Source organism: Thalassospira sp. TSL5-1, from assembly GCF_001907695.1.
GTDB lineage: Bacteria > Pseudomonadota > Alphaproteobacteria > Rhodospirillales > Thalassospiraceae > Thalassospira.
Genome location: NZ_KV880643.1, coordinates 1 through 57,671, shown reverse-complemented (window position 1 = coordinate 57,671; position 57,671 = coordinate 1). Strand labels below are relative to the sequence as shown.

The following is a 57,671-nucleotide window of genomic DNA, read 5'->3' as shown; positions in this document are numbered from 1 at the left end:
CGCAAACCATCCTGATAGTGAACCGGGTCGCTCGGCGAGCCAAATCCCCTGATATAAGGAATGTCATAGCGCGATGCCGAACCGCGCACTTCCGCAACAACACCGGATGTATAGCGCAACGACTGCGTAACACTTTGCGCCTGCTGGATTTCCACCTGATCACGGGTAATCACCGAAACCGATTGCGGTGTTTCGATCAACGGCGTATCGGTTTTGCTTCCGGCCGCACTACGCGTCGCGACATATCCGTCGACCGGGCCGGTCGCAGTTTGCATCCGTCCCTCGACGATCACCGGGTCAAGCAATGTCGCATCATTTGTACCTTCTGTAATCCGTTCGATGACAACGGTCGAACGCGAAACGTTATAAAAAAGGCCACTTCCTGACAAAAGTCCGCGCAGGGCGTTTTCCGCAGACATACTGCCCTGCACAGCCGATGCCGAAACACCCTGTGCAATAGCACCATCGACCGTCACCTGAATGCCCGATTGCTGACCAAACGCGACCAGCGCATCCGTCAATGCCTGTGCAGGAATATCGAAGTCATGCTCCGCACGAAATTTTTCTGAAAATCCTTCCGAAGTCGATGCTTCCTGCGCCCGCACCTGGGCGACTGGATAAACCGTGGACAACGCCGTGGTTAATGCCAGTGCGCCTGCAAATGCGGTATGTCGGTTGAAGACCCCAAAACAAATTCCTACCCCCTTGATCACGTCGAATTCCATCCTTTTAATAAATGAACATCCGGCGTCACTGCGAATGAGATTGCATCGCAATGTCGCCCCCTATAGAGGGAACGTCGCGTGGAAGAAATTTTCTCTAAAAACTTTATTTTTTTTGAAAAATATTTTGCAAACAAAGGGTTACCCCTTTGAAACGAACACCAGCCACGGCGATATCTGCCAAAGCACGGCGTTCTGTGCTCGGGCAATGCCATAAAGGGCCTCCAACGGATCGGCAAGATTATAAACACCCGTCACCGGCTTTGAGGATAGTTCATCGTCAAGCACGACAATCTTCCCCGAATAGTACCGCCGAAGCTGATCAACCACCGAACCAAACGGCTCGTAACGCGCGACAATCTGGTTTTTGCGCCAAGCCGCAACATGGTTTGCCGGACTTTCCACAACCTGATAAGCACCCGACCAGTCAACGCGAAGCGATTGGCCCGCCCGCAGCGTTTCCGTCACCGGCAGAACACCTTCACCAGTATAATCCACGCGAACCCGCCCGTGCGCAACCGAGACCCTAACCCCGACACCATTTCGCTGCACGTCAAACCCGGTACCAAGAACGGTCGTATCGACGCCTTCTGCCTCCACCCGAAACGGCCGCTCCGGGTTTGGGGAAACCTCAAAAAATGCCTCGCCATCCAAAAGCCTGACTGTACGTTGCCCCGCACTGTATGCTACCGCAATCGCGCTTTCCGGCGCCAGGGTAACCGTGCTGCCATCATCAAGCGTGATCTGACGGGTCTGTCCCGTCCCGGTTACGTAGTCGGACTGCAACCCGCGCACCCAATCCGGCGCGGCAAGAACCGCAACAAGACATGCTGCAACGGCCAATCCTGCCGTCGCGAACGTTGCCAACCGTCTAAAACCACCAGGCCGTAAAAGGCCGGTTTTCCTGAACGGTCGGGATGGTCTGCCGGTCATCACCGCAGCCTGTTTATGTTTGAAAGGGTTTTTCAGCGTGCGGGTGCTATCGACCCGGGCCGTGCCACGCACAGCTTCAAGCAACGGCGTCCATTTATCGGCAAGAACCGGCTTCGCCGTACTGATAGATTGCGACGCCTGCACCATCGCCTGCCACGCTTGCGCATTTACCGCGCTTTGGTCATACCACGCCTGAAATGCGCCCTGTAATTGCGCATCGTCGGGATCATCCGACAGCAGGACAAACCAGTCCGTTGCCTCGCGCGACGCCGCCTTCTCGATTTGTTGCGTGGTAGCCGTCATACGCTTCCTTCAGCCTCTACCGGAACAAACCCCGTCTTGGACCATCGTGCACGGCAATTCAAAAACCGTTTCCCGGCTCGCTCCTTAATGACGAAACGAATATCGGACGGCTTTTTATAAAAATTTCCCAAAACAGGCAAGCTCACGGCCATCCAAGCTGCTCCTTGCAATGCTGTAGGGCATCGGCAACCAGGCGACAGGCCAATGGCAACGAAATGCCAAGTGCCGCCGCAATCTCTCGCAGCTTCGCCCCACCAAACCGGTGCATTTCAAAGGCGATCCGTGTGCGCTCGGGCAATTGCGCCAACGCATCCATGACAAGGGCATATTCATCCTTGTAAAGGGCGACGGTTTCGGGCGATGCCACACTATCCGTCCAGGCATTTGCGGCCGCTTCAAAGTCGTCGTCGGTAATGATCTGGCTTTCGCGCTTCATGCGTCGCTGGCCATCAAGTGCCAGATTGCGCGCTATACGGAAAAGATAGCTTGTTGAATCCTCCAGCAGACGCCCCTTTGACGCCTCGTGGAAACGAAGCCATGCCTCCTGAACGACATCTTCTGCACGCGAACGGCTGCCCACAATGCTACTCGCATAATTCAGCAGCGCCCGTCGATGGGTGACAAAAATGTCCAGATTGCTTGGCTGCTCGTTCAAAACGGCTCAATCCCGCTTTCCTGAAATGAATGGGTCCCGCTCGGGAAAATGAACTTTACTCATCTTGTATATCAGAATGAGGATCATTCTCATTTACTTCTTAGAAAGTGTTTCGAAATATTGCAACCTTTATCCGCGCTTCAGCGATTTCAGGTTGGCAAAAGAAGCGAAAGATATGAAAGCATCGAATTTTTCAGACGTACAGGAAGCATTCTTTTTGAATCAGCGTGAGAGCAGGATGCCGGTTGCGAGAGAGGGAATCAGTTCGATATCCAACCCCGCATAACCGAAATGAAGATGTATGAGGCCTTAAGCCCAAACAGGGCAATCACACGACTGTTTTATATGGATTGGCCGCCGAGGCTGGTTCCCCCGCAAACAAACAGCACCTGTCCCGTGATGAAACTGGCCTTGTCATCGAGGAAAAAACCTGCAGCATTGGCAATATCATCTGCCGTACCAATACGCTTGACAGGCACAGTACTGGCAATTTTGTCCTGTAATTCGCCATCCTTGGGGACAATGCCCCAGAAATTTTCGGTCAGCACCGGACCTGGGGCAATGACATTGACCGTAATACCCCTGGGGGCAAGTTCCAGCGCCCAGGTTCGTGCCATGCCATGCACACCCGCCTTGGTTGCCGAATAGGCCGATCGGGTCGGCATGCCCATTGACGCACGGGAGGAAATAAACAGAATTCGCCCCGAACCACGTTCTTCCATACCGGATAAGACGGCCTGGGTCAGGGCCATTGGCGCAGCCAAATGCAATTGGGCCAATGTCAAAATATCTTGCGGTACGGCATCGGACAGCAAATTGGGAAGAATCATGCCGGCATTATGCACCAGTGCATCAATCTGGTGGGTTGCAGCAATCTGTGCTGCAACCTCTGCCGTGCTGGCACTATCTGTCAAATCAGCGGTATAACCAAACAGATTATCATGCTTGGCGTCCGGCAATTCCAGGCCAAGAGACACAACCTTTTCACCACGAGACAGCAACAGCCCCGCAATTGCTGCCCCGATGCCCGAATTGCCACCAGTGATCAGCGTTGTCTTCATGCGCCTTCTCCGTCAACCAGGGCGATAACACGCAAGGGGCTGCCCGAACCGCCCTCTATTTTAAGCGGGCAGGCAACAATCATCGCGCCGAAAGTTGGCAATTTATCCAGGTTGGTCAGACATTGCAGGCCGAACCGGTTATTGCCATGCAAAATCGAATGTGCAGGCAGTGGCGGATTGAAATGAAAGGCCTGACCGGCATCTGTGCCCACGGTTTCAACGGCAAGACCAACACAGTCGCGCTCATGAACCATGAATTCCACCGCCCCCGCATCCGGCCCCGGAGAATGCGCCCCGTCTTCCTGAAGGTTCAGATATTCTGGTGTTCCAACACGCTTGTACCAATCTGTGCGAAGGGCGATCCAGTGCTGTGGGGGAATGGAACCATTCTTCTTTTCCCAGTTTTCCAGAAAGTCCCGTGTTACCACAAAATCGGCATCTGCTGCAGATTCCATTGAAATATCAATAACCACGACTGGGGCCACAAACTTTTGGACGGGAATGGCATCCACCGTATTGGACGGTAAATCCCGGCCTGTAACCCAATGGGCAGGGGCATCGAAATGCGTGCCCGTATGCTCATTCATCGAGATATTGTTCCAATACCACGCCGCACCATTTTCGTTGTAACGGGACACTTCCTCCATCTTGAACGTCATACATTGTCCAAATTCGGGCGGCAGAACGATCACCGGAAATTCCGGACTGAGCGTATTGGTCAGATCAATGACACGAATTTGGCCCGAGCTCAGTGCGCCAGCCAGGCTTGAAAGCAATTGTTGGTTCATTGGTTTTCCTCCCGAATTGTCAATAACGGATCTGCCTGCCAGCGAGATAAAACATCCCTGGCAACATCTCCCGCACAGATGGTCTCCTGTCCCTTAACCAGTGTTTCGATCACGGCTTTGGCAATTTGTTCTGGTGCCGTTTTTGGGGGTGGGACATTTTGATGCCAGTCATCATCAACCGGCCCGGTCAGAACGGTCATAACCCGGATGCCTGCTTTGGCGATTTCACCGCGCAGACCGGAAATCAATGACAAACGTGCAGCCGCACTCGCTGCAGAACCAGCAAAGCCGGTTTTGCCCGTCAGCCCATGAACTGAAACAATATCGACGAAGGCAACCGCAGAATTAACCCCGTCATCCGACCGCCCGGACATTGCGGGTGTAAACGCCTGCGCCAGACGCATCAGCCCCATAACCTCGATATCCAGCCCTGTTTGAAGGTCGGTCAATTTACTGTCAAAACCAACCCCACCAGGCCGGGCGAAAGCTGCTGTATTAACGATAATGTCGATCCTGCCCCCCATTTGTGCTGCCAGTTCCTGACAACTGCGTGTATGGGCAAGGTTCAGGGCAACCGGTTCAATACCGTCTATAGCCTCGATATCATCCTGTCCGGGATAGCGCATCAACGGTTCGGCATTGCCCAAAAACACCGTTTGCGCCCCACTTTTCAAAAGTGCCTTTGCCACGATCTGACCAATCGGGCTGCGCCCATCGGTTACAAGAACCCGGCGAAATTTGGGGTCAGCAGAAAATTCGCGTAATTGCGGATCATCAGCCATGTTCGGGGTTTCCTTTTCTGGCAGGGCGAACAGCGCGGGGGCACCGCCCCGATCAAGTCGCAATTCCATCCTTACGCGGTCGCCCTGTTTGACATCGCCATGCAAATGCACAATTGCCATTGGTCCGGCATCAAGCCGAACAGAGCCAATCCGCCAGGGCAGATGTTCGCGAAAAAACAGGTCAATTGTTGCCCGCACCGTTGTTTCAGCTTCAACAACCGCGCCCCGGGGTTGATCCTTCCAGTTCAATTCACCCCAGCAACGGGGGCAACGATCCCGTGGGGGATAAGTGACGACAGCGCACCTGTCGCAAACCTGAAGTACAAAGCTTCCCTGGCCTGCCCGTACCGCCATCGCCCTTGCGGCACGGCTGCGCAATCCTGGCGGTACGTGCCCGGCGCGGGTCCTGACCAAAGGATCCTTGCGTTTGGGAGGGGTCAATGGCGCGGTCATAACAACACCTCCTGTTCCAGTATGGCAGCACCAGTGCACACACCCCGGTCATAGTTCACCAGGCCAAATCCCGACACCAGCGCCCGTCTTGCATGGGGCACCTGACCGCCCAACGGACAATGCAGGACCTGTCGCAGACCTTCGGTTACGTTTTGAAATCCACCGGCAGCACCCGCCTGCCCTGCAGAAAGCTGCCCACCATTGGTATTCAAGGGCAAGGATCCTGTCAGGGTAAAATCATTTTGCGCGATAAAGTCCGGCAAGGCTGGTTTGTCACAAAATCCCAAATCGGCCAGCTGCATGGCAACGATCACCGGATAATCATCATAGGCCTGCAGCATATCGATATCCTGCGGCCCACAACCGGCCGCCTGCCACAGATCGTCAATATCGCGTGCCCAGCCCCCACGGGTCTGAACCGCATCTTCAGCAAAGGCATTATGACGTTCTATTGTCGCGGCCAGACGCGCAGTGGACAGACCCAGTTGCCCGGCTTTTTCCGGTGTCGTGACAATAAAGGCCTCGGCACCAGCGCAGGGCATGACACAGTCAAAAAGATGCACGGGATCGGCAATCGCCCGGGCCTTCATATACTGATCATGGGTCAGCGGCTTTTTCATCAGGGCATAGGGATTGGACAGGGCATTTGTTCGTTGCGCGATACAGAGTTTGGCAAAGTCTGCGCGGGTCAGGCCATATTGCCGCATGAAGTTATCGGTTATCAGGGCAAAGGTGGCATTGGGTCCGCCAAAACCATAGGGATAGGTCGCATCCTGCGAAAACCGGGAAAACCCGACAAGCGTTTGCCGGAAACTGTCTATCTGGTTGGTGTCGGCGGCAACACAGGCAACAATCTCCGCATCTCCGGCCTGGACCGCGCGTGCCGCCCGGCGCAAGGCCATGACGCCACTTGCCCCGCCTGTCGGAATATGATCCATCCATCTTGGACTAAGACCCAAATGCTGGACCATACCCACAACCGTGTCGGGCACAGCAGAAAAACTTGCAAAACAGAACCCGTCAATATCATCCGGCCCCAACCCGGTTTGCCCGGCCAGTTCTGCCAGGGCCGCCCCCGCCCACCAATGCGCCGTTTTGTCAGAATAGCGCATATAGGGCACCGTCACCGGCGCGCAGATAACCACACCATCATATGGTTTTTGTTTTGCCATCAGACCCTGCGTCCCTTCAGATGACGGGTATCAATAAAGCCACTTACCTTAAAGGTTGCCGTCATAAGATCTTTTAACTGGCCCCGCAGGATCTTCTGCGTCGATGTCAAAGGCAGTTCGTCGGTAAACGCAATCCAGCCAGGAACTTTGTAATAGGCCATCTGGTCCAGGGCCCAGGAGACGATCTCCTCTGCCTTGGCAGCATCCCCTTTGACACCATCAAGAATCAGGAACACGGCAACCTCGTCCCCCCGGACCTCGTCCGGTGCGGCAACGGCGGCAGAAATTTTAATCTCGGGATGCCGGTTGAGAATGGATTCCACCTCTACCGCAGCAATATTTTCCCCTGAACGGCGGATCACGTTTTTCTTGCGATCCACAAAATGCAAAGATCCGTCCTGATCCTGCAGAACAATATCGCCGGTATGCAACCAGCCGCCCTGCCAAATCTCATCCGTGGCTTGCTGATTTTTCAGATAACCCGAAAAGAACCCATATCGCGGGTTATCCCCCGCCCGGCGCACCAGTAATTCGCCTGGCATACCAAAATCAACATCATTGCCTGCATCATCGATGATCCGCACGGCGACATTGTCACATGGCCGCCCAAAACACGAGGTACCAACCTTGCGCGGTTCCTCATACGCGCAGATAACCCCACCAGAACCGCTTTCCGTGCATGCCCAGGCTTCGATCAGGGGAAAACCGTAACGTTCTTCAAAAACGGCATGAAGTTTTTTGTCGACCCCTGCGCCAAAGCCAAACCGCACGTTATGGTTAATATCGTCTGGTGAAGGTTCCATCCCCATCAGCATCGACGGCATAACCCCCAGATAATGAACGATAGTCGCACCGCTTTTGCGCACAGACTCCCACCAGCTACGCGGATGAAAACGATCCAGCATGATCATACATCCGCCCAAAGTGATCATGGCGGGTACGGAAACGGCCATCGCATTCATGTGAAATACCGGAAGCGGTGTCAGCATCCGTTCACAATCGCGACGTAAACTGATGTGGCCCCCTGTTTGGGCATACCAGTCGCCGGAATGAAGGTAATATTCATTGCTGAGAATGCAGCCTTTTGGGCGGCCGGTTGTCCCTGATGTATAAAGCAGGGCACATTCGGTCGCCGTGTCGGGAACATAATCTTGAAGGACGGGGGTCAATGCAGGAGAAAGGGGACTATCGGGTGTCAATACGGGAACCGGCAGCCCGGCATTGGCCACGGCAGCCTTCATTTCCGCCTGCCGCTCCGGCAGCACGATGGCCAAAATCATTTCCGAATGTTCGGCCAGATATTCCAATTCTGCCAGGCGCAAATCGGGATTAATGGGCACGACCGAAGCCCCCAGCGCATTCAAAGCCAGCCAGATTTCAATAAAAACCGGGCGGTTTTGCAGCAACAGGCCAATCCGGTGCCCGGCGCCATAACCCGCATCGGCAAAACGTTTTCGCCAGTCTTCAACCCGCCTTCTCATTTCGGCGTAGGAAATATCGCCAGCGGAAATACCGTAAATGCCGGCCGTTTCCTCAAGAACATGCAAAAACGGTGCTTCACCCCGTCTTTCAGCCGTCTCCACAAAGCGGGAATAAACAGATTTCGTTGTCATACCTGCCTCAAATAAAGAGCTGAATGTTGCTGAAGGGGGCATCAAAATTAATCAGATCAATGCGTTTGAGCCTGATTTTCAGTGCGCCGTCTATTTCAACCAGTTCATGACCGATCCAGCCCGAATACCGGTCCAGAAGATCACCCCGTGTTTCGGTATACAGAAACGAGGTGCGCACCTTGTACACACCGTCATCTTCCCCCATCGAGATAACCCTGGGACGTTCGAGAAGATGATGACAACGGCTTTTGGGCTTCTGACTGAATGTCCGCTCGCCGGCCAGACGTTCCACGCGAACAGTTAACAACAAACGGTCTTCATACATGAGTGAGGGTTGAAGGATTGGATCTTCCTGCTGCCATTCCAGCGGCATCCAGTAGCGGCCATCCTCCGCAAACAGGGCCAGCCAGGTTTCCCATTCCATCTGGTCAAGTGTGTGGGCCTCGTCATAGACAAAATCCACAAGATCTTCGCGCTTCATCCTGCCGTCCCCGCTTTTGTATCCATGTTTTGAATCATGAATTTCTTCCAGGCATAAAACTGGTTACGCATCTGGCGTTCCGACGTCCCGTTGACGATATCGGTGGCTTCTTCAGGTTCATTCTCATCCCATAAGCGATGCAGATTGACCCATTTGTTGCCATCCGATTGCAGGCCTTCCTGCGCGCGCTCATACATCTCAAGATCGTCATGTCCGACGATTGACGTCGGGGCGTTAATGAACCGGTTGTACATCAACCCGCGCTCATAGAGCTTGTCCGGCGCGCCCTTGAGCTTGAATACCCAGCTTTCAACCAGGGTTTTATTCACGCCCAGCGGAATAAAATGGCGCAAAATTGCCACCGGCCCCTTGACCATGATGTTTGGAAAATAAATCGTATTGTGGCGGACATCGCCCAGGATCTCGTGGGCGCGTTTTTCCCCGTAGGCTTCGACCATCATTTGCAGATAGCCATCTACATCCTCGTAATCCTGATGGATGGAACCCGAAACACCGGAATGACCATGCCCATTGGGCCAGACACGGATGCCCGCCCCTTCGTAGAATTCATACGGGCTCATGAACGGTGCATACAGCTGAACCGCCATCGGCGGGTCCATATCGGGATTTGCCGCCTTTGCGCGCTCCCACACATTCACCGCAGTCCCTGCCGAGCTTTCATGCGCAACCATCGGGTGGCAGGTATCGGTCTGATTATCGACCAGCATCTTCCAGTTGCAACTGTGCATATACCGGATAGGCTGGCTGATAATCTCCAACTCCCCTTGCGGGGACCGATCCGCCATGTTGTCGATTGTGGAAAGAGAGTCGCCAAAATAATCTTCAAAGCTGAGGCCTTCATCCGCAAGGCGCACAAAAATCAGCCCCCGATATATTCTGACATTCCTGATCCTTGGCAGTCCCTTTGAGGCCTGGTCCGCATCAAAGCCGGTCCCTTCATAGCCTTTTTTCAAGGGGATGGCCAAAAGCGACCCATCGGTTTTGAAAGACCACGCATGATAGGGACAGCGAAAAAATTTGCCGGTATTTCCGCACGGTTCGGATGATATTTTAACGCCTTTATGCGGGCAGCGATTATGCAATACGTAAATCTGACCATCGCGATGACGCGAAGCGAGGATCGGCTGATTTCCGATTTTCGAGGTTATGAAATCGCCGGTATTTTTCAACTGGCTTTCATGACCGATATAAACCCATGAATTTGGAAATAGCTGCTCCATTTCCAATTCAAAGATTTCCGGGTCCACATAAACATCCCGATGTACGGCATAGCCCTTGATCAAATCGGCAATGGCCTGGGGATTCCCGCGATAACGATCCATGACGTCCTCCTCTATAATCAGATTTCAATGACCAGTTTTGCGGTTTTGGAACGCGAAACGCAGATCTGCATGACGTTGTTTTCGGCCTTTTCGGCATCGGTCAGGATCACATCCCGATGATCGGGAATTCCTTCGATCACGGTGCATTGGCAAATGCCGCAATCCCCACGCTGACAATCGTAAAGGGGGTCCAGGCCGGCCTCTTCGAGGGCTTCAATAATTGTCATGTCCGCAGGAACGTGAACAATCTGGCCGGTACTGTGGATTTCCACATCAAATGCGGTGTTCTCCGACGCGGCCACATCGGCAGAGAACAGTTCGTAATGAACCCGTTCGCCCGGCCAGCCCAATTCCGATGCGGTCGCCCGGACGGCCTCAATCATGCCCGCAGGCCCACAGAAATAAACATGTGCCTCGTCCGGGGCATCCCTGAGGATTTTGCCCACATTCATCGCACTGGGCTGATCGTCATAATGCAGGCTTAACCGAGAGCCACAGATTTCCTGCATTTCAGGGACAAAAGCGAGCATCCCTTCGGCACGCCCTGCATAATGAACCTCGAATTCGCGGCCGGAGCGGACAAGTTCGGCTGCCATTGACAGGATGGGCGTAATGCCAATCCCCCCCGCGATCAAAACAGATGGCCCGGCATGATTGCCCAGTTCAAAATGATTGGCCGGGTGGGAAAGTTGCACTTTGTCACCGGGTTTAAGAGCGTGCATGAATTTTGATCCGCCCTTGCTTTCCTTTTCACGCAACACCCCAAGGGCGATATGCCCGGCTGGAAGGCCCGGAAGCCGCAAAAGCGAATAAGCACGACTGCTGCCATCTGTCAGAGTCACCCGTATATGTGCACCCGCCGACCACGCTATCGGAACCGGTGCCGTGGGCTTCATCACGATCCGCTTGATATCCCGGGTTTCACTGGAGGTGGTCACAACCTCGTATCCGATGGACGGCATTCTGATCTCTCGAGTTTATTATATGCGAATACATAAGTTCATATATAAAATATCTGCTGTCAAGTGTTTCCAATTCAGCAAAGCCGGTTGACTCTCAATTTATTTTACATATGAATATATTCATTCACATGTTTTGTGAATCTGTTCCCCCGAAGAAAACAATCAAAATCGCCTGCTCCCGTCAGAGAGGAAAATCATGAATAAGTTCTCACTTCTTGTATCTGCTGCCCTGTTCACGCTGGCAGCCCAACCGGCCTTTGCGGAATACCCTGAACAACCCGTGGAATTTGTGGTGCCGTTCCCCCCCGGCGATCTTGAGGATATTCTGACCCGCATGATCGCGGATAAGTTCCAGGCAACCTATGGCGTGCCCGCTGCTGTCGTGAATAAACCTGGCGGTGGGGGTGGTCCCTTTCCGGGCGCAGTCGCCGTCGCCAATGCACCAGCTGACGGCTATACAATCGGTTCGTTTGTCCTCGATATCCCGCTTGTCGGGCCGACGATTGGCATTCCTGCCCTGGCTGACGATCCGTTTGAACCGCTGGGTATTTTTGTAACCTATCCCTTCATTCTGGCAACATCGGCTGATGCGCCCTACAAGAACATGGACGAGTTGGCAGCCTACGCACAGAACCACAAATTGGTCGTCGGCCATTTCGGTGCTGGTGCAACCCCCACCGAAATCACGCTGGCAACCCAATCGGCATTTGGTTTCAAATGGGGCGGCCAGGCGGCGTTTGACGCACTGGACTGCAACACCCTTGCGTCGGGTGACGCCGATGTCATCAATACGACCTTACAGCTTGTAAAACCCTGCCTTGATAAAATTACGCCTTTGGCCGCCGTCACCGAAAAACGTATCCCGTCATTGCCAGATGTGCCCACGCTTGGCGAGCTTAAACCCGCGCTGAAACTTGGCACCTGGACCGGTTTGTTTGTCCGGCGCGAAACGCCGCAGGAAGCGCGTGACAAGATCATTGCTGTTGCCGAAGAAGTCATGAAAAGTGATGCGGCAAAGAAATTATCCGAGCAAACCGGAGCCCTGATTTATTGGAAAAACCCTGAAGAATCCGCCGCTCAAATCACCAATGATCGCGCAATTCTCAAAAACATTGCCGACATGAACAACAACTGACTTTCCGAAGATAAATTGCGCAACACACACGCTCCCCTTTTGCTGTTTCTTGCGGCAGAAGGGGAAAATCTGTGGGCCATCTCATTTTATCTTGCTGGTAAAATCTTTAAGACAACACGCCCCGAGACCTGAAGTCAGCTCGCTAGAAAATAGCGTGATCACGGTGACGGTGACGCTGATACAAACAACCAAAACAACAAAATTTCTGGCGCACCAACCAGACATTCCGTTCGTCTATCCCAAATTAGCCATTCCCCTGATATATCCAGGCTCATTGCGCATATCCATGTCCCTGCAATGCAGCGACATTAAAGACAAATCGCTTTAAGGCGGACATCACTTGTCAGCCCCGTATCGACAGCAAAACATTTGGGCTTCAGGCCTGTCAGATAAAAGAAGCCAAAAAAGTGCCGCTGCCAAAGTAGAAACCCTGGCAACGGCATTGTATTTTTCTATCACATCATCCCGAAACAGCAACTCAGAACCCTTCGGGGGCAACGCCGGACTCCCCTGATGGATCTTCGCCATTTTGCTTTCTTAGCTGGCGCTGTTTATGCTCGAAGCGAAGTGCGCGGATATGCTGAAAAATCACAAAGAGAATGATCAGCATGAGAATGGCCGATATTGGACGATCAACAAAGTCAATGGGACTGCTGACACGGGCCATTGCACTGCGCAGTTTGACCTCCATAATCCCACCAAGAACAACACCCAGAATGATGGGCACAATCGGCAGGTTCAATCGCTTCAGAATCAGACCAAAAACGCCGAACCCTGCGGCAATTGCACAATCGACAGGGGAATTGCGCAAGGAATAAACTCCGACAAAACTGAGCGTCATAATCACGAAACCAAGATATCGGGTCGGAATCTGGGTGATGCGCAAAAGCATGTTTGTCGAAAACAGCAAGAAGACAATGACAATCAGATTCAGCAACAACATCGCAATATACAGGGCAATCACAAAATCCATTTTGCCCTGAAACAATTGCGGTCCCGGAATCACATTATGCACATAGAAAACCGAAAGCATCATGGCTGTCAGCGCCTCGCCGGGAATACCAAGTGCAAGCAGGGGAATCATTGCCGCAGGCGGAACCGCATTATTTGCAGCCTCGGATGCAACAAGCCCTTCAGGCGAACCTTTCCCAAAAGCCTCCGGTTTTTTCGAGGTTTTTTGCGCATATGTATAAGACAAGAACTGGGCGGTAAATTCCCCTACCCCGGGAATGCTGCCCATCATGACGCCAAAGCTGCTCGCAACAAATGCAACGCGCTTTAACCCAAGCAATTCGGCAAACCCGCCCAGCATATTGCTTTGAACACGCTCGGCATGTGGTGTGTGGTCTTTTTCAAGCATCAGGAAAAGCGCCTGGCTGATGGCGAAAAGCCCCAACACAAGAACAATCAAATCCACGCCACCTGTCAGCCAGGTTTGTCCAAAGGTAAAACGCTGGGTGTATTTTGCCGGCTCCAACCCAATCGTGTTGAGAAAAATACCGAAGAACGCCATCATCCCGGCAGCCATGATCTGCCCGCGATGCGCCAGAATCACGAGAATGATGCCTAATAGTGCGGCCAGAAATATCTCGCGACTGCCAAAATGAGGCGCAATCATTGCCAGAACAGGTGCCAGAATGATCAGGCACACAATGGCAAAGACACCCCCAAAGAAACTGGCGGAATACGCCAAAGACAAGGCCCTTTGCGCCTCGCCGCGTTTGGTCATCGGATAACCGTCATAGGTTGTCAGTGCATTGACAGGCGTACCAGGCGTATTTAACAAAATGGCCGGGATGGCACCGCCATACATCGAACTGCCGTAAATCCCCAACAACATGGTCAAGCCGACAATAGGCTCAAAACCAAATGTTGCGGGCAGAAGAATGGCGATGGCAACAGCCGCACCCACCCCCGGGATGGCCCCAATGATCACCCCGCCAATGGATCCAACCAGCAGGGCCGCAAGCACCTGCCAGTTCATCAATATGTGAAATCCTCCTAAAAAAGCATCAATCATCGGGTTCTCACAGGTTAATCATTGCAAAGGATCGGATCCAGTCGGGCAGATATTCATAAATCTGCCCGGCCGGGATTTTGACTTCCAGACCGGCCCGAAAGATCAAAACAACTGCAACCGCAAATAACGCAGATATTCCAAAGACCTGAAACCGGCGATACCCAAGGCGAAAGGTCAGGAACAACACAAACAGCAGCGTCGATAGAAGATAGCCAATGATCGGCACGACATTGACGTAAACCAGAAAATACGCAACGTATTCCAAAGATCGCACCCATAACGTGAATTCTTTCAAACGTCCGTAGATCCTGGGAGACGACAGGGAACCGATCAGGTGCAATACGGCAAACACGCTCATTCCAATCAGGGATAGCGTTGGCCAGAAGGCAGGCTCCGCGACCAGGGCGGTGTTTTTCACCCATTTCACCTGATCATCCAGATTTGCCAGAAGAAAAACGCAAAACAGCAGAAACATACAGGCAAATACAAGGTCTCCCGGTCGCCGGTCTCTTCTGAACAATTCCTGGAATGTTTTTAACCGTGCATTAAGTTTGTCCATTTTGCCTCACATCATGTTGGGGAGGTACAGAACGATTCCGGAGAACCAAAGCAAAAGGATCAGCCGCAGGATATCTGCAATCCAGAAGGGTGTTACGCCTTTGAAAATTGTTGCCGTAGAGACATCATGGACAACGCCTTTGAGGACGAACACGTTCAAACCGACCGGCGGGGTAATCAGGCTGATTTCGGTAACAACAACGACGATAATGCCAAACCAGACCGGGTCGAAACCAAGCGACGTGACCAATGGGAAGAAGATGGGAACGGTCAAAAGCAGCATCGACAGGCTTTCAAAAACACATCCCAGGACGATGTAAATCAAGATGATCACAATCATCACGATGGGAGGTGTCACACCGATATCCAGAACAAATGTGCGCAATGCCTCGGGTAAACCGGCCAGATTGACAAAATTCGAGAACATCCATGCACCGATCAGCACGGCAAACAGCCCGGCCGACGTCACCGCTGTTTCGGTGAGTGTCTCCGTGATGGAACGCAGATTCAGTTGCCGCCGGGCCAGCGCAATCAAAAATGCACCCGCGGCCCCCATGCCGGCGGCTTCGGTCGGCGAAAAGGTCAGGTTTAAGGGGTAAAAATCGAACGCCCCGTAAAGCCCGCCAATGACAAGAACAAAAAGCGCCAGAACCAGCCAGATATCGCGCACGGCCTGCAAACGTTCCCGCCATGTACTCCGTTCGCCTGCCGGCCCGGCATCCGGATCACGGCGCACAACATACTGCACCGCGATCAGATAAAAAATCACCCCCAGAACACCAGGAATAATGCCCGCAACAAACAGTTTGCCAATGCTGGTTTCCGTCATCAGGCCATAAATCACCAGAATGACACTGGGCGGAATAAGAATGCCCAAAGTGCCACCAGCCGCAATGGAGGCGGTAGACAGCCGGTCAGCATATCCCAGTCGCCGCATCTCCGGCATGGCCACTTTCGACATGGTTGCCGCCGTTGCCAATGACGAACCACAAATGGCGGAAAACCCGGCGCAGGCAGCAATGGTGGTCATTGCCAAACCACCGCGCATATGCCCCAAAAAGACATAAGCCGCACGGTAAAGCTCGCGGGAAAGGCCACCTTTATTCACAAACAGGCCCATCAGGATGAACAAAGGCACCACCGACAGTCCATAATCTTGGGCGGTGTCAATAATCAGCCTGCCGGTCAATGACAGCGAAGCATTGATGCTGGTCAGGTAAGCTGTGCCGAAAAAACCGACCAGTCCCATAGAAAAGGCAATCGGAATACGCAGAAAGGCCAAAGCCAAAACGGCAAGGAACCCCAAGATCGAAATCAGCATGATAATTCCTCTCCCGGGTACCTGCCTTTTTGGAACCGCAACAGGATGCGCAGCACGTAAACAAAACAGCAGACGACAAGCGCAAAAGACACGAAATAGATGAGATAATATTGCGGCCAGCCAAGGATTTCCGTGACCTCGTTATAGCCCTTGCTGCGTGTTCCCAATGTCCAGATACGAACAGCCGGAAAGGCCAAGGCAACAAGGCAGATCACATCGACAAGCGTATCCCGAATATAGGCTGCACGGCGTCCAAAACACCCATCCATGAGGTCGACAACGATGTGGCCATCTTTCAATATTGTCATGGGAAGGGCCGCGAACACGATGACCGCCATCAGCATTTCTGTTACCTCGGCCGAAAAACCGAGAGGCGCAGAAAATACACTTCGCGAAATGACATCGACGAACGTCAAGACCATCAGGAACATGAGGGCCAGGCCTGCAATACGTGCAGGCCCCAGTGCAAGCCGGTCTGACAGCACCGTCAGCATGGATTTTTCAGACTTCGCGACCATGACTTATTGTCCCGCTTTCAGGGTTTCAAATTCGTCACGGAAATAGTCGTAGGCTGCCCTGCCATCGATGCCGGTATCAGAAATATCGCTGATAACCTGGTTGATAATTTTCTCGGCTTTTTTGTGCCAAACAGCCTGGTCCGCTTCCGACGCCATAGTGAGCGTATTGTCGCCCGCATTTCTCAGGGCGGCCAACCCCGCCGCATCAAAATCATCCCAGAAAGCACCGCTAATGCGCGAAAGCTCCTCGCCGAACAATTTATTCAGCGCGGCCTGATCCTGTTCACTGAGGCGATCAAAGGCATCCTGGTTCATGACCGTTGCCATCGACGTGCGATAAAAACCGGACGGCATATCAAAGCTATGCGGTGCTACTTCTGTGAGACGGAAGCCCAGTTTTGATTCCATTGGCATCATGACCCCATCGGCAGCGTGCGATGCCAGGGTTTCGTATACACGGGGGGCCGGAACATTAATAGCGGACGCACCAAGGGCATCACCGACCATACCGGCAACACCACCGCCAATGCGCAGTTTCATGCCAGCAATCTGGTCAAGACGTTCCACCTTGGTCGCGGAATGCAACAACCCGGAGCCATGCGCATAAACGGCCAGAACCTTAAGACCGCGATGTTCATTGGCCTGGCGGAAAAATTTGTCGAAGGTTCGCCAATAAGCAACGGCAAAGTCCGCCGAGCTGCCCCCAAAGCCGGGAAGTTCCGCCATTGAGGCAGAAGGAAACCGGCCGGGCGTATAATTGTGGGTAATCCAGGTAATATCCGCTATTCCGTCCGCGATAATATCGGCCTGGGCGGCTGGCGGTGCCAAATTGTATTTCATTTCAGCAGTAACCCGCCCGTCAGTCGCTTCCTCTATGCGCCGGATAAAATCCGGAAACATCTGGGAATTAACCCCATGCGTTGGCGGTGCCCAGGTGGAAATGGTCAGCGTAACGTCCTGAGCCTTGGCTGGCAGCGAAATCAATGTGGTAATTGAAATTGCGGCTACCGTTTTAAAAAACCTTGCATACATCAGAAACACTCCCTGTTCGTTGGTTGCTTATAGTTCAATGCAACTTTCATGATGAGGCCGATGGAAATCTTGGTGTCGCGGGGCGCCCGGAACGCAATATTCCCCTGAAAGGCAGGCGTTCTTCGGGATAAGGTGAGACAGGATGGCGCGTGAGGTTTGAATACTCCCGTTGCTTTGGGAGTATTCGGGCGCTGTGTCACGCAGCGCCCAAATCGTCGTCAGGCGTATTTGCCTGACAAAAGAGTACCGCAACCAGGAACCCGAGCTTCAAGCCCCAGTTCTTTTAACATCTGGTGCGTTGTGGCAACTGCCGCAGACAGCACGGGAATGCCACATTCGTCTTCAACCTTTTGAATGGCCGCAAGCGACGGCATCTGAACACAGGCAGACAAAACAAGTGCATCAATATTCTTCAGATTGACCTGCTTGTAAATTGTGGTCAGATTCAAAGGGTCCTGTGCCGCGACTTCAAGGTTATCGGGAATTTCCAGCGCGATACTATCCGAAACTTCGATACCTTCAGCCTCGATATATTCTGCCACCAGATTGGTCAGCGGACGCATATATGGCGTCACAATGGAAATCCGTTTGGCCCCCATCAGATGCAGGCCATCCACCAATGCCCCGGCAGAACTGACAACCGGCGCAGCATGGCCGTTCTCGACTGTCACCTGATGAAGACGCTTCTGGCTTTCACGATGATACCCCTTGCCCATCGACATAATTGCGACAAGACAGGCATAGCCCATGACATCCACCGATGCGTCGGAAAGCTCAAGGGCACAGCGGTCGCTGTCGCGATCCATTGCGGCAAGTTCTTCCTTTGTCACCTTCTTCATGCGCATGCGTGAAGAATGGAAGGAAAACCTCTCGGGCAGGACCGTTTCGCGTGCACGCAGCATGGCCGGGATTTCCCGTTCCATCGTCAGGTTTGACGATGGAACGATCTGACCGATCTTGATGGTCTTGTGCATATTGTTCTGGATTCCGGTCATGTCACTGCCCGATTTTAACGACCGGGTTGCGCAAAATGCCGATACCCTCGACACCACATTCAATCACATCGCCAGGCCACATCCATTCCTGCGGATCACGACCGGCACCGACACCCGCAGGGGTGCCTGTGGCGATGATGTCGCCGGGTTCCAATGTAATGCCCGACGAAATATCGGCGATAAGTGTTGGAATATCGAACAACAGATGTTTGGTGTTTGATCGTTGTTTTTCCTCGCCATTTTTTGTCAGCCACAGCACAAGATTGTGTGGATCGGCAATTTCATCCGCCGTAACAATCGCCGGACCAAAGGGACAATAACTGTCCTGGCCTTTGGAAAATATCCATTGACCAGCACGACGATTATCACGCGCAGATACGTCATTGATAACGGAATACCCAAAGACGTGGCTCATCGCGTCTTCTTTGTTGATCCGCGTGGCACGTTTCCCAATAATCACGGCAAGTTCAACTTCCCAGTCCAATTGCTGGGTCATTGCCGCATTATGCTGGATTGGTTCGCCATTGGCGATAACAGCCGTTGGCGGCTTGGAGAACACAACCGGTTTTTGCGGCAAATCCTTCGATGTATCGAGAGATTTTGCAGATTCAGCCACATGCTCCACATAGTTTAGTCCAATGCCAAAGATATTCTTGCGCGGGCGCGGAATGGGTGCCAACAGGCGCGCATTCTCTTCATGGATGGCAATGCCCGCAGGGCGTGCCTCGGCCGTTTCCCTAACCGCACGCCGGATTGCAGCCTGCGCATCAGGGCCAAGATCAATCAGTTCAAGCATGGATGACGGCAACACCGCGCCCACTGCATGACCCAATTTTTCCACATCAATAATCATGTTGTCCTGGACAACACCAAGACGGCCTTCTCCAGCCGCTGAATCACGGTAGGTAACCAGTTTCATGTTTTCTTTCCTGTTCGCTTTTATTCGGCGACGATTTGGTGACCGTTATTATCTTTAAGGGCCTGCTCCGCCCAGAAACCGAGCTTTTCCATCGTTGGAAAATCGTTGAACGAAAACAGGCAAGTGTCTTCCCGTTCCTGCTTGTTGCAGTGTTCGTGGAAGGTCCAGGCGGGCACACAAAAGATGTCGTTTTTCTTCCAGTCAAACCGCTTGCCGCCAATGATCGAATAACCTTCGCCTTTGGCGACATGGTAAATAACGTTCCCGGTGTGGCGATGCGCTTTGGTATGTTCGCTCGGACGCAACATCTGAATATGCGCGCCCATCGTCAGCATGGGATTGTCACCCGATTGCGGGTTTACATAACGCATCATCACACCGTCATAGGGGGAGCCATCCGTGACCTTGGCGTAATTCTGAAGCGCCTCGTAAGTTGGTTCCCACGCAAACCGCATAAGAGGGGAATAGGGCTTGTCCCATTTATCCATTTCCGGGCGCAAACCCGCGCCACCCCAACTCAGCGGGCGGTCATTGAGCGGAATATTGGTTGTTTGATAGTCATTGGGATGAACTTCGTAAAAATTCGCCTCAAGACAATTGGTCAAGGGAATGTCCAAACCATCCTGCCACATTGATGTTTCGCCATCTTCGGCAACACCATGTTCGTGCCAGGTGCCATTGGGCGTGATCACAAAATCGTTGCCGCCCAATTCCATCTTGTGACCATCGACAATCGTGTAGGCCCCCTTGCCTTCCATGATGAAACGCAGGGCAGAAGCAGCATGGCGGTGAGCACCAGCTTTTTCACCCGGCTTCATCACCTGAATGCCCGAGAACAGCCAGCCACAGGCCGCACTGACATCCTGGCGTTTGGGATTGCGCAAATACACCACCCGGCGTCCTGCATCTTCCGGACGTACCAGATCAATTGATCGCAGTACCTGTTCGCGCAAATCCGAATGACGCCACAAAACAGGGGCTGATTTTGGTGTGGGCTCCCAGGGTTCAATGGCATTTGCAACGGTCCAAAGAGCCCCGGTCTCAAATTTTGCCAGATCGTCGTAATAGGCTTGTAACTCGGCATTATCGCGCACACGCGCCCTGCCTAGAATGTCGTCCTTGGATTTAATCTCAGTCTGTACCATGAGGTAACTCCTGTGACTCAGGTGATTTCAGGATCTATTGGATGCTCAACCTGTTCGCCTTCTGGTATGGACGAAGTCCCCAATCCTGACAGACTGACAGGCGGCAGTGGCTGCTGGTTCACATGGAGACTGAAAACATCGAACCGGTTGTAGTGTCCGGTAATGTCGTGCATTTGTTTGGGCTGGATACAGCGCCCCAGGTCGATCTCGGCATAAACAATGCCTTCGTCGTCAATCAGCCCGTCTGTCACAGGTCGCCCGTCAGGACCAATAATGCCAGAATAGGCGCTTGATTTACGCTCCAGCAGGGCGCGTGCATCCGGCCGGATTTCTTCCATCGCCTGAATGATCTCCTCCGAAATCGTAGACGTCGCGATAACGGTGAAAACCTTGCCTTCAAAACTGTGTGTCTGACCACGCAGTTTGATGGCTTCGGCCATGTCATATTCCGGCGGCGCAACCGGCAAGGAAATATAACTGGCGGCATGTACAAGCTCGCCCTGGGCCAACAGGGTAAACCGGGCCAGCGGATTGGTATTTTCACCGCAGGCAAGGCCTCCCAACGGGCCAATTTCCGTGTCATAAACCTTCAGACTTGATCCATCGCCGCCGGTCCAGGTCAGCTTTTCGGCCCAGGTTGGTACAAGCTTGCGGTGCTTGCCGATAATTTCTCCATCAGGGCCAATAAAAAGCAACGTGTTGTATAGTGCCCCCAAAGAAACCGGGCTGCGTTCGTTCAGGCCCATGATCACAAGACAATCATTGGCCCTGGCTGCGGCCCGAATCTTGGCGATCTCGGGCCCATCGGCGAACACCGAATTCCGCACCAGCCTGTCAAACCAGGCACTGCCTGTTACCGGGTCGGTAATCCAGCTCCAATAGGGATAGCCGGGAATAAAAACCTCGGGGAAGACCACAAGCCGGGCGCCCTTGCCTGCCGCCTCGCCGATCAGATCAACAGCCTTGTCCGCAGTTTTCTCTGCATCAAGAAAAACCGGGCTGGCCTGAACCGCCGCTGCGGTAAATTTGGGAAATTCCTTACCGGGCAGCATGATTATTTCACCTCTTCATATTTCCGAAAGGCCTTGGTCAAACCATCAATGATCTTGTCGATACCATCGACATCAATGGTCAAAGGCGGCGACATGATGATGTTTGAGCCCGCAGGGCGCACAATCACGCCTTCTTCGCGTGCAAATGCGGCAATCATTTCCCCCTGGCCCTTGCCAGGATCGATCGGCTCGCGGGTGCCCTTGTCGGCAACCATATCGACACCAACCATCAGGCCCTTGCCCCGGACCTCCCCAACCAGGGATGACCAGTTTGGCAGGTCTTCCAGGCCCTGCATCAGCCTGCCCCCCATTGCGGCGGCATTGGCGGGCAAGTCTTCCTTCTCGACGATATCTAGGGCCGCAATCGCAGCCGCACAGCCAAGGGCATGCCCCGTTGCGGTATAGCCGTGCATAATGAAGCCCATAGGATCAACACCCTTGGTCCAGGCATTCATGACGCGCTCGTTTAACACCGTTGCACCAAGCGGGATGTAGCCAGACGTGATCCCCTTTGCGAGACACATGATATCGGGTTTCACACCCCAGCCCCGCGCGCCAAACATCGAACCCGACCGCCCGAACCCAGTCACAACCTCGTCCGAGATGAGAAGGATTTCATGCTTGTCCAGAAGCGCGCGCAAACGGGGCCAGAAGCCCGCGGGAGGAACGATAACGCCTCCGGCCCCTTGCACCGGCTCTGCAATGAAAGCGGCAATGGTATGGGCACCATTATGCGCAATCAGCCGGTCGATCTGCGTGATGATGGCATCCGTAAGCTCTTCTGGATCTTCGGAATAGGGATTGCGATAGGTCCAGGGACTGTCAACCTGGTAACAGCCGGGCATCAACGGCCCGTAGGCATGACGGTAATAACTTGAACCATTGACCGACGTTCCGCCAAACTGGATGCCATGATAGCCGTGCTTGAGCGAGATGAACCCTGTGCGGTCAGGATGACCTTCCAGCTTCCAGTATTGACGGCTAAGCTTGAGCGCGGTTTCCACCGCATCCGACCCATTGGCGGAAAACAGGACCTTGGCCATGTTTTCTTGCGCCGACATCTCGATCACTTTGGCCGACAGTTTAATGGAGGGCGCTGTCGTGGTACCGGCAAAATTTGAATAATAGCAGATTTCGTCCATCTGCTCGATAATGGCCGCCTTTACCTCGGGGCGGTTATGACCAACATTGACGTTCCACAATCCGCCAATGCCATCGACATAGGTTTTTCCATCAATATCCGTGACATGATACCCCTGCCCCTTGACGATGATTTGCGGCGGATGCTCCGACGAAATCAAGGGGTGGATCATGGGATGCAACTGATGGCGCGCGTTGTTTTCACGCAGGAAATTGTCATCTCTATTCGACATGATTTTTGCAGCCTTTCTTAACCCAGGGCAATGCAGACGGATTTTGTTTCAAGGTAATTGTCCAACGCCGCGCGGCCGTGCTCGCGTCCGATACCTGATTGTTTGTAGCCACCGAACGGCATGTTCTGATCAGGCAGGTTATGGGCGTTGACCCACACGGTTCCCGCTTCAATCTGGGGAACGTATTTGTGCATGGTGTTCAGGTTGGTGGTCCAAAGTGACGCGCCAAGCCCAAAGCGGGTATCATTGGCCATAACGATGGCGTCATCAGGATCATCAAAGGGCGTGATCGTCACAACAGGGCCGAAAACTTCGTCCTGCATGATCGACATTTTCTGGTCGACAGCGGTGAAAATTTCGGGTCTTACAAAAAAGCCCGGGCCGTCATAACTGCCAGAATTCAGTAACGGTTTGGCACCCTGTTCCAGTCCGCGTGCAATACAGGCATTCACATGGCCCTGATGCTTGGCAGAAACCATCGGGTTAATCTGGTTTGCCGGATCCAACCCGGACCCTATTGATAAAGAACGGGTCATGTCGGCCAGGAAATCACATACTTTGTCAAAAATGCCCTTCTGGGCATAAATGCGTGTTCCCGCACAGCAGGTCTGACCAGAGTTAAAGAAAACACCGATACCTGCCGCAACCCCCAACTGATCCATATCCATATCATCGAACATGATCATCGGGGCCTTGCCGCCCAGCTCCAGGGTAACGCGCTTCATATCCTGCATCGCCTGAACGCCAATAAGCTTGCCAACCTCTGTCGAGCCAGTGAAAGCCAGCTTCTGAACGCCTGGATGCGCCGTTAGCGCCGCACCGGCCTCTTCACCCGTGCCGGTAACGACATTAACCACCCCCGCAGGGAGCCCGGCCTCAAGGCACAGTTCGACAAGCCGCACCGTGGTCAGCGGCGTTTCCTCTGCGGGCTTGATAACCACCGTGCAACCGCATGCCAATGCCGGCGCAATTTTCCAGACCGCCATATTAAGGGGGAAATTCCAGGGCGTGATCGCCCCGACAACACCGACCGGTTCCTTGCGCGTATAAGCGTGATATTTTGTACCTGGCGGCACAGGAATTGAAACATCGATGGTCGAACCTTCGATCTTGGTCGCCCACCCTGCCATGTAACGCATATAGTCTGCCGACGCGCCGACCTCGATCATGCGCGACAACATCACTGACTTGCCGTTATTCAACGTTTCAAGCTGCGCCAGTTCTTCGCCATTGGCCTCGATCAAATCCGCCAGTTTCAGCATAACACGCTGGCGGTCTGCTGGCCGCATGCGAGACCATTCACCTTTTAATGCACCGCGCGCAGCCTTAACGGCCTTATCAATATCCTGTGCGTTACCCTTGGGGACTTCGGCAATTTTCTGCCCGGTTGCAGGGTTGAACACAGCAAGCGTTTCAGAGGTATCGCTTGCTACCTTCTGGTCACCAATAACCATCCTTACGGGCGACTCAAGAAAACCGGCCACACTCGGGAGAATCTCTTCGACCGCGCTGTCTGGTCTCGCTATCTGCATGATCTAACTTCCTTTTTCCCTGATGGACAGACCGCTTTTGATTGATTTTTAACCTGACCATTGACTTATTTTACATATAAATTTATTCATTACCATATATTTTTTGGAGGAATTTATGGCAGAGAGATCTTTCGCAAAAGAAGTCGAAGACCTGAAGCTGGGTGAGGGAGACCTGTTTCGTGGTGAGGGAATTCTCGCCATCACCAAGGCTTTGTTACAGTCAGGGGTCGCCTATGTCGGCGGCTATCAGGGGTCGCCAATTTCGCACCTTATGGATGTTCTGGCCGACGCAAATGACATTCTCGATGATTTGGGTGTTGTTTTCCAAAGCTCCGCCAGCGAGGCAACAGCAGGTGCCATGCTATCGGCGTCTGTCATGTATCCTTTGCGTGGAGCCGTCGCGTGGAAATCAACCGTGGGCACAAACATGGCGTCGGATGCCCTGTCCAACCTGTCTTCGGGCGGAGTTACCGGCGGTGCAATGGTCATTGTGGGCGAAGATTACGGCGAGGGATCGTCGATCATGCAGGAACGCACCCATGCCTTTGCCATGAAATCACAAATGTGGCTTTTGGACCCGCGCCCCGAACAATCCTGCATCGTCAATCTGATCGAAAAAGGATTCGAACTGTCCGAGGCATCAAATACACCTGTCATGCTTCAGGTCCGGGTGCGGTCCTGTCATATGACGGGTTCGTTCGTCTGCAAGGATAACAAACGCCCGGAATTCACCCTGCGCGACGCAATGAACGCCCCCAAACGCGATCTCGGCCGCATTGTTCTCCCCCCGGCCGCCTATGAACATGAAACGGAAAAAATTGAAAAACGCTGGCCTGCAGGCATCAAATTCATCCAGGAAAACAAACTGAACGAATTTTCTGGCCCCGATGGAAAAGACAAACAGGGAAAAACGGGCCTGATCGTTGTGGGGGGCATGTATAACAGCACCATTCGTGCCTTACAGCTTTTGGGCCTTAGCGATGCCTATGGCAACTCAAAGCTGCCGATTTATGTGATGAATGTCGCCTATCCCACAATACCGGACGAAGTGGATGCGTTCTGCCAGAACCTTGATTCCGTATTGATCATCGAAGAAGGCCAACCCGAATATATCGAACAGTCAATCAATACCGTCATTGCACGCAAAAAACGCCCCGTTTCCATACATGGCAAAGATTATCTGCCGATGGGCGGGGACTATACTGCCGCTGTTCTGACCAAAGGCATCACCCGTTTCCTTGAAGAACATGATCCCCAGCAGTTGGGCAACCGTGCGCCAGTACCCGATGCGGGCCCGATCCTCGCCAATCCAGTCGTGGAAAAACTAAAAGAAGTTATTCCGCCCCGGCCACCAGGCCTGTGTACCGGCTGCCCGGAACGACCAATCTTTGCCTCGATGAAACTGGTGTTTGAAGAAATGGGCGAACACCACGTCTCTGCGGATATTGGCTGTCATCTCTTTTCGATCCTGCCGCCATTCAATATTGGTGCGACAACAATGGGCTATGGGCTTGGTGCGGCATCGGCAGCAGCATTCAATATTCCAGGGGCCAAACGATCCATTGCCATCATGGGCGATGGCGGATTCTGGCACAATGGCCTTACCAGCGGCATTGGCAACGCCGTGTTTAACAAACATGACGGCGTTTTCATCATTGTTGAAAACTATTATTCAGCGGCAACCGGCGGTCAGGATATCCTGTCATCGCGGGCCTATAACAAACGGCGCAAAACCAACAATCCCATCTCCGATGCCCTAAAAGGGGTTGGCGCCACCTGGGTCCGCGAGATCGACCATACATATGACGTCAATAAAATGCGCGCCGTCCTGACCGAGGCACTGACAACCGATGCCGAAGGTCCCAAAATTATCGTCGCATCATCCGAATGTATGCTGAACAAACAGCGCCGGGTGAAACCGCAAGTGGCCAAGGCCATCAAGGGCGGTGAACGGGTTATCAAAGAAAAATTCGGCGTCGACGAAGATGTGTGTACAGGGGATCACGCCTGCATCCGCCTGTCAGGCTGCCCGTCACTTTCTGTCAAAGAACTGGATGATCCCTTGCGTGATGATCCGGTCGCCTCGATTGATTCAACCTGTGTGGCCTGCGGCAATTGCGGTGAAGTCGCCGACGCGGCGGTTTTGTGCCCGTCATTTTTCCGCGCCGAAGTAACGCATAACCCGACCGCCTGGGACAGGTTCCGCGACAGGATTTCCGCAACTGTCATCAAATACCTGCAAAATCGCCGCGAAAGTCGGACCGTCAGCTTTGAAGGATAAACGCACATGAAAGAAGCGACCGTAAAACTTGATCTTGCGGCGGCCGGCGCCGCAACGGAACGCCCGATCTCCATCGCCATTGTCGCAATGGGGGGGCAAGGCGGCGGCGTGCTGACCAACTGGATTGTCAGCCTGGCAGAAAGCCAAAACTGGGTGGCCCAGTCCACGTCCGTTCCAGGTGTGGCCCAAAGAACCGGTACAACAATTTATTATGTCGAAATGATGCCGGTCAGTGGCAGCGGACAAAAACCAATTCTGGCCCAGATGCCCACACCCGGGGATGTGGATGTTGTGATCGCATCCGAATATATGGAGGCAGGCCGGTCAATCCTGCGGGGGATCGTGACACCGGATCGGACAACGCTGATTGCGTCTTGCCACAGAATGTTATCGACCGTTGAGAAAATGGCCCCGGGCGAAGGCATCGCAGATAGCAAAGCCGTCCATGACGCCATCGGGGTTGTCGCACGACAGGAAATCATCTTTGACATGAACAATCTGGCCGTAAAGAACGGCTCGGTTATCTCCTCGGCGATGTTTGGCAGCCTTGCCGCTTCAGGGACACTACCGTTTGATCGTAACGCCTATTACGACGTGATCCGTAAAAGCGGCAAAGGGGTTGAAGCCAGCATTCGCACCTTTGATGCCGCCTTTGAACGCACGGAAAATGCTGAGCAGGCAACCAACGCAACCGAACTGCAAACTGAAAAGACCCCGACGCCTTTGCCAGAAGGCCTCAATGATACCCGCGCCAATACTCTGTTACACCGTATTCGCAGCGAACTTCCGGCCGAGGCACACCAAATGGCATTCCTGGGGGTGCAAAAAGTCGTTGATTTCCAGGATGTTGAATATGGCAACGAATATCTTGATCGTTTACATGAGTTAAACGTAAAGGATGCCGCCGCCAACGGCGCGGCAAGGGGCTTTGAATTCACGGTTACGGCGGCGAAATATCTGGCGAATGCGATGGTATATGACGATGTCATTCGTGTTGCCCGCCTGAAAACCCGAAGCACACGACGGGACCGCATCGCAGCGGAAGTTGGCCTGCAGGACGGACAGATTCTCAACTCGACAGAATTCATGCACCCTCGCATGGAGGAAGTGGTTTCCAGCCTGCCCGTCGGGTTGGCAAACTGGCTGATTGCACGCAAAGGACTTTATGCGTGGATGGATCGTCGCATCAATAAGGGACGCCGATTAAAAACCTATTCCCTGCGCGGATTTATACCCCTTCATGTGGTTGGCAGCCTCAAGGGAATGCGCCGAAGATCGCTTCGCCATCAGACGGAGACAGCTCACCGAACCGCGTGGCTGGCCGAGGCCACCAACGCCTTGCGCCACAACTATGAGTTGGGGGTCGCGATCCTGACTTTCCGTCGCCTGATCAAGGGTTATTCCGACACACATGTTCGCGGTCTATCCAAGTTCGACAAGGTCATGGCAACGACAAAATCCATCGCACACAGGGATGATGCCGCTGCTTGGGCGCGCCGTCTATTAACCTCGGCAATCAAAGATGCCTCCGGCGATGATCTGGACGGCACCATCAAAACCATTGAGTCTTTCATATGAACAAACAATCACAAAATTCCGTCGATGCGCGTCCTATTGCCTTGTCTCGCAATGACTTACCGTCAGGATTATGGTCTGGAAAAGTCACTTTCAGGCACGGACAATGCGACCCGGCAGGTATCGTTTACACACCGGAATTCTTTAATGTGTTTAACCAGGTTATTGAGGAGTGGTTCTGCAGCCGACTTGGCATCAACTATTATGAAATTATCGGGCCCCGCCGAACAGGGATCGGCTATGTCAACGCCGCAGCTACATTTTTCGCACCTTGCAAAATGGGCGACGAGGTCGAAATTTTTGTAATGGTCGACAAAGTCGGCAACAAGTCTTATCAACTCGTGCTACATGCGATGTTGGGTGACAATGAGGCCCTGCGTGGATATTTTACGACTGTGGCAACTTCGCTGGATACGCATCGCCCAATCCCAATTCCGAACGATATTCGAGAGGCGATGCTGGAATATTCTGCGGAACCCTAAATGACGAGGTAAACCGAGTATGCGGCCAGAGATTGAGGTCCTAGATCACGTTAACAAGCAAGAAAAAGAGCAGGTCCGTGTCTGGCTGAGTATCATGGGGATACATAGTTCAATCTTCGCCGAGCTTAATCGAAAACTGTCAGACCAGACCGGAATTAGTTTAACAAAATTTGATGCTATGGCACAGCTTGACCGATATCCTGACGGTATCAGCATGGGCGAGTTGTCTAGTGCATTGCGGGTCACAAACGGTAACGTTTCCGGCCTTGTCAGCAGACTGATCAAGGATGATCTGGTTTTCAGGGAGATGTCACTGGAAGATCGCCGATCCTTTCGTGTGAAATTAACGCCAACCGGGAAGGCCAAATTTGCACAGGCCCTGAAAGTTCATCAGGACGTGTTGTCAGACATGTTTTCCAAGGTTGCCCCCGAAGAACTCTCAAACACTGTAAAAACGTTACGAAACCTCTCCTCCAAGCTGGCATTGGAGGCTTGATATGATAAAGGAGCCCGCTGCCCACGAAATCAAATTTCCGTTCAAGTCTCGCGAAGAACTGGAAGCATATTTACCTTATCTTATCACCCGACTGGCATATCGCTGGGCAACGGATCAAAATGCTGCTTTGTGCAAAGACGGGCTTCAGGGGGCAAAAATGCGTATGCTTTCATGCCTTTCGGCGTTCGGAGAACTGACAATCAACGAATTGTCGATCCTTTCCGTGACGGAGCAATCCACAACAAGCCGAACAGTAGAACAATTGGTATCTTCGGGTCTGGCAGAACGAAATATCAGCCAGTCCGACCAGCGCGTTCGGACCGTCCGATTGACCAAGGACGGGACCAGCACACTTAAGCGACTGGCGCCAACAATCAATGATCTCAATCAGAATCTCCTGCGTGGCGTAGATGAGGAAGAACTACAAAACTGTGTAAAGGTATTGGGCAAAATGCTCAAAAACATCAAAAAGAACCAAATCTAGAATTGCGTGGAACAGAATGATGCCATCAGAAGGATTAAGCGGTTTGGACTGGCTATTCTCTTAATTTCGATTATCTAATGCAAATTTGAGAGCCGTCATGGATAATTCTTCCCGCCAAAAGCCTTCTGCATCAGAATGGATGGCCATTTTGATGACACCCGGGATGCGTGCACAACGCATATCGGCCGTTTTGTCTGTTTTGGCAGCATTGATTTGGCCTTTGCAGGCCGCACTTGTGGCCTGGGTGCTGGGGCAACTATTGGCAGGCGACATCCCTTCGCCGCTATTCGCCGTTTCTGGCTTTATCGCATTGGGGCTGTTACGCGCCGTTCTAACCTATTTTGCCGATGCACAGGCACAATTTGCTGCTGAAATCATTACGGAACATGCCCGCAGCAGCATTATCGCCACCGAGGCAACACGCATTCACGACAGCGCAACGGGCGGTGCCGGCAGTGTTGCGGCCCTGGCTGGCGAGAAACTTGATCTTTTAATCCCCTTTGTCACGCGCTATGCCCCGGCACGCGCCCGGGTCATGGTTGTTCCCCTGGTCATACTGGGTTTGACCTTCTGGTATTCCTGGGCAGCGGGCCTGGTGCTTCTGGTCTCCGGCCCTTTGATACCGGTCTTTATGGCGTTGGTCGGCATGGCCGCCAAAGAAGCCAGCGCCCGGCAAATGACCGAGATCGGAACACTGAATGACTTTCTTGTCGAACGGCTTTCAGCACTTGCCGATATTCGTTTGTTAGGCGCAGGCTCCACAGTTTTAAAGGGATTTGTCCAGCAGGCGGACGATCTTCGACGCCGTACAATGGCGGTCCTGGGTGTTGCATTTCTATCATCCACCGTCCTGGAACTTTTTGCAGCCATTGGTGTGGCGATGGTCGCGGTTTATGTCGGCTTTTCGCTTTTGGGTGTGCTGGATTTTGGCACATGGGTCGCCCCGCTTACACCGCAGGCAGGGATATTCCTGTTATTGCTGGCGCCGGATTTTTACCAGCCCCTGCGTGACCTTTCTGCCGCCTGGCATGACAAGGCCGCTGCCGCCGCCGTCATTGACGAAATCAGCACCTATCAGGCAAATACCGGTAGGGAATTGCCTGGGCGCGGCGGGCCTGCTGCACCTTTGCCCGGCCCGGCAAGTATTGTGTTATCTGGCTGTTTTACACTATCAGGCTATGCCTTGCCCGAAATTGCCATTGCGCCGGGCGAACGGGTCGCGCTTGTCGGCCCCAGCGGCAGTGGCAAGACCAGCGCCTTGCGGCTTATGGCGGGGCTTGAAATACCCGCACAAGGGACCGTTTTGGTGGCACAGCAGCCCCTAAGCCCTGATAACGCCGATGGCTGGCGCGCCCGGCTGGGCTGGATGCCACAGGCCCCGCATTTTCTGACAGGCAGTTTACGGCAAAACCTGACACTTGGCCGCAATGGCAACCTGGAGGCCGCGATTAAAACAGCGGCATTGGATGGTGTTTTAAAAACAATGCCAGGGGGCCTTGCAACACATTTGGGCGAAACCGGCGGCGGCCTTTCAGGTGGCGAAGCCCGACGGGTAATGTTGGCGCGGGCGGTTTTTGGGGACCCGGATGTTATCCTGGCCGATGAACCCACAGCCGACCTTGATGCCGATACCGCGCAAACGGTCATGCGCGGCCTTCTGGATCAGGTAAACCGAGGTGTAACACTGATTGTTGCCACGCATGACCCTGCCCTTGCCGCACGGATGGACCGCATCATTGAGCTTGGGGATTTGTCGTGAACGCACTTTGGAAAATTTTTCGGCTTATCCTGCGGGACCAACGATCGGCAATGTTACGGGGGGCTGCGCTCAGTATTGTCGTGCTCGCGATGGGGGCCGCACTTCTGGGGCTGTCAGGGTGGTTTATTACAGCGGCAGCAGCCGCCGGGCTTGTTGGTGCAGGCGCGGTGTTTGATGTGTTTCGCCCCTCGGCGATGGTGCGATTTCTGGCCCTTGGCCGTGCGGCAGCGCGCTATGGCGAGCGCATGTTAACCCATGATGCGACCCTTCGTGCGCTTGAAACATTGCGATCACGGGTATTGGCAACATATGTAAATGCCCCCTATCCCCGGATGATCCGAATGCGCGGGGCACAGGTTTTAAACCGTTTAACAGCCGATATTGACGCATTGGACGGCGTGTCTTTGCGGTTGGTCCTGCCGATCATTGCCGCAATATCAACGCTGGTGCTGGCCTGTATCCTGTTGTGGTGGCTGGTGGCGCCCGCCATCGGCATCTGGATTGCCGGTGCATATTTGGCCGGTGCAATAGTCATCTTTATATGGATGGCACGGTTTTCCATTCCGCTGTCACGGCGCGAGGAAGTCGCGGCACAGGCTTTTCGCACCCGACTGATCGACTTGATCCGCGCACGGCGCGATTTAGCGGTTTATGGCCATCTGGTGGCGCAAAAAGAACATGTGCGCACCGCCGACACCCGACGCCAAGCTTTGCAACGCCGCTTGGATTATGGCGAGCGACAGGTGGGCGCGTTGCTTGCAATTTTAACAACAATTGTTTCGGCGGGTGCCCTAGGGATCGGCATGATGCTGGTGCAATCCCGGCAAATTGACCCTGCTTTTGCTGCCTTGGGCTTTTTCGCCGCCCTGGCACTGGCAGAAACACTGTTACCATTACGGCGTGCCGTATCGGACCTGGGGCGCATGGCCGATGCCGCCCGGCGGATCAGGCGTGACCTGGCCGATCCCGCTGCCATGCCCGTTCCGCCCGAAAACCCGGCACATCCTGCCCGTGAAACGGATTTACGGGTTACGGATCTAACACTGCAACGCCTGGACTCCGCAGAAGATTCCCTGCCAATCCTTACAGCCCTGTCGCTAGTGGCAAAGCCTGGCAAGACCATTGCGCTTACGGGGCCCAGTGGACGGGGAAAATCAACGCTTTTGTTGGCCATTGCCGGCTTGCACCCCATCACGGCCGGACATATCACAATTGCGGGCAAAGAAATTACAGACTGGTCCGAAGCTGATTTACGCACCTGCCTGACATTACTGCCACAACGCAGCACCCTGATGGCAGGAACAATCGCCGACGCGCTGCGCATGGCAGGACCGGCAGATGATGCACATTTGTGGCGGCTGTTATCCGCCGTGCAGCTTGACACCGTCATCAAGCAAAAGGGCGGACTGTCTGCCATGATCGGCTCGCGCGGTGAAGGCCTGTCCGGTGGCGAGGCACGCCGCCTTGTATTGGCCCGCGCACTGGTCCGCAACCCCAGAATTCTGCTGCTTGACGAACCCACCGAAGGACTTGACGACACCACAGCAAGGGCTGTTTTGCAAGGGATACGGACGGTTCTCCCCAATGCCGTCATTTTGATTGCAGCACACAGGCAGGCAGAGCGTGAGTTTGCGGATCAAATTCTCGAATTAAAATAATTATCGCAATCCAGGGCCATTTTTGACCTCCATCAATGTGCATTTAGGCCAGTATGTTATTATATTCGCGAATAATAATTTACACCGCAGAAGTTCTACCTTAGCGGTAACTGGAGCCAAGAATTATGGAATTTGGCATCGTCGAGCTGTCACGGCTGCAATTCGCCATGACGGCCATGTATCATTTCCTCTTTGTGCCGCTGACCCTGGGTTTGTCCATTGTGGTCGCGATCATGGAGACCGTCTATGTCATGACCAACCGCCCGATCTGGCGGCAGATGACAAAATTTTGGGGTACGCTGTTCGGGATCAACTTTGTTCTCGGCGTTGCGACCGGTATCACAATGGAGTTCCAGTTCGGCATGAACTGGAGCTATTATAGCCACTATGTCGGTGACATTTTTGGCGCGCCTTTGGCAATTGAAGGCCTGATGGCCTTCTTTCTTGAGGCGACCTTTGTCGGCCTGTTTTTCTTTGGCTGGGACAAGCTGGGCAAAGTGGCCCATCTGGTCGTGGCTTGGCTGGTGGCAATCGGGTCCAACTTCTCGGCCCTGTGGATTTTGATCGCCAATGGCTGGATGCAAAACCCGGTGGGCGCACAATTTAATCCGCAAACCATGCGCATGGAAATGACGGATTTCTTTGCCGTGTTGTTTAACGAAGTTGCGCAGGCAAAATTTGTCCACACCGTCAGCGCGGGCTATGTCACGGCAGCGGTTTTTGTCATTGGCGTTTCGGCTTGGTATATGCTCAAGGAACGCCATATCGAACTTGCCCGCCGTTCCATTACGGTTGGCGCGGCCTTTGGGTTGGCGGCAGCGTTTTCGGTGGTGCTTCTGGGCGATGAAAGCGGTTATTCCGCCACCCATAGCCAGAAAATGAAACTCGCCGCGATCGAGGCGATGTGGGATACCGAAAAAGCCCCGGCATCGTTTAACCTGATTGGCTTTCCCGACCAGAAGGCGCGTGAAACGCATTATGCCATCGAAATCCCGTGGGTCATGGGTTTGATCGGCACACGGTCGTTAACAACGGAAATTCCAGGTATCAACCAGCTTGTCGCACAGGCACAGGACCGTATTCGTTCCGGCATTATCGCCTATGATGCCCTGATGCACATTCGGGCCAAAAACGGCGCACCGGACCCAACCGATACCGCCATTTTTGAAAAACACTCCGCCGATCTTGGCTTTGCGTTTTTGCTGAAAAAATACATAGATGATCCACGCCAGGCCACCGACGCCCAAATCGTGGCTGCGGCAAACGACACCGTTCCCACCGTCTGGCCGCTGTTCTGGGCCTTCCGAATCATGGTTGTGCTGGGCTTCGGCTTTATCGGCACAATGGCTTATCTGTTCTATCGGGCCTCGTTCAAGGGCATGAATTATCCGCGCCCGATGCTCAAACTGGCCGTGATCATGATCCCGGCCCCCTGGATTGCCGCCGAAATGGGCTGGTTTGTTGCCGAATTTGGCCGCCAACCCTGGACAGTGGACGGCGTTCTGCCAACCGCATTGTCGGTATCCTCCCTGTCGATCACCGAAGTGTCGCTGACACTGGCTGGCTTTGTGCTGTTCTATACTGTTCTGTTCATCATCGAAATGGGGCTGATGCTGAAATATATTCGCAAAGGTCCGTATCAGGATGTGGAAGAAACCGAAGCCTGGGTGCAACGCCATAAAAATCGGCTGGCGGGCCGGCGCAATGCCGACTCTATCGCCATGCCAGCGGAGTAACGGCCATGATTCTGCATGATTTAATCAGCTATGACGTCTTGCGCGTTATCTGGTGGGGCCTTTTGGGTGTTCTGCTGATCGGGTTTGCCCTGACAGATGGCTTTGATATGGGGGTTGGTGCCCTTATTCCATTTGTTGGTAAAACTGACCTTGAACGCCGGGTTGCCATCAATACTGTCGGCCCGGTCTGGGAAGGCAACCAGGTTTGGTTCATTCTGGGCGGCGGCGCAATTTTTGCCGCCTGGCCGCCGCTTTATGCCGTGTCCTTCTCCGGCTTTTATCTGGCGATGTTTGTTGTTCTGGCGGCCTTTATCGTCCGGCCTGTCGCGTTCAAATATCGCTCCAAACGCGATGATCCGCGCTGGCGCACCGCCTGGGACTGGGCCCTGTTTGCTTCCGGTGCCGTTCCCGCCCTGTTGTTTGGGGTTGCTGTTGGCAATGTCATTCAGGGTGTGCCGTTCCACCTTACCGAAGACCTTCGTTCCGTCTATGAAGGGGCGTGGTATATCAAATTCATCGGCCTGCTAGATCCGTTTTCGCTTCTGGCTGGTGTCGTTTCGCTCTCCATGCTGGTCATGCACGGTGGGGCCTGGCTGACCCTGAAAGCCGAAGGGGCCGTCCAGCATCGTGCCCGGACCATTGGTTCGGTTGCGGCCCTGCTGGCGGTGGTGGCCTATGCTCTGGCCGGGGTCTGGATGGCTTATGGCATTGAAGGCTATCGTATCGTTGGTGATTATATCACCACCGGTCCATCCAACCCGTTGCACTTCAATGTAGAAAAAACCGCAACATGGTTAACAGCCTATGGTGAACGTCCCTGGATCGCGATTGCACCGGCAATGGGCATTGTCGGCGGTTTGCTGACCTTTTTGGGCTTGCGGGCCGGGCGCGAAATTTCGACATTGCTGTTCTCCAAGATGGCTATTCTGGGGGTTATTTCCTCGGTCGGGCTAACGATGTTTCCCTTCATCATGCCCTCTTCGTCCCATCCGCAGTCATCATTAACGGTGTGGAACAGTTCATCGTCCCAATTGACCCTGTTCATCATGCTTGTGGTCACGGTGATCTTTATGCCGCTGATCCTAATGTACACCGCCTGGGTCTATAAGGTGCTGTGGGGCAAGGTCACAACAGCCAGCGTTCATGATAACTCGCACTCGGTCTATTGACCGGAAAGGACGGAAAACATGTGGTATTTTGCATGGATCCTCGGTCTGCCTTTGGCCGCCATATTTGCCGTATTGAACGCGATGTGGCTGGAACTGCGGGAAGACCAAAAACTTCTGAACCATAACAACGACGCAGAACCGCGCAGGACGCAATCCTAGCAGCACAGCAGGTGTATATTGGCAGGGACTTACAATGCGTCCCTGCCAATATTGCTGGCCAGTTTTTATGATATACCCCGTTTATGTGCCACATCCCAAAACGCCTGCAGTAGACAAAACACGTTCATCAATTCCACTCCGTCTTATCGCAAAACCGTCCGTTATCCTCGTTCACTGCACAATGTCCATATCGTCCGAATTTACGGCTTTCCGGTCGGACACTGTCCGGAATACGGACACTCTTTTCAGCTCCACTGAGTTAGAAAAGAAATAAAAAGCCGCATAATCAGATTGTTAGAACATCTATAAACTGACTGGCACGTTGATTGCCCTCTTTCATGTGCGATCCGGGAGGGATCGTCCAACAAGGAGGAACAATAATGAACGTGCAGAATAAAAACGCGCGTAACGTTCAGGTTCTCGGTATTGATGCTGGTGGAACCATGACCGATACATTCTTTGTCGATGCAAGCGGCGAATTCGTGGTCGGCAAAGCGCAATCAACCCCCCAAAACGAGGCCATCGGCCTGATCAATTCCAGTCGCGACGGTTTGTCGCTGTGGGATATGGATATGTCCGAGGCTCTTGGGCAATTGCAGACCGGCGTTTATTCCGGCACTGCGATGCTCAACCGTGTCGTACAACGCAAGGGCCTGAAATGCGGCCTGATCGTCAATGCAGGCATGGAAGATTTCCATCGTATGGGCCGGGCAATCCAGTGTTATCTGGGTTATGCCTATGAGGATCGCATCCATCTGAATACCCATGCCTATGACCCGCCCCTGGTACCTCGGCAGCTCACCCGGGGCGTGGTGGAGCGTGTTGATATGTCGGGCACGGTCGTCATTCCGCTGCGCGAAGAAAGCGCACGCCAGGCAGCGCGGGAACTGATCGCAATGGATGTTGAAGGCATCGTGATCAGCCTGCTTCATTCCTATAAGAACTCGACGCATGAACGCCGCACACGCGACATCGTGCTTGAGGAAATTGCCAAAAGCGGCAAGAATATCCCGGTTTTTGCCTCGGCGGATTATTATCCGGTGCGCAAGGAAACACACCGCACCAACACCACCATTCTCGAAGGCTATGCTGCCGAACCCTCGCGCCAGACCCTGAAAAAAATCTCGGATGCCTTCAAGGAACAGGGCACCAAGTTTGACTTCCGCGTTATGGCAACACATGGCGGCACCATTTCCTGGAAAGCAAAGGAACTTGCCCGCACCATCGTTTCCGGCCCGATCGGGGGCGTTATCGGGGCCAAATATCTTGGCGAAGTTCTCGGTTATAAAAATATTGCCTGTTCCGATATTGGCGGAACCTCCTTTGACGTTGCCCTGATCACCCAGGGTGAGCTTACCATCAAAAACGATCCCGATATGGCCCGTCTCGTCCTCTCGCTGCCCCTGGTGGCGATGGATTCCGTCGGGGCCGGTGCGGGTTCCTTTATCCGGCTTGATCCCTATACAAAGGCCATCAAACTCGGGCCGGATTCCGCAGGCTATCGCGTGGGTGTGTGCTGGGCAGACAGCGGCATTGATACCGTGACAATTTCGGATTGCCACATGGTTCTAGGCTATCTCAACCCGGATAACTTCCTTGGCGGGGCTGTTAAGCTTGATCGTCAACGCTCTGTTGATGCCATCAAAACACAGCTTGCCGATCCGCTTGGGCTTTCGGTCGAGGATGCCGCCGCAGGTGTGATCGAACTGCTTGATTCCGACCTTCGGGATTATCTGCGGTCTATGATTTCGGGCAAAGGTTATTCGCCAGGCAACTTCGTATGCTTCTCTTATGGCGGTGCCGGTCCGGTCCATACATATGGCTATACCGAAGGACTGGGCTTTGAAGATGTCATCGTGCCGGCATGGGCGGCCGGTTTCTCGGCATTCGGCTGTGCCGCAGCCGATTTTGAATATCGCTATGACAAGTCGCTCGACATCAATATCGCCCCGGATGCCTCTGACGCGGAAAAAATAGCCGCCTCGAAAGTGCTGCAGGAAGCCTGGGAAGAGCTGACCGAACGCGTGCTCGAAGAATTCAAGCTTAATGGCTATGACGCGGACAAGGTTCAGCTTCAGCCGGGCTATCGCATGCAATATCGCGGACAGCTCAACGATCTTGAAATCGAAAGCCCGATCCATTCGGCATCAACTGAAGCCGACTGGGAAAAGCTGGTCGAGGCCTATAACAATACTTATGGCCGGGTTTATTCCGCCAGCGCACGCTCGCCTGAACTGGGTTATTCGGTAACAGGCGCGATCATGCGTGGCACCGTCCCCATCCCCAAACCAACCATCCCGAAAGAAGAGCTGCAATCCGAAACCCCGCCCGAAGAGGCAAAGCTCGGAACACGTCAGTTCTATCGCAAGAAACGCTGGATGGAAGCACAGCTCTATCGCATGGAATCGCTGCTGCCAGGCAATCACGTCACAGGGCCGGCAATCATTGAATCTGATGCGACCACTTTCGTCGTCCCCGATGGTTTCGAGACATGGCTCGATGAACATCGTTTGTTCCACCTGAAGGAAGTCTGAGCATCCGCTGATAGCGACGGAATGCCAACCCTCATGCCTGAATAAGGAACGACATTATGAATATCTCCCTGGATAACAAACACTCACAGGATACCGCCAACGGTATTGTGCGCGGTGGAGAAACCCTCAAGGAACATCGCGACCGCCTGATGGAAGCAACAAAACGGACCAAGCACTATGCCGGTCTGGAAAGGATGGAACTGCGCGACAGCGACCCCATCCTTTATAATAAACTCTTTTCGCGCCTTCGGGCCGGTGTGGTTGATGCCCGCGAAACCGCCAAAAAAATCGCGGCCTCCCCGATTGTTGAACAGGAAGGCGAGCTTTGCTTCACCCTTTATAATGCGGCAGGCGACGCGATCCTGACCTCGACAGGCATCATTATCCATGTCGGCACGATGGGCGCCGCGATCAAATACATGATCGAGAATAACTGGGAAGCCAATCCCGGTGTGCGCGACAAGGATATTTTCTGCAACAATGACTCCCTGATCGGTAACGTTCACCCGTGTGACATTCACACCATCGTGCCAATCTTCTGGGAAGGTGAACTGATCGGTTGGGTCGGCGGTGTAACCCATGTCATCGATACTGGCGCAGTCGGCCCGGGCTCGATGGCAACCGGCCAGGTGCAGCGTTTTGGCGATGGCTATTCGATCACCTGCCGCAAGGTTGGCGAAAACGATACGCTGTTTCGCGACTGGCTGCATGAAAGCCAGCGCATGGTGCGCACCACGCGTTACTGGATGCTTGATGAACGTACACGCATCGCAGGCTGCCACATGATCCGCAAGCTTGTCGAGGAACTAATCGCCGAAGAAGGCATCGATTCCTACTGGAAGTTCGCCTATGAATCCGTCGAGCATGGTCGCATCGGGTTGCAGAACCGCATCAAGGCCATGACCATTCCCGGCAAATACCGGCAGGTCGGCTTTGTCGATGTTCCATACAACCACGAAGATGTGCGCGTCCCTTCCGACTTTGCCAAGGTCGATACCATCATGCATGCCCCCTCCGAGATTACCATTCGTGGGGATGCGACATGGCGTCTTGATTTTGAAGGCTCAAGCCGCTGGGGATGGCATACCTATAACGCTCATCAGGTCAGCTTTACATCCGGTATCTGGGTGATGATGACGCAAACCTTGATCCCCTCGGAAATGATCAATGATGGTGCAGCTTATGGGACCGAATTCCGCCTGCCCAAAGGCACCTGGATGAACCCCGATGACCGCCGGGTTGCGTTTTCCTATTCCTGGCACTTCCTTGTTTCCGCCTGGACAGCCTTGTGGCGGGGGCTCTCGCGGTCCTATTTCGGTCGTGGCTATCTCGAAGAAGTTAATGCCGGTAACGCCAATACATCCAACTGGTTACAGGGGGGCGGCTTTAACCAGTATGATGAAATCCATGCCGTAAACTCGTTTGAATGTGCAGCCAATGGTACCGGAGCAACTGCCGTGGGTGACGGGCTTTCCCATGCTGCGGCGATCTGGAACCCGGAAGGTGACATGGGCGACATGGAAATCTGGGAACTGGCCGAACCCCTTGTCTATCTGGGCCGACAGATCAAGGCATCGTCGGGTGGTTCGGGCAAATATCGTGGCGGGTGCGGCTTTGAAAGCCTGCGCATGGTCTGGAATGCCAAGGACTGGACGATGTTCTTCATGGGTAACGGCCATATTTCCTCGGACTGGGGACTGATGGGGGGGTATCCGGCATCATCGGGCTATCGCTTTGCCGCGCACGAGACCGGCCTCAAAAAAATGATCGAGGATGGAAAGGATATTCCACTTGGCGGTGATACCGATCCGCAAAATCCGGTCTGGGATTCCCTTATCAAAGAAGCGGTCATCAAACGCGACAAACAGGCCATCACGACCGAGGAAATGTTTGCCGATTACGACCTTTATCTCAACTATATGCGGGGCGGCCCCGGATTTGGCGATCCGCTTGATCGTGATCCGCAGGCTGTCGCGGATGATGTAAATGGCGGTTACGTTCTTGAACGTTTCGCCCGGCAGGTCTTTGGCGTTGTCCTTCAGAAGGGCGACGACGGTGCAACGGTTGATGTCGCCGCAACCGATGCCGAAAGACAGGCCATCCGCAAGGCCCGTATCGCCAAAGCCGTTCCGGCCCGTGAGTGGATGAAAGCCGAGCGGGAAAAAATTCTTGCCAAAGATGCCGAAACCCAAGTCCAGCAGATGTTTGCGGCCTCCTTCAAACTTGGGCCGCGCTTTGAAAAGGAATTCCGGGAGTTCTGGGACCTGCCGGAAAGCTGGACGCTAAAAGAGGAAGAACTCGGCATCCCGAGTTACGGCGCCAACTATTCGATGGATGTCTCGGAACTGCCGGACGTCAAGACCGTGCAATTCGTTGACGAATAAGAATAACGGACAGTCCGAATACGGGCACTGCGTTCCGTATCGGCGTGCCACCCCTTCCAGGAGGAATATCATGACAAGCTATACTCGCGCCAAAATCTCCGATCTCATCGACGGCAAGATTGATCCTGATACCCTGCATCAGATGCTCTCCACCCCCAAAGACCCGGAACGCTTCCAGACCTATATTGAAATTCTGCAGGAACGGATGCCCTGGGATGAAAAAATCATCCTGCCGCTGGGGCCAAAGCTGTACATCGTGCAGCAAAAACAGTCGAAACAATGGACAATTCGCTGTGAATGTGGCCATAATTTCTGCGATTGGCGTGAAAACTGGAAACTTCATGCCCTGGTCAGTGTTCGAGATACGCCAGAACAGATGGAAGAAATTTATCCCCGTCTCATGGCTCCGACACCAACCTGGCAGGTCATCCGCGAATATTATTGCCCTGAATGCGGTACTCTGCATGATGTGGAAGCACCAACACCTTGGTATCCAATCATCCGCGACTTCGAGCCGGATATAGACACTTTCTACAAAGAGTGGCTCGGGCTCCCTGTCCCGGAACGAAGCGACGCCGCGTAACGCATATACCAGAATATAAGGACGAGTGCGGTTCTTGCGGATCGCGCTCGTCGATCAGCAGGAGAGCACTTGATGGATAAAGTCTTTTCGACGGCGACATCGGCACTTGCAGATGATCTTAAGGACGGAATGACAATCATGTCAGGTGGCTTTGGACTTTGCGGGATTCCCGATTGAGGGAAAAGCAGAAACCGATTTGATCGATGCTGGCAAGCAAACTATCACCGAGTCAAAATAAGCTATTTTTCCTCGGCTGAAAGTTTTTCCAAGATCCGTGGCGACCCCGCCAACTGGATGATCCCGGGCAAGATGGTCAAGCAATGGGCGGCGCAATGGACCTTGTTGCCGGCGTCAAACGTGTTGTCTTCGTCATGGAACACGCGGCACGAGGCTAATCAAAACTTCTGTCAGAATGCACGCTTCCCCTGAAGGCATACCCGTAAAGGCCTCAGATTAGAGAATTCAATGACATGAGAACCGCACAAAAAAGCCTGGCAGCATGATGTCTCGTGTTGCCAGGCTTTTATTATGATAATCCGTGACAAAAATTTGACCCCGCGCGCGCCAATCCCGTGTCACTCAGTGCATAATCCCGTATCGTTCAAGACGCAAATAAAGTGTCGAACGCGCTATGCCAAGCTGTTTGGCCGCTTCGGTCAAATTCCCATTGCACTGGGTCATGGCTGCCCGAATGGCCGTTTCTTCCACACGTTGCAAAATATTTGTGTGACCATGCCCTGTTCGATCCCGAACATCCGCACTCAGCTCCGGCGGAATATCCTGCATTCCAATATTACCGCCACGATTGAGTGCCACAGCCGTTTCGACAACATTGCGCAATTGCCGCACATTGCCAGGCCATGTGTAACGGCAAAACACATCAAGCACCTCATTGGTAAAATGCGGATTGGGCCGCCCCATCCGATGCACGGCATTCTGCGCAAAATGCTCAGCCAGAAGTGCGGCATCATCACCTCTCTCACGAAGGGCGGGAATGCCTACCGTTGCAACGGCAATCCGGTAATATAAATCACTTCTGAACCGGCCTTCCGCTATTTCGGACTGCAGCGAACGATTGGTCATCGAGACAAGGAAAAACTGAACTTTCTGTCCATCCTGTGACCCCACCGGATAAACAACACCATCTTCCAGCACCCGCAAAAGATAGGGCTGTAATTCAAGTGGTAACTCGCCAATTTCATCAAGGCAAAGTGTTCCACCCTTCGCCGCAATGATTTTTCCTTCCCGCCCGCGAATATCGGCACCGGTAAAGGTTCCCTTGGCATATCCAAACAACTCGCTTGCAATCAGGTCTTTGGCAATACCGCCACAATTAACCGGCACAAACGGACTTTGCGGTGCATTGGCGGCCTGGTGTATTGCGCGCGCGAACAGTTCCTTGCCCGTACCGGTTTCCCCTTCAAGAAGAACCGGCAGGCCTGCTTCAACAAACTGGCGAGCGCGTTCTTTCGCCCCCCGCAAGGCAGGACTTTCTCCCAGAATTTCGACAAAGGATACAGTGCGTTCCAGGGACGGCGAGCGGGGCACGAATTTGGATGACACCTTTCTGCTCTGCCGCCTGGCCAGAACGATGGCCCCGATACTCGTCCCATCATTCTGGATCAGATTGAGTTCGGTATTGGATAGTCCCTGACGAAATGTATTCTGCCATTCTTCTGGCGGTTTCATTTCGATCTGCGTCTGAAGCCCGCTTTCCTGCAAAAGCATCTCAAGATTATTATCGTCAGTGGCATGGACAATCTGTCCATAACGATCCAGAACAATCATATCCTCGTTCAGCCAAACCGCACGCTTGCTCAGGAACTGGCGCAAAAGCACCTCATGCTCCATTCGCAATTGACGATCAATCGCTGCTTCGATCTCGCTGCCGACCGAAACCGCCAGGGCCATGCTCTGTGGGTTAAATGATTGTGCCGGGCCAGAAACGTCCACAACGCCAATCAAACGTCGTTTTACCGGGTTAAAAACCGGCACGGCGGCGCAAGTCCAGCGTTGCACGCCCTCACAATAATGTTCACTGCCATGAATATGAACGGCCGTTTTCTCAACCAGGGCCGTGCCAATGGCATTGGTACCAATCCTTGCTTCGTTCCAGTCACCTCCCAATTCAAGATGATTATCCCGCCCCGCATCGATAACGCGCGCATCTCCTTCGGTCGCAACAATATGTCCTGTATCATCAGCAAGGATCAGCATCGAGTTCGCATCAGCAAGAAAATGACGGGACCGCTGCAAAGCCGGAAGGGCCGCAGAGATCATGTCAGCACTATGTAATTTACGACGATGCAGATGACCTTCATCAAGCACAGGTGCCTGATTCTGGGCAACATTCACCCGCTGTTCTGCAGAACGTTGCCAGGATTGAGCGACAACACGACGAATTTTGGTGGTCGACAACAAACCATCGCTGACAAAACGTTCCCAGGCACGTTTTATTTCCAACTCCATTCGCGCCTCCTCCCGAGAAGCAGCAAAATTTCCCTCATCATCTCAATATTATTTTTTAGTTGCGTGGTGAGGATTAGTATCAAGCGAAAGATCATACCCCAACGACAGGCCCAATAGAAGGAGCAAGTGGCCTGCTCACGATTTGCGCGTTAATGCGCCCACCGCAAGGGTAAGACAGATTTGAACCTTGTACCTTGAGGGTCTTTTTATTTGGATTACCGCAGTTTTTTCGGCCTTTTGGCGATAAGCGAACGACTATATAGGAAGAATACAGCCCGAAAGACAGTCCGAAACGCAAAAACGCCGCACTCATTTAATTACGACCTCAGACTGCTGACAAACGCCTCGCCAAGAGCGGGGAGTTTGATTCAATAAGGCATGCTCAAAAAACCTTCCGTCCCTCAAACCGAACTTGAGATGATAACGTGGGACAGTCTGGTTCCGACCGACCATCTGTTTCGTAAAATTGATGCCGTTATCGTGATGTCATTGTGGCACAGGATATTTTTGATATCATTGTCGAACAGGCGATCGGACTGGGAAGTTGTTGCCAAATCCCGCGCGGATTATTGGAACGCCCCTGATCTGGCGATTGAAGAAGATCGGGCCGTACATAGCAAAAAGCTGGCAGAAATTGCGCGGCAAGCCTGGACACAAAAGCCGTTCAGATTCAGTCATGATCCGCACCATCAAATGCCGGGACCAAACATTTAAAACAGAATAGATCATGATCAACATTGAGAAGTCATCTCGCCAAATAATGCCGTCCTGAGATCGACACGCTAGAACTTGAAACTGACTTCCACACCTGCATTACGACCTTCTCCTGCCTGAATCGTCGTGGCAGAATTCTGGTAAGTTTTGTAATCCTTATCGAAGATATTTTCGACAAACGCTGCAAGCGCAGGTCATTCCATTCATAACCCAGCCGGAAGTCAAACAATGCGTAAGAGTCTTGCGCATAAGCATTATTTACATCCAGATAGGATTTCCCGTAATAGTTAACATCCAGACGGGGAATAATCGTCTTGGGAAGCCCCGGAATTTCCCAATAGTACTGGATTGCTGCATTTGTGCTTACACGCGGGGAATAAGGGGTCCAATTCCCGTCAAGAGAGTCCGTTGTATTCAACTCGGAATGGTTCAGATTAACCCCGCCCGACAGTTCAAGCGCATCGGTCAGGAAAGCACGCCCGTTAATTTCCATCCCCATAGACTCGGCATCACCGTAATTGCGCAAAACCTGTTGACCGCCGACACCTGTATAAAGCTGGATATCGGAAATATCGATATAATAGACCGATGCTTCGAGTTGCAGTTTGTGATTCAGGAAATTGCCACGTAAACTGGTTTCGTAGTTCCATGAATATTCGGGATCATAGGGAACTTCGGCGGCAGAATTTGGCGCAGTCCGGTTAAAACCACCAGGCTTGTAACCTCTACTAATCGTCGCAAACTGGCTGAAGTTATCTGCCCATTGATATGTCGCGCCTGCTTTCGGTGAAAAAGTCGACCATGAATCGTCTGCAATCATTGACAGGCCACCGGTTTCATTAAAATTGAAATCGGCCTTATCGACAGAATAACGTCCACCGGCAGTCAAAGCCAGACGATCCGTTGCAGCGTACGTACCTTCGCCAAAAACGGCATAACTTTCCTGATCAACATCCGCGACATAAGGATTGAACGTAGAGAAAGAAACCGCATCGCGCTTGAAAGAGACCTTTTCGGCATAAATACCGGCCACACCCGATAACGCGCTGTTTTCTGGCTCGAAAGACAACCGCAGTTCCTGGGAAATGCTATCCTGATCCTCGTTCTGACGCGCAACAAAAACCCGGTTCATTTCCCTCTTTTGCGCACCGGTAATTGACGTCAGTTTCATCTCACCGAAGTCATAGCTAACATTCAGGTCTGCACCACGCGAACGTCTGTCAGTGCGATCTGTCGCCGGAAGGGTAAAAGGGCCAACAGTTGTTGTCGTACTGGCCTTTTTTGACTTCCAATTATTTTCGTTAAAAAAAACCTCTTCAGCAATATCCCGGTCATAACGCAATCCCAATGTCACATCCAGAGGGCTGCCGTGACATCCGGACGGTCTCCTCCCCGTCAGACAAAGCCGTTGACAACTGCTCGCATCCTGTTAACCTCCTTATTGAAAAAATTCATAACAATAATAAAAATTCAATCAAGCTTAGACCGGATCCCATAAGGGCCGGTCCAACGTCAAAAAATGAATACCCCGGCCAATACCGGGGTTTGGGAGGAAAAATGAAAAAGGCTCTCTCCATCGCCACGGCGCTGGTCGTTCTCGGCGTAGCCGGATCCGCCAGCGCGCAGGACACCCCCGCATTCCACTGTGAACCGGGTGAAACCTATTACATGAACGTCATGATGAGCGGCATCGAGTACTGGAAGCCGGTCTACGAAATGTTCGAACAGGCCGCGCATCAACTTGGCTGCGAGGCCGAGTTCACCGGGACGCCCGAATACGACGTGAACAAGCAGCTCACGTCGTTCGAGCAGGTCCTGGTCCGCTCCCCTGCCGGCATCCTGCTGCATCCAATGAACCCCGACCCCTTCGTCGAGCCAATCAACCGCGCCACAGCCAACGGCACGCCTGTCGTGACCTTCGCCGCAGATTCGCCGAACAGCAACCGCGTCGCCTACGTTACCTCCGATAACAACCGTGAAGGCCGTGCTGCAGCTGATGCCATTGCCGAGGCAATGGGCGGCAAGGGTACCTATGCCGTTCTCGAAAACCCCGGCCAAGACAATCACGACCGCCGCGTGAAAGCCTTCATCCAGCGCATGAAGGACAAGTGGCCCGATATGACCCTGGCGGGACGGGCGATCACCAACCAGGATCCCAACAAAGCCTATCAGGCGGTCAGCAGCCTGGCACAGGCCCACCCGGACCTCGGTGCCGTCTTCATGCCCGAGGCAACCTCAGCTATCGGCGCGTCCCAAGCCGCTTTAGAAGCCGATCAAAACATCAAAGTGATGTGCGTCGATGTGAACGCCAAGGTCCTGGACCTCATCAAGGCGGGCGACATGTTCGGGGCCATCAACCCGAACCAGGGCATCCAGGGCTATATGGGGTTCATGGCCTTGTTCCTGGCCGCACATCCCGGCCTGATCGACCCCATGAACGACTATAAGCGGACGGGCAAGAACCCCTTCAGCTTCCCCTTGCTCGACAACGGCTTCTCGATGGTGACGCCCGAGAACGCGGACGACTTCCGTTGGAATGAGTACAAGGCCCGTCGCGACGGCTGACAGGTCCGTCCACACGCCTGACATCCAACGTCCGCAAAGGGGCCGACGCCGCCGAACCATATGTCGGCCCCGTCAAAGGAGGTATATATGTACAGCACTCCTGTGCTTGAATTGCGTCAAATCTCCAAGTCGTTCGGTCCCGTGAAGGCCCTGCGAGGCGTGGATTTCTCGGTTCGGGCCGGTGAAATCCACGCCCTCGCCGGAGAGAACGGCGCTGGCAAGTCCACTCTCATGAACATCGCCGACGGCATTTTGCATCCAGATTCCGGAGAGATCCGCGTCGACGGGCGGCCGGTCTCAATCACCAGCCCCCTGGAAGCGCAACGCCTCGGCATCGGGCTCGTCCACCAGGAAATCGCCCTGTGTCCGGATGTGACGGTGGCGGAAAACATCTTTATGGCCGCGACGGCGCTGTCCCCGCGCCTCTTCACCGACCAGAGGGCCTTGGCGACCAAAGCGCAGCAGGTCATGGACCGACTCTTGCCGATCCCGGTCGGTACGATGGTGCGCAGGTTGTCCATCGCCGAACAGCAACTGGTGGAAATCGCCAAGGCGCTCACCCTGGACTGCAAGGTCCTCATCCTGGACGAACCAACGGCGGCACTGACGGAGACCGAAGCGGAAACCCTGTTCGGCTTGATGAAGACGTTCCGCGACCAGGGCATGGCGCAGATCTACATCAGCCACCGTATGTCCGAGATTTTTGATTTGTGTGACCGGATCACGGTATTCCGCGACGGGCAGCACGTCAGCACCAACGCCATCGCTGACATGACGCCCAGCAAGGTGGTGGACAATCTGGTGGGACGCACGCTCGACCAGTTGTTTCCCGCCAAGGCAGAGCGTCTCGACGAGACGCCGGTCCTATCGGTACGCGGGTTGTCGGACAACGGCGACCTCGACGCCATTTCCTTCGACCTCCGGGGCCGAGAGATCCTGGGCATCGCCGGATTGATCGGCGCCGGACGGACGGAAATCGCCGAAACCGTATGCGGCCTGCGCCCCAAGGCAAGCGGCGACATCGTATTGAACGGCAAAGCCGTGTCCATCCAGCACTTTGCTGACAGCATCGAGGCCGGCATCGTCTACCTGTCGGAGGACCGCAAGGGCGCGGGCCTGTTCCTCGATCTGCCCATCGCCCAGAACATCACGGCGCTCGACACGCGCATGGCATCGCGCGGCGGGTTTCTCAAGCCAGCCGAGGAAGAGCGCATGGCCATCGCATTGGGGAAACGTGTCGGCCTAAAGTGCGGATCCATCCAAGACCCGGTCTCAACCCTATCGGGCGGCAACCAGCAAAAGGTCGCCATCGCCCGGATGCTGGCCGTCCGCCCACGCCTCGTCTTTCTGGACGAACCCACCCGCGGCGTTGACGTGGGCGCCAAGGCCGAAATCTACGACATCGTTCGCGACCTGGCCGAGCATGGAACGGGTGTCGTCGTCATCTCGTCGGAATTGCCGGAATTGATCGGTCTCTGTGACCGTATCCTGGTGATCCACGAAGGCCGGATGGCCGGCGAGGTGTGGGGCGACGCCATGACAGAAGAAACCATTATGCACATAGCATCCGGCCTGGGCGCCACGTCGCCCCAGCCGCAACCAGCCACCGTCTGAAGCGGTCGGGAGGAAACAAAGACAATGCAAACCACAACGACCTCACCCTTACCCCCGGCCGCTTCCGACCGGACCACTGCCAGCGGTCTGCTGCACAAGATGTTCCACCAGCGCGAGGCAGGCCTAGTGGCCATCATCCTGGTGCTGTTCATCGCCATGAGCTTCGCATCGCCATACTTCCTGACATGGCCCAACATCAAGGCCATGCTCATGTCTTTCGCCGTCGAGGGCATCGTGGTCGTGGGCATGACCGTATTGCTCATCGTCGGCGGTCTCGACCTGTCGGTCGGTGCCGTGGTGTGCCTGTCGATGGTGGTGGGCGGGCAGGTTTTCCTGGCCGGCTTCGACCCCTGGACCGCCAGCTTGGCCGGGCTTGCCGCCAGCGGTTTGGTGGGCGTGGGAATCGGCTTCTGCGTCACCCGGATCGGCTTGAGCCACTTCATCGCCTCGCTGGCCGCGATGGTCATCGTGCGTGGCCTGTGCATGGTCGTAACCGGCGGGACTCCGCTGTCGCTGTTCAGCTTGCCACCGGAGTTCAAGTTCATCGGCCAAGGCGACATTTTCGGCCTGCCGGTGGTCATCCTCATCTTCGCCGGAATCGTTATCCTGTTCGACGTGTTGCTGCGGCGGGCGACCTTCTTCCGCAAAATCGTCTATACCGGCAGCAATGAGAAGGCCGCAGCCTACGCTGGCATCCGTACGGATCGGGTGAAATTCATCGCCACCGTCTTCACGTCTCTCATGGCGGGGCTGGCGGGCGTCATCTACATGGCGCGCCTGAGCTCGGCAACCCCCTCCTTCGGTGTCGGCATGGAGCTGAACGTCATCGCCGCAGCCGTCATCGGTGGCGCCAGCCTGAAGGGCGGCACCGGCTCCATCATCGGGGCAGTGCTCGGAATCGCGCTGCTATCCATCGTGACCAGCTCGCTAATTCTGTTAAATGTTTCGGCCTATTGGCAGGAAATGACCAAAGGTATCATTCTGCTTGCAGCAGTGTCCTTCGACCATATCCTGAACCACTACAGGGCGCGCTGATACCAGCGCCTGCGAAAGGACCAGAAACGCCATGACCATGCCCGACCAGGACAAAAACGACGATCTGCACCGCATCTACCGGGTGCTGAACCTCTATTACGTCGAGAACCGCAAGCAGGCGGAAATCGCCCGAATCATCAACCAATCGGTGGGGACCGTGAACCGGCTCATCAAGTTGGGCCGGGACATAGGGATGGTGGAGATCACCATCCGCAGCCCTTTCGACACGGCTGCCGACCTCTCGCGGCGTCTGGTGGACCGGAGCACTCTGCACCGGGCGGAGATCGCCACAACCGTCTCGTCGACGGACGATGGTGCCAACCTGCGCAGCGCCGGTCGGGCCGCCGCCGCCATGTTGGCGGAACATCTGCGTGACGGCCTTGTCATCGCCATTACCGGCGGCAAGGGCGTCAGCTCCTTGATCGATGCCCTGGAGATAAGCCGCAAGTACGATGTGACGGTCGTTCCCCTGACAGGGGGGGTGCAAGGTAAGCACTACACCGACGTGAACCACCTTTCGACCGTTCTGGCGGGTAAACTTGGCGGGACGGCGCATCTGGTTCATGTGCCCATGTTTGCCTCCTCCGAAGCGGAGAGGGAGGCCTTGATGGGCGTGCGCTCCTGCGTGGAGGCGTTCGATCTCGCGCGACGGGCCGACATTGCCATCGTCGGCATCGGCTCCATACACGCCGATGTCTCAAGTTATTTTGACCTGACGCCGCGCACCCGAGAGGACCGCGAGGGTATCCGGGCATCAGGTGCCGAGGCAGAACTCGTCGCGCACCTGCTAACAGCCGACGGCGCCGTCGCCGACTACATCCTGAATCGCCACCTCGTCAGCTTGAAACCGGACGAACTGGCCCGCATCCCGTTCTCTTTCAGCGTCGCTACCGGACCGGACAAAACCGACGCCATCGCCAGCGTCCTGCGCGGCGACTACCTCACCGCGCTGGTCACCGACGAGGCCACGGCCGGTCGTGTCCTCCAGTGTCTGGACCGCACCAGCCCGCCCCCTAAAACTTCGGAACTCTCATGACTGCATTCACAGCAATCGGCGCCGCTGGACGGCGCGAGCGGTTGACCCGACTGGCTGCACAGCCAGACCTCGACATTCTCGTCATCGGTGGCGGGATCAACGGCATCTCCGCTTTCCGCGAACTCGCCCTTCAGGGGCTGAGGGTCGCCCTCGTCGAAAAGAACGACTACTGCCACGGCGCCAGTGGCGCCCTGTCCCGCATGGTCCACGGCGGCCTCCGCTATATGGAAACCGGCGAGTTCAAGCTGGTCCGCGAGGCCCTGGCCGAGCGCAATCGCCTGCTGCGGAACGCACCCCATTACGTCGGTCCACTGGCAACGACGGTGCCTCTGTTCGATTATGCGTCCGGCCTGACCAGTGCTCTGCAACGTTTCCTGCGACTGACGGAAAAGCCGTCGCGCCGAGGAGCGGCGCTGGTGAAGGTGGGTCTGACGCTCTACGATTGGTTCACGCGCGGGACTTCGGGCATGCCCGGGCATGGGTTCGCCGGCCGCGCCGCAACCTTCCGCCGCTGGCCCAACCTCAATCCGGATGTCCGCTGCACCGCGACGTATTACGATGCCCAGATCACATACCCCGAGCGCCTCGGCCTCGAAATGATACAGGATACCGTGACCGCTTGCCTTGACGCCACGGCCCTTAATTACGTCGCGTTCAACCGGCTTGAGGCCAACGGCGCGGTTATCCTGCATGATTGCGTGACCGGTGACGACATCACCGTCCGGCCGAAGCTGGTCATCAACGCCGGTGGCGCCTGGACCGACATAGCCAACGAAAGCCTGGCCGAGGGGGCCCCACGGTTGATCGGCGGCACCAAAGGCTCTCACCTCATCGTCGACAACCCCAAGCTCTACGATGAGTTGGGAGACCACATGATCTATTACGAGAACCAGGAGGGCCGCGTCTGCATCCTGTTCCGCTACTTCGACCGCGTACTGATCGGCTCCACCGATATTCGGGTCGACACACCGGACACGGTGCGCTGCGAGGACGAGGAACGCGCCTATATCCTCGAATCCGTCCGTTTTGTCTTCCCTTCCATCGAGATCACGCCAGACCAGATCGTCTATACTTTTTCCGGCGTGCGGCCTTTGCCCTATAGCGATGACGGACCCACCGGCCGCATTTCCCGCGACCATTCCGTCCAAGCCCTGGAGCCAACGGCGACGCGCCCCTTTCCCGTGCTCTGTCTGATTGGTGGGAAATGGACCACCTTCCGGGGCTTCGGCGAACTGGTGGCCGACGACGTGCTGGCGCGCCTTGGCCGTGATCGCACCGTCGATACCAAGGAAATGCCCATCGGCGGCGGCCGCGACTTTCCTGCCCCTACCGCGCGGTCTGACGCAATCGCCGAACTGGCACGCGCCCACGGTCTGTCCGAGGCTCGCGCCCAGACGCTGTTCGCCCGTTACGGCACCGGTGCCCGCCAGGTCGCCAAGACCCTGGCAACCGAAGGCGACACGCCGCTGAAGTCCCTGCCCGAGTACAGCTGCGGGGAACTCATTCATTTGATCCGTCACGAGGATGTTGTGATGCCGGCGGACCTGTTGATCCGCCGGACCGCCATCGCCATAACCGGTCGCCTGTCCACCACAACGGTGCGCGAGGTGCTCGCGATCATGGCCGACACCTGCGGCTGGTCTGCCGAATACGTCCGTGGGGAGTATGAAACACTCCGCGATCTGCTCGCCACGCGCCATCGCGTCACCCTGGCGCCTCTGCCCGAAGCCGCAGAAACCCTGCAATCCTAAAGGAGCCCTTCATGCCGTCCACCTGGAAAGCCCGCCTCAACCGCATGTTCCGCAACGGCAAGTGCCTGGATGTTGCCATCGACCACGGCATCTTCAACGAGCCGACCTTCATCCCCGGCTTGGAGGATATTGACGGTGTGGTCGGGCAACTCGTCAAAGCCATGCCGGATGCCATCCAGACCAATTACGGCCAGGCGGACACCCTTCAGCGGGTCGAGACACCTGAGAAGCCGGCGCTGGTCCTGCGGATCGACGTCGGTAACGCCTACAACACCATCCGTCACCGTGAAATGTGGAGCATCCTGCAAAACCCGGAGGAGCCGCTTGTCGGCGCCATCCAGATGGACGCCGTCGCCGTGGTCGTGAACATGTATCTCATCCCGAACGAACCGGGCCTGTTGCGCCAATCCATCGAGAACGTTTCCAAGGTGCGGCGCGAGTGCGAAAAGTACGGCATGCCGCTGATGCTAGAACCGCTGGTCATGCAGGCGCCCAGCGAGAAGGGCGGCTACCTGGTTGACGGTGACACCGACAAGATCGTCGCAATGGTTCGCACCGCCCGGGAACTTGGGGCCGATGTCATAAAGGCCGACCCGACCGACAACGTCGAAGACTTCCACAAGGTCGTCGAGGCCGCACGGTGCCCGGTGCTGGTGCGTGGCGGAGGCAAAGGCGAGATCGGCAAGGTCTTCGAGAAATCGGTCGCCCTGATGGGCCAAGGCGCAAACGGTATGGTCTATGGCCGCAACGTCTACCAGCATGACAATCCCGCACGCGTCGCTGCCGCTCTCAAGGCAATCATTCATGACGGCGCCGATGCGACACGCGCATTGGAGATCTACAACAGCAAATAATACCGCCGCGCGCCGCCGACAAAAAAAGCAAGACAGCACGGTGGCGCGCGCTCTGACGCAGAATGCGTCTGCATGGGAGGAAGTCATGTCTCAATACCTGCTAGGCATTGATGCCGGCAACACCATGGTGAAGGCCGTTCTGTTCACCGTAGATGGTAACCAAGTCGCAGTAAGTTCATCGCCGGGCCGCACCTACCGACCGCACCCGGGACACGTCGAACGCGACATCTCGGAACTGACGGCCGGCCTCCGTCACGCCATCGCCGAGTGCCTCAACATGGCCGGGATCGACGCAAAGGACATTTGCGGCGTCGGCGCGGCGGGGCACGGCAACGGTCTATACATGCTCGATCGCGACGGCCGACCGCTCAAAGGGATCCAATCCATCGACACCCGTGGAACCACCATTGTCGACAGCATGAACAGGGCGCGGCAAACGGCGCACGAGATGTCATTGCAGAAGGTGTGGGCGGCGCAGACACCGGTACTTCTCCGCTGGATGAAGGAGCACGAACCCGACCTGCTGGCCCAGGCCGGTGCCTTGCTCTTGTGCAAGGATGTCATCGTCAATTATCTGACGGGCGTGATATGTACCGATATCTCCGATGCCTCCATCGCCGGACTGATTCGCTTTCCCGAACGGCGATACGACGCCGACCTGCTGGCGATCTACGGCATCGGCGACCTGTTGGAGAAATTGCCTCCGGTGCGCGAAACCTGCGACATCGTCGGCCATGTCACGGAGGCGGCTGCGCGGGAAACCGGCCTCGCCGCCGGGACACCGGTCGTGGCGGGTATGATCGACATCGTGGCCAGCGCGCTTGGCTCTGGTGTGTCCCGGGTGGGCGAGGCCTCGGTCGTGGTGGGTACGTGGAGCATTAATCAGATCATCGTCGACCGGCCTAAGCTCGACGACCTGGTGTTTATGACCACGCCTTTCGGCCGCGACCGATACATGGTGGTCGAAGCCAGTCCCACGTCGGCGGCGAATCTGGAGTGGTTCTTGCGCACCTTTGGGGTGTACGACGACGAACCGGGCGATCCGGCGGCAGCGTGCAGCAAGGCCGTGGCCAGCGTGACCCCGACGACGGGGCTTCCTCTGTATCATCCTTACCTCTACGGTAGCGCCTTCGACGGCAACGCGCGCGGAGGTTTTTACAATCTTACGGAGTGGCACACCCGGGCAGACGTTCTCTATGCGCTGTTCGAGGGCGTGACCTTTGGGCACCGCCATCACCTCGACACCCTACGCGCCGCCGGTGCCCAGGTAGACGAGGCGGTACTCTCCGGCGGCGGCGCTCGCAGCGAGATCTGGCCGCAGATGTTCGCTGACATTCTGGGCATTCCGATCACGACCAGCCATTGCACCGAAACGGGCGCCTTGGGCGCCTGCGTCGCCGCCGCCGTCGGGCTGGAGCTGTTTCACTCTCTGCGCGCGGCGACGGACGCCATGGCGACGCGAGCACATCATTTCGAGCCAGGCCGCTTCGATGCCACGGTCCTGAACGCACGCTATGCGGCCTTCCGCAACTTGGCTGAAACCATGGCCCCCGCTTGGGCTGCCTCGGCGAGGTCTTAGACAGGGATCGGTCACGGCACCATCGGTATGGAGAACAGGGGGCAAGGATTGCCAGCTCGATCTGTTCAGTCACCAAACCTCGACCCGCGGTTTCAAACCCAACCAATCGCGTCGGATCTTCGTCGAGTTTGCCAATGAGCTAATAACACAACTGCGCCTGCGCGCCCTGAAAGGCTCCGACCTGGCCCGGGCCCTCGGATTTCCGAGTGTATCTATCGCTGCCAACCGAACAGACATCTTGCTGATCGGTGCCGGCAAGCCCGGCATGGTGATATAGATCGTATCGCCTCTATGGCTATTTGCGCCTGCATGTCTTTCTGCGCAAGGAAGGTCTCGTGGTCAATGCCAAGCGAACCTATCGCCTTTATTGTGAAGAAGGACTTCAGGTGCGTCGCCGCAAACGCAAACGGCTGACGCATCGGGATCGCATTCCCCTCGCAACAGCCGTGCGCCCCAGCCAGCGCTGGTCTTTGGACTTGGTTTCGGATGGCTTGTGGAACGGGCGTAGGTTCCGGGTTTTGAATATTGTCGATGTTTGAATGGTCGAAAAAAAAACGGGGTGAAGCTACGGTTTATCCAGCCCGGCAAGCCGACACAGAATGCCTATGTGGAATCGTTCAACGGCTAGTTCCGGGATGAATGTCTCAATGAGAACTGGTTTGCAAGCATCCACGAAGCCCGCAAGACCATTGAGGACTGGCGAAAATACTATAACACCGTCCGGCCCCACTCGGCGCTGGACGACGAAACCCCGGCCGCCTTCGCCGAACAATTCCATCGACGGGGACGCGACCTCCAGTCGCCTCCGGCTCCTTGCGGTCTCGTCCCCGTCGTGGCAAAAGTATCAACGAAACCACTCACCCTGTAAGTGAGACTGTTCCGGGGGGAGGGTCATATCGACAAACGCGAAATGTATATTTCCAGCTACTGGAAACTCTGCGCAAACGAGGAAGCCCACAAATCGGTAAAGCGGGAAGATGCCGAAAGGGAGGAAGCCGCCTGATCGTTCTTCCTGAGCAAAAGGTCTTGAACAAAACATGATATCGATAAAAGCAGATCCGTCATCGAGTCTGCTTTTTCTTATCAAAATCCTAACCAAAATGCCAAAATTACCCGATCACGGATTATCCCGATAAAACGGTGTATCACAATATCTTCATCTTTGGCCGCAGCCCAACTGGCAACAGTTTTGGCTGCCGAAGAAGCCGACCAAAGCACTCCCAAGAAACTTCCTTAGAGAGATGTTGATGGCCTATAATGGGAGGCTATCAACCTTCTAGGAGTTACGACTGTATAACACTGACTTCTTCATCCTGGAAAACTATTTCTGTGCCATCAAGCTCCGTATTATTTATCCAGATCGAACCGTACTATTTCTTTAAAAACACCCAACTGCATATTACTTTTAATAGCCATCTGCGTAAAATTTTCGCCAAATCTTCTCACGGCAAAGCGGCACATCAAACTAAACATAAGAATGATAAAAAACCAAAGTGGCCCAGCATACGTGACTGCCTGTAGAAAATTTACAATCCACTTATTATTCGCAAAAAAATCAGCCCAGAACTGAATTTTCAATAAATAAGCAAGGCTATAGAAGAAAAAATAAACAAAAGAAAAACAAAAATAAAACAGCAAAAAATAGCGAATTCTCATACAGCCATTCCCCTTCCCATCTTCAAAATAGATAATGTAAGGAATTCAACCTACGTTATTCGGCATTAAACAAGATACTGAATTTCATGCCCAGTGACAAATTAGCCATACGACATGTCTTTTCTCTTTACCCCAAAACAAAAAACGCCGCATCTGTAAGGATGCAGCGTTTTTTAGGGTCTGTGATCAGGGAATATGTTTTTGACTGTGTTTAGAAGGCCCGGCGGTGA

Annotated in this window: 46 protein-coding genes and 3 pseudogenes (1 of these 49 running past the window's edge); 25 read left to right on the top strand and 24 right to left on the bottom strand. The window is 54.5% G+C overall.

Going from position 1 to position 57,671, the window contains the following annotated elements; all coding sequences use genetic code 11:
- From LF95_RS21730 to LF95_RS21680, 11 genes are all read right to left on the bottom strand, one after another.
- Positions 1-713 carry the beginning of a TonB-dependent siderophore receptor gene (locus LF95_RS21730; protein ID WP_168173741.1) on the bottom strand. The gene continues 1,774 nt to the left of window position 1, outside the view, so the window shows 713 of its 2,487 coding nt (coding positions 1-713); it begins with the start codon at positions 711-713; its stop codon lies beyond the left edge, outside the window.
- 150 nt (positions 714-863) lie between these two features.
- Positions 864-1,958: a FecR family protein gene (locus LF95_RS21725; RefSeq protein ID WP_073957304.1), complete on the bottom strand. Its 1,095-nt coding sequence runs from the start codon at positions 1,956-1,958 to the stop codon at positions 864-866.
- A 142-nt stretch (positions 1,959-2,100) separates the two neighbouring features.
- The gene (locus LF95_RS21720) at positions 2,101-2,613 is read right to left on the bottom strand and encodes a sigma-70 family RNA polymerase sigma factor (protein WP_073957303.1); all 513 of its coding nucleotides are present in this window, start codon (positions 2,611-2,613) and stop codon (positions 2,101-2,103) included.
- Positions 2,614-2,954: 341 nt separating this feature from the next.
- On the bottom strand, positions 2,955-3,674 hold the full coding sequence (locus LF95_RS21715) for an SDR family NAD(P)-dependent oxidoreductase (protein ID WP_073957302.1): 720 nt from the start codon (positions 3,672-3,674) through the stop codon (positions 2,955-2,957).
- The gene (locus LF95_RS21710) at positions 3,671-4,462 is read right to left on the bottom strand and encodes a cyclase family protein (RefSeq protein WP_073957301.1); all 792 of its coding nucleotides are present in this window, start codon (positions 4,460-4,462) and stop codon (positions 3,671-3,673) included. Before LF95_RS21710 ends, LF95_RS21715 begins: the two co-directional genes overlap by 4 nt.
- Complete coding sequence (locus LF95_RS21705; RefSeq protein WP_073957300.1) at positions 4,459-5,697, bottom strand: SDR family NAD(P)-dependent oxidoreductase; 1,239 nt, start codon at positions 5,695-5,697, stop codon at positions 4,459-4,461. Before LF95_RS21705 ends, LF95_RS21710 begins: the two co-directional genes overlap by 4 nt.
- Positions 5,694-6,869 carry a thiolase family protein gene (locus LF95_RS21700; protein WP_073957299.1) on the bottom strand — a complete coding sequence of 392 codons (1,176 nt, stop codon included), beginning with the start codon at positions 6,867-6,869 and terminating at the stop codon, positions 5,694-5,696. The genes LF95_RS21705 and LF95_RS21700 overlap by 4 nt, the downstream gene beginning before the upstream one ends.
- On the bottom strand, positions 6,869-8,482 hold the full coding sequence (locus LF95_RS21695; RefSeq protein ID WP_073957298.1) for an AMP-binding protein: 1,614 nt from the start codon (positions 8,480-8,482) through the stop codon (positions 6,869-6,871). Before LF95_RS21695 ends, LF95_RS21700 begins: the two co-directional genes overlap by 1 nt.
- A 7-nt stretch (positions 8,483-8,489) precedes the next feature.
- Entirely contained in the window at positions 8,490-8,963 is a 474-nt protein-coding gene (locus LF95_RS21690; RefSeq protein WP_073957297.1) for an aromatic-ring-hydroxylating dioxygenase subunit beta, read from the bottom strand.
- The gene (locus tag LF95_RS21685) at positions 8,960-10,306 is read right to left on the bottom strand and encodes an aromatic ring-hydroxylating dioxygenase subunit alpha (RefSeq protein WP_073957296.1); all 1,347 of its coding nucleotides are present in this window, start codon (positions 10,304-10,306) and stop codon (positions 8,960-8,962) included. Before LF95_RS21685 ends, LF95_RS21690 begins: the two co-directional genes overlap by 4 nt.
- Before the next feature lie 17 nt (positions 10,307-10,323).
- On the bottom strand, positions 10,324-11,268 hold the full coding sequence (locus LF95_RS21680) for a PDR/VanB family oxidoreductase (RefSeq protein WP_073957295.1): 945 nt from the start codon (positions 11,266-11,268) through the stop codon (positions 10,324-10,326).
- A gap of 196 nt (positions 11,269-11,464) precedes the next feature.
- On the opposite strand from LF95_RS21680, the gene LF95_RS21675 reads away from it, so the two are divergent.
- Entirely contained in the window at positions 11,465-12,403 is a 939-nt protein-coding gene (locus tag LF95_RS21675) for a tripartite tricarboxylate transporter substrate binding protein (protein WP_073957294.1), read from the top strand.
- A gap of 478 nt (positions 12,404-12,881) precedes the next feature.
- Here LF95_RS21675 and LF95_RS21670 read toward each other — a convergent pair whose 3' ends face one another.
- The 11 genes from LF95_RS21670 to LF95_RS21620 all read right to left on the bottom strand — a co-directional run bounded on the left by LF95_RS21670 (position 12,882) and on the right by LF95_RS21620 (position 24,868).
- A complete protein-coding gene (locus LF95_RS21670; RefSeq protein ID WP_143182143.1) occupies positions 12,882-14,387 on the bottom strand; it encodes a tripartite tricarboxylate transporter permease in 1,506 nt (501 codons plus the stop codon).
- A gap of 43 nt (positions 14,388-14,430) precedes the next feature.
- The gene (locus LF95_RS21665; protein ID WP_073957293.1) at positions 14,431-14,982 is read right to left on the bottom strand and encodes a tripartite tricarboxylate transporter TctB family protein; all 552 of its coding nucleotides are present in this window, start codon (positions 14,980-14,982) and stop codon (positions 14,431-14,433) included.
- Between the two features lie 6 nt (positions 14,983-14,988).
- Positions 14,989-16,302 (bottom strand): TRAP transporter large permease, encoded by a 1,314-nt coding sequence (locus LF95_RS21660; RefSeq protein WP_073957292.1) that lies wholly within the window; start codon positions 16,300-16,302, stop codon positions 14,989-14,991.
- Positions 16,296-16,820, bottom strand: coding sequence for a TRAP transporter small permease (locus LF95_RS21655; protein ID WP_083607890.1), 525 nt, complete (start codon positions 16,818-16,820; stop codon positions 16,296-16,298). Before LF95_RS21655 ends, LF95_RS21660 begins: the two co-directional genes overlap by 7 nt.
- Positions 16,821-16,823: 3 nt before the next feature.
- Positions 16,824-17,852, bottom strand: coding sequence for a TRAP transporter substrate-binding protein (locus LF95_RS21650; RefSeq protein WP_073957291.1), 1,029 nt, complete (start codon positions 17,850-17,852; stop codon positions 16,824-16,826).
- A 218-nt stretch (positions 17,853-18,070) separates the two neighbouring features.
- Positions 18,071-18,847, bottom strand: coding sequence for a maleate cis-trans isomerase family protein (locus LF95_RS21645; protein ID WP_305790989.1), 777 nt, complete (start codon positions 18,845-18,847; stop codon positions 18,071-18,073).
- Between the two features lies 1 nt (position 18,848).
- Entirely contained in the window at positions 18,849-19,766 is a 918-nt protein-coding gene (locus LF95_RS21640) for a fumarylacetoacetate hydrolase family protein (RefSeq protein WP_073957290.1), read from the bottom strand.
- 20 nt (positions 19,767-19,786) lie between these two features.
- Positions 19,787-20,911 (bottom strand): cupin domain-containing protein, encoded by a 1,125-nt coding sequence (locus LF95_RS21635; RefSeq protein ID WP_073957289.1) that lies wholly within the window; start codon positions 20,909-20,911, stop codon positions 19,787-19,789.
- A gap of 17 nt (positions 20,912-20,928) precedes the next feature.
- On the bottom strand, positions 20,929-21,963 hold the full coding sequence (locus tag LF95_RS21630) for a carbon-nitrogen hydrolase family protein (RefSeq protein ID WP_083607889.1): 1,035 nt from the start codon (positions 21,961-21,963) through the stop codon (positions 20,929-20,931).
- A gap of 2 nt (positions 21,964-21,965) precedes the next feature.
- Entirely contained in the window at positions 21,966-23,336 is a 1,371-nt protein-coding gene (locus LF95_RS21625; RefSeq protein ID WP_073957288.1) for an aminotransferase class III-fold pyridoxal phosphate-dependent enzyme, read from the bottom strand.
- A gap of 17 nt (positions 23,337-23,353) precedes the next feature.
- Positions 23,354-24,868: an aldehyde dehydrogenase family protein gene (locus LF95_RS21620; RefSeq protein ID WP_073957287.1), complete on the bottom strand. Its 1,515-nt coding sequence runs from the start codon at positions 24,866-24,868 to the stop codon at positions 23,354-23,356.
- A gap of 115 nt (positions 24,869-24,983) precedes the next feature.
- On the opposite strand from LF95_RS21620, the gene LF95_RS21615 reads away from it, so the two are divergent.
- The 15 genes and pseudogenes from LF95_RS21615 to LF95_RS23725 all read left to right on the top strand — a co-directional run.
- Positions 24,984-27,149 carry a thiamine pyrophosphate-dependent enzyme gene (locus LF95_RS21615; RefSeq protein WP_073957286.1) on the top strand — a complete coding sequence of 722 codons (2,166 nt, stop codon included), beginning with the start codon at positions 24,984-24,986 and terminating at the stop codon, positions 27,147-27,149.
- A gap of 6 nt (positions 27,150-27,155) precedes the next feature.
- Positions 27,156-28,727: an indolepyruvate oxidoreductase subunit beta family protein gene (locus tag LF95_RS21610; protein WP_073957285.1), complete on the top strand. Its 1,572-nt coding sequence runs from the start codon at positions 27,156-27,158 to the stop codon at positions 28,725-28,727.
- A complete protein-coding gene (locus tag LF95_RS21605) occupies positions 28,724-29,206 on the top strand; it encodes an acyl-CoA thioesterase (RefSeq protein WP_083607888.1) in 483 nt (160 codons plus the stop codon). Before LF95_RS21610 ends, LF95_RS21605 begins: the two co-directional genes overlap by 4 nt.
- Before the next feature lie 19 nt (positions 29,207-29,225).
- Positions 29,226-29,702 (top strand): MarR family winged helix-turn-helix transcriptional regulator, encoded by a 477-nt coding sequence (locus LF95_RS21600; protein WP_073957284.1) that lies wholly within the window; start codon positions 29,226-29,228, stop codon positions 29,700-29,702.
- Position 29,703: 1 nt separating this feature from the next.
- Positions 29,704-30,186 carry a MarR family winged helix-turn-helix transcriptional regulator gene (locus LF95_RS21595; protein ID WP_073957283.1) on the top strand — a complete coding sequence of 161 codons (483 nt, stop codon included), beginning with the start codon at positions 29,704-29,706 and terminating at the stop codon, positions 30,184-30,186.
- A gap of 163 nt (positions 30,187-30,349) precedes the next feature.
- Entirely contained in the window at positions 30,350-31,945 is a 1,596-nt protein-coding gene (locus LF95_RS21590) for an ABC transporter ATP-binding protein/permease (protein ID WP_215905733.1), read from the top strand.
- Positions 31,946-31,995: 50 nt separating this feature from the next.
- Positions 31,996-33,603: an amino acid ABC transporter ATP-binding/permease protein gene (locus tag LF95_RS21585; RefSeq protein ID WP_215905732.1), complete on the top strand. Its 1,608-nt coding sequence runs from the start codon at positions 31,996-31,998 to the stop codon at positions 33,601-33,603.
- A gap of 125 nt (positions 33,604-33,728) precedes the next feature.
- A complete protein-coding gene (locus tag LF95_RS21580; RefSeq protein ID WP_073957280.1) occupies positions 33,729-35,339 on the top strand; it encodes a cytochrome ubiquinol oxidase subunit I in 1,611 nt (536 codons plus the stop codon).
- Positions 35,340-35,344: 5 nt separating this feature from the next.
- The gene (gene cydB, locus LF95_RS21575; RefSeq protein ID WP_073957279.1) at positions 35,345-36,508 is read left to right on the top strand and encodes a cytochrome d ubiquinol oxidase subunit II; all 1,164 of its coding nucleotides are present in this window, start codon (positions 35,345-35,347) and stop codon (positions 36,506-36,508) included.
- Positions 36,509-36,526: 18 nt separating this feature from the next.
- Positions 36,527-36,667: a cytochrome bd-I oxidase subunit CydX gene (cydX, locus tag LF95_RS21570; protein ID WP_073957278.1), complete on the top strand. Its 141-nt coding sequence runs from the start codon at positions 36,527-36,529 to the stop codon at positions 36,665-36,667.
- A 380-nt stretch (positions 36,668-37,047) separates the two neighbouring features.
- Positions 37,048-39,201 carry a hydantoinase/oxoprolinase family protein gene (locus LF95_RS21565; RefSeq protein ID WP_073957277.1) on the top strand — a complete coding sequence of 718 codons (2,154 nt, stop codon included), beginning with the start codon at positions 37,048-37,050 and terminating at the stop codon, positions 39,199-39,201.
- Between the two features lie 56 nt (positions 39,202-39,257).
- The gene (locus LF95_RS21560) at positions 39,258-41,585 is read left to right on the top strand and encodes a hydantoinase B/oxoprolinase family protein (RefSeq protein WP_073957276.1); all 2,328 of its coding nucleotides are present in this window, start codon (positions 39,258-39,260) and stop codon (positions 41,583-41,585) included.
- A gap of 70 nt (positions 41,586-41,655) precedes the next feature.
- Complete coding sequence (locus LF95_RS21555; RefSeq protein ID WP_073957275.1) at positions 41,656-42,168, top strand: acetone carboxylase subunit gamma; 513 nt, start codon at positions 41,656-41,658, stop codon at positions 42,166-42,168.
- A gap of 72 nt (positions 42,169-42,240) precedes the next feature.
- A complete protein-coding gene (locus tag LF95_RS23665; protein ID WP_083607886.1) occupies positions 42,241-42,345 on the top strand; it encodes a CoA-transferase in 105 nt (34 codons plus the stop codon).
- Positions 42,302-42,560 (top strand): annotated as a pseudogene (locus tag LF95_RS23725) (succinyl-CoA--3-ketoacid-CoA transferase); the annotation flags it as partial. The gene LF95_RS23665 and the pseudogene LF95_RS23725, both read left to right, overlap by 44 nt.
- A 187-nt stretch (positions 42,561-42,747) precedes the next feature.
- Here LF95_RS23725 and LF95_RS21545 read toward each other — a convergent pair.
- The gene (locus LF95_RS21545) at positions 42,748-44,637 is read right to left on the bottom strand and encodes a sigma-54-dependent Fis family transcriptional regulator (RefSeq protein ID WP_073957274.1); all 1,890 of its coding nucleotides are present in this window, start codon (positions 44,635-44,637) and stop codon (positions 42,748-42,750) included.
- Positions 44,638-45,110: 473 nt separating this feature from the next.
- Here LF95_RS21545 and LF95_RS23720 point away from each other — a divergent pair.
- Positions 45,111-45,261, top strand: a pseudogene (locus LF95_RS23720) (IS5/IS1182 family transposase); the annotation flags it as partial.
- Between the two features lie 121 nt (positions 45,262-45,382).
- On the opposite strand, the gene LF95_RS21535 reads toward LF95_RS23720, so the two are convergent.
- Positions 45,383-46,699 carry a TonB-dependent receptor gene (locus LF95_RS21535; RefSeq protein ID WP_143182142.1) on the bottom strand — a complete coding sequence of 439 codons (1,317 nt, stop codon included), beginning with the start codon at positions 46,697-46,699 and terminating at the stop codon, positions 45,383-45,385.
- A 209-nt stretch (positions 46,700-46,908) separates the two neighbouring features.
- Between LF95_RS21535 and LF95_RS21530 the strand changes: the two genes are divergently transcribed.
- The 8 genes and pseudogenes from LF95_RS21530 to LF95_RS23595 form a co-directional block, all read left to right on the top strand.
- On the top strand, positions 46,909-47,916 hold the full coding sequence (locus LF95_RS21530) for a substrate-binding domain-containing protein (protein ID WP_073957272.1): 1,008 nt from the start codon (positions 46,909-46,911) through the stop codon (positions 47,914-47,916).
- 87 nt (positions 47,917-48,003) lie between these two features.
- On the top strand, positions 48,004-49,530 hold the full coding sequence (locus LF95_RS21525) for a sugar ABC transporter ATP-binding protein (RefSeq protein ID WP_073957271.1): 1,527 nt from the start codon (positions 48,004-48,006) through the stop codon (positions 49,528-49,530).
- 24 nt (positions 49,531-49,554) lie between these two features.
- Positions 49,555-50,565, top strand: a complete 1,011-nt coding sequence (locus tag LF95_RS21520) for an ABC transporter permease (RefSeq protein ID WP_083607884.1) — start codon at positions 49,555-49,557, stop codon at positions 50,563-50,565.
- 31 nt (positions 50,566-50,596) lie between these two features.
- On the top strand, positions 50,597-51,601 hold the full coding sequence (locus LF95_RS21515; protein ID WP_073957270.1) for a sugar-binding transcriptional regulator: 1,005 nt from the start codon (positions 50,597-50,599) through the stop codon (positions 51,599-51,601).
- Positions 51,598-53,352, top strand: coding sequence for a glycerol-3-phosphate dehydrogenase/oxidase (locus tag LF95_RS21510; RefSeq protein WP_083607883.1), 1,755 nt, complete (start codon positions 51,598-51,600; stop codon positions 53,350-53,352). The genes LF95_RS21515 and LF95_RS21510 overlap by 4 nt, the downstream gene beginning before the upstream one ends.
- A gap of 11 nt (positions 53,353-53,363) precedes the next feature.
- Positions 53,364-54,206, top strand: a complete 843-nt coding sequence (locus tag LF95_RS21505) for a class I fructose-bisphosphate aldolase (RefSeq protein WP_073957269.1) — start codon at positions 53,364-53,366, stop codon at positions 54,204-54,206.
- Between the two features lie 85 nt (positions 54,207-54,291).
- The gene (locus LF95_RS21500; protein WP_073957367.1) at positions 54,292-55,785 is read left to right on the top strand and encodes an FGGY-family carbohydrate kinase; all 1,494 of its coding nucleotides are present in this window, start codon (positions 54,292-54,294) and stop codon (positions 55,783-55,785) included.
- A 281-nt stretch (positions 55,786-56,066) separates the two neighbouring features.
- Positions 56,067-56,653, top strand: a pseudogene (locus LF95_RS23595) (integrase core domain-containing protein); the annotation flags it as partial.
- Between the last annotated feature and the right edge of the window lie 1,018 nt (positions 56,654-57,671).

Excerpts from the sequence above, each read along its gene's own strand:
- LF95_RS21615 (WP_073957286.1), top strand. The coding sequence starts at position 24,984 with ATGGCAGAGAGATCTTTCGCAAAAGAAGTCGAAGACCTGAAGCTGGGT.
- LF95_RS21685 (WP_073957296.1), bottom strand. The coding sequence starts at position 10,306 with ATGGATCGTTATCGCGGGAATCCCCAGGCCATTGCCGATTTGATCAAG.
- LF95_RS21530 (WP_073957272.1), top strand. The coding sequence starts at position 46,909 with ATGAAAAAGGCTCTCTCCATCGCCACGGCGCTGGTCGTTCTCGGCGTA.
- LF95_RS21510 (WP_083607883.1), top strand. The coding sequence starts at position 51,598 with ATGACTGCATTCACAGCAATCGGCGCCGCTGGACGGCGCGAGCGGTTG.
- LF95_RS21590 (WP_215905733.1), top strand. The coding sequence starts at position 30,350 with ATGCGTGCACAACGCATATCGGCCGTTTTGTCTGTTTTGGCAGCATTG.
- LF95_RS21710 (WP_073957301.1), bottom strand. The coding sequence starts at position 4,462 with ATGAACCAACAATTGCTTTCAAGCCTGGCTGGCGCACTGAGCTCGGGC.
- LF95_RS21555 (WP_073957275.1), top strand. The coding sequence starts at position 41,656 with ATGACAAGCTATACTCGCGCCAAAATCTCCGATCTCATCGACGGCAAG.
- cydB (WP_073957279.1), top strand. The coding sequence starts at position 35,345 with ATGATTCTGCATGATTTAATCAGCTATGACGTCTTGCGCGTTATCTGG.
- LF95_RS21600 (WP_073957284.1), top strand. The coding sequence starts at position 29,226 with ATGCGGCCAGAGATTGAGGTCCTAGATCACGTTAACAAGCAAGAAAAA.
- LF95_RS21545 (WP_073957274.1), bottom strand. The coding sequence starts at position 44,637 with ATGGAGTTGGAAATAAAACGTGCCTGGGAACGTTTTGTCAGCGATGGT.
- LF95_RS21585 (WP_215905732.1), top strand. The coding sequence starts at position 31,996 with ATGTTACGGGGGGCTGCGCTCAGTATTGTCGTGCTCGCGATGGGGGCC.
- LF95_RS21520 (WP_083607884.1), top strand. The coding sequence starts at position 49,555 with ATGCAAACCACAACGACCTCACCCTTACCCCCGGCCGCTTCCGACCGG.
- LF95_RS21560 (WP_073957276.1), top strand. The coding sequence starts at position 39,258 with ATGAATATCTCCCTGGATAACAAACACTCACAGGATACCGCCAACGGT.
- cydX (WP_073957278.1), top strand. The coding sequence starts at position 36,527 with ATGTGGTATTTTGCATGGATCCTCGGTCTGCCTTTGGCCGCCATATTT.
- LF95_RS21695 (WP_073957298.1), bottom strand. The coding sequence starts at position 8,482 with ATGACAACGAAATCTGTTTATTCCCGCTTTGTGGAGACGGCTGAAAGA.
- LF95_RS21525 (WP_073957271.1), top strand. The coding sequence starts at position 48,004 with ATGTACAGCACTCCTGTGCTTGAATTGCGTCAAATCTCCAAGTCGTTC.
- LF95_RS23665 (WP_083607886.1), top strand. The coding sequence starts at position 42,241 with ATGGATAAAGTCTTTTCGACGGCGACATCGGCACTTGCAGATGATCTT.
- LF95_RS21500 (WP_073957367.1), top strand. The coding sequence starts at position 54,292 with ATGTCTCAATACCTGCTAGGCATTGATGCCGGCAACACCATGGTGAAG.
- LF95_RS21625 (WP_073957288.1), bottom strand. The coding sequence starts at position 23,336 with ATGTCGAATAGAGATGACAATTTCCTGCGTGAAAACAACGCGCGCCAT.
- LF95_RS21610 (WP_073957285.1), top strand. The coding sequence starts at position 27,156 with ATGAAAGAAGCGACCGTAAAACTTGATCTTGCGGCGGCCGGCGCCGCA.
- LF95_RS21655 (WP_083607890.1), bottom strand. The coding sequence starts at position 16,820 with ATGGTCGCGAAGTCTGAAAAATCCATGCTGACGGTGCTGTCAGACCGG.
- LF95_RS21505 (WP_073957269.1), top strand. The coding sequence starts at position 53,364 with ATGCCGTCCACCTGGAAAGCCCGCCTCAACCGCATGTTCCGCAACGGC.
- LF95_RS21620 (WP_073957287.1), bottom strand. The coding sequence starts at position 24,868 with ATGCAGATAGCGAGACCAGACAGCGCGGTCGAAGAGATTCTCCCGAGT.
- LF95_RS21635 (WP_073957289.1), bottom strand. The coding sequence starts at position 20,911 with ATGGTACAGACTGAGATTAAATCCAAGGACGACATTCTAGGCAGGGCG.
- LF95_RS21670 (WP_143182143.1), bottom strand. The coding sequence starts at position 14,387 with ATGAACTGGCAGGTGCTTGCGGCCCTGCTGGTTGGATCCATTGGCGGG.
- LF95_RS21675 (WP_073957294.1), top strand. The coding sequence starts at position 11,465 with ATGAATAAGTTCTCACTTCTTGTATCTGCTGCCCTGTTCACGCTGGCA.
- LF95_RS21595 (WP_073957283.1), top strand. The coding sequence starts at position 29,704 with ATGATAAAGGAGCCCGCTGCCCACGAAATCAAATTTCCGTTCAAGTCT.
- LF95_RS21700 (WP_073957299.1), bottom strand. The coding sequence starts at position 6,869 with ATGGCAAAACAAAAACCATATGATGGTGTGGTTATCTGCGCGCCGGTG.
- LF95_RS21605 (WP_083607888.1), top strand. The coding sequence starts at position 28,724 with ATGAACAAACAATCACAAAATTCCGTCGATGCGCGTCCTATTGCCTTG.
- LF95_RS21680 (WP_073957295.1), bottom strand. The coding sequence starts at position 11,268 with ATGCCGTCCATCGGATACGAGGTTGTGACCACCTCCAGTGAAACCCGG.
- LF95_RS21640 (WP_073957290.1), bottom strand. The coding sequence starts at position 19,766 with ATGAAACTGGTTACCTACCGTGATTCAGCGGCTGGAGAAGGCCGTCTT.
- LF95_RS21515 (WP_073957270.1), top strand. The coding sequence starts at position 50,597 with ATGACCATGCCCGACCAGGACAAAAACGACGATCTGCACCGCATCTAC.
- LF95_RS21650 (WP_073957291.1), bottom strand. The coding sequence starts at position 17,852 with ATGTATGCAAGGTTTTTTAAAACGGTAGCCGCAATTTCAATTACCACA.
- LF95_RS21645 (WP_305790989.1), bottom strand. The coding sequence starts at position 18,847 with ATGACCGGAATCCAGAACAATATGCACAAGACCATCAAGATCGGTCAG.
- LF95_RS21630 (WP_083607889.1), bottom strand. The coding sequence starts at position 21,963 with ATGCTGCCCGGTAAGGAATTTCCCAAATTTACCGCAGCGGCGGTTCAG.
- LF95_RS21565 (WP_073957277.1), top strand. The coding sequence starts at position 37,048 with ATGAACGTGCAGAATAAAAACGCGCGTAACGTTCAGGTTCTCGGTATT.
- LF95_RS21580 (WP_073957280.1), top strand. The coding sequence starts at position 33,729 with ATGGAATTTGGCATCGTCGAGCTGTCACGGCTGCAATTCGCCATGACG.
- LF95_RS21665 (WP_073957293.1), bottom strand. The coding sequence starts at position 14,982 with ATGGACAAACTTAATGCACGGTTAAAAACATTCCAGGAATTGTTCAGA.
- LF95_RS21715 (WP_073957302.1), bottom strand. The coding sequence starts at position 3,674 with ATGAAGACAACGCTGATCACTGGTGGCAATTCGGGCATCGGGGCAGCA.
- LF95_RS21660 (WP_073957292.1), bottom strand. The coding sequence starts at position 16,302 with ATGCTGATTTCGATCTTGGGGTTCCTTGCCGTTTTGGCTTTGGCCTTT.
- LF95_RS21705 (WP_073957300.1), bottom strand. The coding sequence starts at position 5,697 with ATGACCGCGCCATTGACCCCTCCCAAACGCAAGGATCCTTTGGTCAGG.
- LF95_RS21690 (WP_073957297.1), bottom strand. The coding sequence starts at position 8,963 with ATGAAGCGCGAAGATCTTGTGGATTTTGTCTATGACGAGGCCCACACA.
- LF95_RS21725 (WP_073957304.1), bottom strand. The coding sequence starts at position 1,958 with ATGACGGCTACCACGCAACAAATCGAGAAGGCGGCGTCGCGCGAGGCA.